Below are 57,671 nucleotides of genomic sequence, written 5' to 3'. Positions count from 1 at the left end.
GAGAGGCGTGGGTCGAGGGAGCCGGCTGGGTCTTGGAAGACTATGGAGACGTCTCGGCGGTGGGGCCGGAGTTGGCGGCGGGTGAGGTGGGTGATGTCGGCGTCGGCCAGCCGGACGGTGCCTTCGGTTGGTTCGAGCAAGCGGACTATGCAGCGGCCGACGGTGGACTTGCCGGAGCCGCTCTCTCCGACCAGGGCGACTACGGAGCCTTTCGGGATTCGCAGGGAGACGCCGTCGACGGCGCGGACGGGGCCGAAGTGCATGACCAGGTTTTCGAGCTCCAACGCGTACTCGGTCATCGACCCTCCGGATTCCAGCAGGCGACACCGGCGGTCAGCACGGGTTCGGCAGTCCTGCAGGTGTCGATAGCGCGCGGACATCGGTCGGCGAAGGTACAAGCGTCGGGCTGCGAGGCCAGCACCGGTACGAGACCTGGGATCTCGTTGAGGCGGTCGGTACCAGCGTGCCGCCCGGCCGACGGCGACGCACCCAGGAGGCCTGCCGTGTAAGGGTGTTGAGGCCGAGCGAACAGCTCATGTACTTCGGCAGTCTCGACCACCCGTCCGGCGTACATGACCGCCACCCGATCAGCCAGATCCGCGACCACCCCGAGGTCGTGCGTGATCAGCACGACGCTGGTGCCGAGCCGTTCCCGCAGCGCGCGTAGTACATCGAGAATGCCCGCCTGAATCGTCACGTCGAGCGCAGTAGTCGGCTCATCCGCGATCAGCACCTTGGGATCGCAAGCGACGGCCATGGCGATCATCACCCGCTGCCGCATCCCACCGGACAGCTGATGGGGATAGTCGTCGACCCGCCGCTCCGCCGAGGAGATGCCGACCAGCTTGAGTAACTCGACGGCCCGCTTGCGTGCTGCAGCCTTGGACAGACCGATGTGGATCCGCAGCACCTCACTGATCTGATACCCGACCGTGAACACCGGATTCAGCGACGTCATCGGCTCCTGGAAGATGTAGGCCACCTCCCGCCCACGAATCGACCGAAGCGTCCGCTTGTCGGCACCGATCAGCTCGACACCGTCCAGCCGCACCGAGCCATCCACAGTCGCAGAGCGGGGGAGCAGCCCGGCCAGGCTCATCGCCGTCACGCTCTTGCCACACCCCGACTCACCGACGATGGCCAGCACTTCGCCATCGGTGACCTGCAGGTTGACGTGATCGACGGCCGACAGCGGCCCGTCCTCGGTCCGGAAGGTGACGGAGAGATCCTTGACCTCGAGCACTGACCCGCTCATCGGCGACTCGCCTTCGGGTCGAGGGCATCGCGCAGGCTGTCGCCGACGATGTTGAACGCGAGCGTGAGCAGCATGATCGCGACACCAGGCATCACCGCAGCCCAAGGCGCTCGGGTCGCGAACTGCTGCGCGTCGGACAGCATCGTGCCCAGACTCGGCGCCGGCGGCTGGATGCCGAGGCCCAGGAACGAAAGGACCGCCTCGCCCAGGATCGCCGCCGGGATCGCCACGGTCGCCTGGACGATGATCACCGAGGCCGCGTTCGGCAGGATGTGCCGCCCGAGCACCCACAGATCCCCAGCGCCGTCGACGATCGCCGCAGAGACGAAATCCAGCGACTTCAGCCGCAGCGTTTCCGACCGGACGATCCGGATCACGCCGGGGATCTGCGCGATCCCGATCGCGATCGCCGCGTTTCCGAGACTCGCGCCCCGGACCGCGGCCAACCCGACCGCGAGGATCAGGAACGGAAACGCGAGCACGAGATCCGTGAATCGCGAGATCAGCGCGTCGATCGCCCGGAAGTAGCCAGCCATCAGGCCCAGCGGTACGCCGATCAGCAGCGAGGTCGCGACCGCCAGCAACCCGACATGCAGCGAGGCACGCAGGCCGAACATGATCCGGGACAACACGTCACGGCCGAGATCATCGGTGCCGAGCACGTAACCCGCAGTACCGGGCGGTGCGAAGGCTCGGTCGAGGTGGGTCAGCGTCGGCTCGTGGGGTGCCAGCCAGGGTGCGAAGGCGGCGGCCAGGGCTGCGATCGCGAGGACGACGAGACCGGCGATCGCCAGTGGGTTGCGGAGCATCCGGCGGACCACCTTGCGGCGGCGGGAGGTGGCGGGTGCTGTGGTGATGGTGGTGTCGACGACGGCCATCAGGCTTCACCTCGCACCCGGATGCGCGGGTCGATGACGGAGTACAGGAGATCGACCAGGAGGTTGATGACGATGTACGCCGTCGCGGTGACCAGGACCACCGCTTGGATCACCGGGTAGTCGCGCTGGAAGACCGCGTCGACGGTGAGTTTGCCGAAGCCGGGGAGGGCGAAGATGCGCTCGGTGACGACGGCGCCGGAGATGAGCGCGCCGAGTTGGAGGCCGACGATCGTGACGACGACGATCAGGCTGTTGCGGAGGGCGTGGCGGCCGATGACGGCTCGCGGGGGCAGGCCTTTGGCCTCGGCGGTACGGATGTAGTCGGCGGAGAGCGCGTCCAGCATCGAGGAACGGGTCTGGCGCATGATCACCGCCGCCAGTCCGGTGCCGAGGATGAGCGACGGCAGGACGAGGTGGTGGAGGTTGTCGATCGGGTTGTCGAAGAACGGTACGAAGCCGGAGGCAGGGAACAGGCCGAGAGCGACCGAGAGGTACAGGATCGCCATCAGGCCGAGCCAGAAGTTGGGGACCGACAGGCCCAGCAGGGCAAGGGCGTTGGCGGCCCATTCGGCAGGACGGCCGCGGCGTACGGCGGCGACCACGCCGGCCCCGACTCCGAGCAGGGCGGCGACGAAGATCGCGAGGGCGGAGAGCTCGATCGTCACGGGGAGAGCGCTGGAGAGCATCGAGGTCACGCTCTGTCCCGTTCTGATCGAGCGGCCGAGATCGCCGCGCGCGGCATGGCTGACGAACTGCCAGAACTGAACGAGCACGGAGTCGTCCAGCCCGTACTGTTCCCGGATCGCCCGCAACGACTCCGGATCACGATCCTCTCCGGCCAGCGCGAGCGCCGGATCTCCCGGCAGCGCGCGCACGCCCAGGAACACCACGATCGTTGCCAGCAGCAACGTCACCAGTGATTGCCAGAGGCGGCCGAGCAGGTATCGCCTCATGCCGGCCCCGGCGTGATCAGCCCCGCCATCACTTGGCGTAGCCGGCGAAGGCGGTCCTGATGACGCCGTCGGGGTAGGTCTGGACGCCGAGAACCTTCTTGGTGACGCCGGTCAGGTTGCGCTGGCGGTAGAGATAGATCAGCGGGTCGTCCTGCTGCAGCTTGGTGACGACCTGCCCGTAGAGCTGCACGCGTTGCGCCTGGTCCTTCGACTGCCGCGCGTCCGTGAGCAGCTTGTCGACCTCCGGACTCTTGTATCCGGCAACGTTCTGGCTGCCCTCGGACCCGACGAAGTTGAAGATGTTCGCGTCCGGATCAACCCGGCCGGACCAGCCCAGCTGCAGCAGCTCGAAGTCACCCCGATCCTGCTGGTCGAGCAGCGACGCATACTCGACCGGCTTGATCACCAGCTCGAATCCGCCCTCCTTCACCATCGCCTGCAACGCCTGTGCCAGCCGCAGACTGTCCGGGTTGTTCGAGGTGATCATCGAGACCTTGTACGGCGTCGCGACCCCCGCCTGCTTGAGCAGATCCTGAGCCTTCGCCGGGTCGTGCGCCGGACACTTCTGCGCGGCCTCCGAGCTGAACTCGCTCTTCGGCGAGATCGGCGAGCAGGCCACGGTGTTCAGCCCGTTGAAGATCGACTTGACCAGCGCCTCCCGATCGATCGACGCCTCCAGCGCCTGCCGGATCCGCGGGTCCTTGGCGATCGGGGTGTCGAGCTGCTTGATCGGGTTGCCGATGCCGTCGGCGTTCCCGATGTTGATGGTCAGGCCCTGGTAGCCGAGCGACTGGGACTGCAGCACGCTCAGGCTGCTGTCCTTCTGCAGGGTCGGTGCGTCCTGGCTGGACAACGAGTCGGCGACCTGGGCGTCGCCGGAGCGGAGGTTCGCGGAGCGGATGCTCGAGTCGGTGATGATCCGGTACTCGATCGCGTCCAGGTGCACCTTGGCAGCGTCGTAGTACAGGGGATCCTTGACGACCTTGATCGAGTTCTGCGCGACCCGGCTGGCGAACTTGAACGGGCCGACGCAGACCGGCGCGGTGGAGAAGTCGGCGCCGAGCTTGTTCACGGCCGCGGGGCTGAGGACCATACCGGCCCGGTCGGCGAGCGCCGCGGTCAGTGGGGCGAACGGCTTGGAGAGCTTGATGACGACTGTCTTGGCGTCCGGCGTCTCGATCGAGCTGATCGGGCCGAGCTCGCTCTTGCGTCCGGAAGCGGGCAGCGTCAGGCCACGGTTGATCGACAGCTTCACGGCAGCGGAGTCGAGCGTGGTGCCGTCGGCGAACTTCACGCCTTCGCGCAACGGGATGCTCAGGCTGAGGCCGTCGGGGGAGACCGTCGGCAACGCGGTGGCGAGCTGCGGCACGATCTTGGCGTCCGGGCCGAGGTCGTACAGCTTCTCGCACATGGTGTGGAAGACGTACCGCGAGTAGAGGCTGCGCGAGAGCGTCGGGTCGAGCTTGTCCGGGTCGGCCGAGAGCGCGACAGTGAGCGTGCCGCCGTTCTTCACCGCGGCCGGATCGGCCGGATCACCGAAGACGTCCTGGCCCGAGCTGCCGGTCTGCCCACTCGGTTGCTCGGCGGCCGGCTCCACCGGAGAACAGGCGGCGCCGACGATCGCCAGCGCAATCACGCCCACCACAGCCCCCGACAGCCTTCGGGCGGGGTGGGGAGAGCGGGCGGGCCAACTGGAGCGGTTCAGTGACGGCGGAGTTCGACGGGGCATTTCGTCCTCCCGGTAGGAGCGGTTCCGTCGACTGTTTCATGTATACAAGGCACCCGCGCAAGTGATTCGGCGAGTTCTTGGAAACCTTTTACCGCGAGTCACGACCGTTACGTAGACGGATGACTCCCCGTGCCCGTCGGCACGAGGAGTCATCGGTCGTGATCAGCGCATGCTCATTCGCTGATCTTGAACTTCGCCGAGGTCACCTGCTCGGCCAGCTGCTGAGTGCTGAACACCGGCTGGGTGAGCGCCGATTTCCCGGGAAGATCGGTCTTCTTGGCCTGGGCGAGAACCACGACGGTGCCATCGTCGTACCGGTAGGCAGCGCTCTGGTCGTAGTCGCTGCCCTTCTTGGCGGTCACCACGCCGACCTTCTTGCCGTCGACGTCCACGACGGCGCAGGTACCGGTCGAGCCCCAGAACGTCAGCGCCAGCTGGCACGGGCTCGTCGCCGGCTTGCCGTTGGGCGTGGTCGACATGACCAGCAACCGTCCGACCTTGTTGTCCTTTTGCACGGGGATGGTGGCCATGTACTCCCAGTAGTCCGGCTCCCCGTCGGCGGACGCATATTGGGCCTGCGGCCATCTCGCCGAGCGCCCGTCCGGGTACTTCAGGTTCGGCGTGCTGAAGCCCGCTGGTACAGCCGAGCTCAGGTCCGCCATCAGTCCGCCGACCCGAACGGCGCGTGGACCCGCGCTCGCCGTGCGGTCGGTCTGCCCCTCAGGCCACGGGTCGCCGGTCTTGCGTGTGGTCGGCGCTGACGGCACTACGGTGGAGCCTGACTTCGGCGTCGGCACCACGGAGGTCGCCGTCGTCGGCCCTGCCAGCGAGGGGGTGCCGCCGCCTGCCACCCCCTGGCCGGCCGGCCCGTTGTCAGCCAGGTTCGCTACCAGCGTGGGACCGGCCGCGGCGCCGACCGTCAGCGTCACGGCGGCCGCCCCAACCCACACCACCCTGCGCCGCGTGCGCACCTTGCGGCCCTGGTTGAGAGCACGCGCGGGATCCATCGGCTCCGGTGGAGTGCTGCGCACGATCACATCGTGCATTGCCTCTTTGAGATCCTCTTCGTTCATCGAACTTTCTCCCCTTCAAGCAGACCCCGCAGCGTCGCCAGTCCGCGGGCGGCCTGACTCTTGACATTTCCGGTCGAGCAATCGAGCAGGGCGGCCGTCTGTTCGACGGACTGGTCCTCCCAGTACCGCAGGACCAGCACGGCACGCTGCTTCGGCGGCACCTTCACGAGCGCCTCCATCAGCACCAGCCGCTCCTCGGTGAGCTCGGCCGACGGCGCGGCCCGATCGCCGGCCGGTGACCCGACGGACTCGTGCCGGAACCAGGCCCGGCGCCGCTCGGACAAGAACGTCCGTACCAGCGTCTGCCTGGTGTAGTTGTCCATCGACTCGCGCTGTTCGATCCGGCGCCAGGCCAGATAGATCTTCGTGAACGTCTGCTGCACGAGGTCCTCGGCCCGATGCCAGTCGCCGCACAGCAGGAATGCCGTGCCGCGCATGGCGCCGGATCGCGCCGTGAAGTACGCCTCGAATGCGGCGTCCCGATCACTCATCTGTTTCCCCCGATCCTTGATACCGGGTTAGACACGCCTGCGAGCGCGAAGTTGGTTGCATCCCCAGTCGGACCAACCAATCAGGCGGAGGGGGCAGCCGTTACCAGGTGTCCGGAGGCGCGAGGGCGATGGTCGGGTCGCGGTCGGGTGGGCCGGCGGGATGCCACTCGTCGTCGATGAGCCGGTACGGATGCCAGCGGCCGGTGTGGTCGAGTCGGGTCTGGCAGCGGACTGAGCCGGAGGTGGTGAGGTGGTTGTGGTCGGCGGTGATGGCGAGGTCGTCGTCGGCAGCGGCCAGCAATTCAGTGCGGGCGCGGGCTAGGTCACCCGGGTCAGGCGTCCACACGTGTTCCAGGACATCGAGCGCGGCGGCGCCTCCGTACGACCAGGCCTGTACGCCGAGGCTGAGCGCGGCCGGCCGATCCCACGCGGCGGACAGCCGCTCACGGAGTACCGGGTAGTCGGTGGCCAGGCGAACGCTGTCTTGCCACTCGTCGAGGAGCCAGGGATCCGGCGCGCCGGACAGCAGCGCGTTGAGTTGGGCGCGGGCTCTCCTGGCGGCGTCGAGGACCAGCAAAGGCAACGTGGCCGGCTCGAGGTCGGCGAGCGGCTGGATGCCGCTGACCGCCAGGTCCTCGATGGCGAGCTTGGGCGGGAGGGGCGGCAGGTCGGGGAGCTCGCCGACCTGCTTTGCTGCGGCGACTGCCGGGACGCCGTCCTCTTCGGCCGGTTGCTCTGCAGGTGGAGTGGACGAGCGGCGCTGCAGGTCGTCCAGCAGAGTCTCGCGGGAGCGGCCGCGGAGGAGGAGCAGGACGAAAGGGTCGCCGTCGAGCAGCCAGCCGGTTTGGTAGCAGAGGCCGGCGGCGTGCTGGCAGGGGAGCTCCCAGCTGTCGCACGTGCAGGACGGATCGAGATCACCGATGCCGGGAAGCAGGGCCACTCCGGCGTCGGACGCGGCGTCGACCAGGTCGTGGGGCATCTCGCCGTCGAGCAACGCCGCGATGTGGCCGGCGCGCGCCGCGACCTGGTCGAGGAACCTCTCCCATTCGCCGTCGTCGAGGCGATCGATGTGCACGACGGCTTCGTAGGTGTCGTCGGGCGCGTAGACCGTCGCGGCGAGCCGTCCGGGGCTGATGGTGATGGTGCCGACCTGCCCGGTGTTCGCGGTACGACGGCCTTTGCGGAGCTGGTCGAGGTCGAGGGACGTGTCCTCGAGCGCCTGCACCCAGGTGCGTCCCCACCACGACTTCCCGCGCGTGCTACGTCCCGCCTGTCGCGGAAAGGCCGGGAATCCGCGTGCCTCCTCGCCGCTCATCGGGCGGCTCGCAGCTCGACCAGGTCGGCGAGTTCGGAGTCGGTGAGCTCAGTCAGGGCGGCCTCCCCAGCCGTCAGTACTGCGTCTGCGAGCGCGCGTTTGCTCTTCAGCATCGCCGCGATCCGGTCCTCGATGGTGCCCTCGGCAATCAACCGGTGCACCTGCACCGGGCGGGTCTGGCCTATCCGGTACGCCCGGTCGGTCGCTTGGTCCTCGACGGCTGGGTTCCACCAGCGGTCGTAGTGGACGACATGATCGGCCCGGGTGAGGTTGAGACCCGTGCCGGCCGCCTTGAGGGACAGGAGGAACACCGGTACTTCGCCTGCCTGGAACCGCTCGACCATCTCCTCGCGTTTGCGGACCGGGGTGCCGCCGTGCAGCAACTGGGTGGCGATGCCGCGGTCGGCCAGGTGGCGTTCGAGCAGGCGTGCCATGGCGACGTACTGGGTGAAGACGAGTACGGCGCCGTCCTCGGCGATGATCGTCTCGAGCAGTTCGTCGAGGAGCTCGAGCTTGCCGGAGCGGCCGGTGAGGCGGGCGCCGTCGCCTTCCTTCAGGTACTGCACCGGGTGGTTGCAGATCTGTTTGAGGCCGGTGAGGAGCTTGACGATCAGCCCGCGGCGGGCCATCTCGTCGCTTGCGGCGACCTCGTCGAGCAGTTCGCGCACGGTTGCTTCGTAGAGCACGACCTGCTCGCGGGTCAGCGAGACCGGTTGGTCGGTCTCGGTCTTCGGCGGGAGCTCGGGGGCGATGCCGGGGTCGGACTTGCGGCGCCTGAGCAGGAACGGTTTGACGAGTTTCGCGAGTCGCTCGGCGACGGCTTCGTCCTTGTCGGCTTCGATCGGTTGCGCCCATTGGGTGCGGAAGACGCTGAGCCGGCCGAGCAGTCCGGGGGTGGTCCAGTCGAGGATCGCCCAGAGTTCGGAGAGGTTGTTCTCGACCGGGGTGCCGGTGAGGGCGACTCGGGCGCGCGCTGGGACGGTGCGGAGGGCTTTCGCAGTACCGGAGGTTGGGTTCTTGACGTGCTGGGCCTCGTCGGCGACCAGGAGTGCCCAGGGGTGTTGGGAGAGTCGGGCGGCATCGCGGCGGAGGGTCCCGTACGTCGTGAGCACGAACCCGTCGTCGGCGCCGTCGAGTGAGCGGCCGGAGCCGTGGAAGCGCAGGACTGGCGTGCCTGGCGCGAAGCGCTGGACCTCGCGCTCCCAGTTGCCGAGCAGCGAGGCCGGGCAGACGACGAGAGTCGGGCCGGCGGTATCGGGGGTGAGCTGGCGGTGGAGGTGCAGGGAGATGAGCATGATCGTCTTGCCGAGGCCCATGTCGTCGGCGAGGCAGCCGCCGAGGCCGAGGTCGGTCATCCGGGCCAGCCAGCGGAGTCCGCGGAGTTGGTAGTCGCGCAGGGTTGCTTGCAGGGCTGCTGGTGGGTCGATCGGGTCCTGGGAGCGCTCGGGGTCGGCGATCTTGGCGCGGAGCTCTTCGAGCCAGCGGGTCGGGGTGATGGCGATCTGTTTGCCGTCGACCTCGGTGGTGCCGGTGAGGGCGGCGCCGAGGGCGTCGATCGCGGTGACGGGCTTGAGGATGCGTTCGCGGGCTTTGCGGGCGAGCTCTGGGTCGACGAGCATCCACTGGTCGCGGAGGCGAACGACCGGGCGGGTCGCCTCGGCCAGCTGGTCGAGTTCTTCCTCGGTCAACGGGTCGTTGCCGAGAGCAACTTGCCAGCTGAAGTCGAGGGTCTTGCCGCCGCCGAAGAAGCTGGGCATGTCGGACGGTGGGCCGTCGGTGGAGGTGATCGCGGCGCGGGCGGTCAGCTCACGCCCGAGACTGCGCGGCCAGTGCAACTCGATGCCAGCCGCGGCCAATCGCTGCGCGCCGGAAGCGAGCAGCCCGGCGACCTCTTCGTCCGCCACCTCCAGCCGATCCGGTACTGCGGAGTCGAGCAAGCGACTCAACGGCGACCAGACCCGAGCGGCCCGCCGGATCGCCAGCGTCGCATCGATGCGAGCGCGAGGGCCGAAGCCGCTCACATCCTCCGCCCAGACCTCAGCCGCGTCCCGTACCAACGTCGGATCCTTCAAGCTGTGCAGTTGCACCACAGCCCGGAACCCCAGCGACTCCGGCAACTCGATCCTGAGCGAGATCCGCACCCCGGTATCCAGCCCCGCCGACACCTCATCAGCCCATCCCCGCAACCGCCCAGCCTGCTGCGGCTGCCGAGCCGCAAAGAGAGCTGACCCATGCGCTTTCACCGCGCCGGGCGATCGAGGCATGCCATCGGCAACAGCGTCGATGAACTGCCGAACCAAGTCCTCTCCGACCGGCACCCGCAGCTGCGCTGCAACTGTCGATTGGGAGGCCGGACCCGTTGGCGCAGAAGGAGCGGAAGCGGCGGCACGCCCCGGCTGGCTGGTGGGTTGGCGGGGCGTCCGGTCGGTGGCTGGGGATTCCGGGGTGTGGGGGAGTGGGAGGCAGCGAGCTTCGAAGGGGATGGCTTCGGAGAGTTTGAGGATTCGGTCTACGTCGGTGGGGTCCAGGGGGCCGGCTCGCCAGGCGTCGTGGCCGGCGGGGGAGACGCCGGGAAGTAGGCGGCCTCGGGCTACGAGTTGGAGGGCGATGAGGGAGACGGCTCCCCAGAAGGCTGATGCGGGGTGGGCGCCTGGGGTGGTGCGGATGCGGCCCAGGACCGGGACGGCACGGTCGATCGGCAGGTGGATGGTTCGGGTTGTGCGGGTGGTGAAGGTGTCGCCGTCCTTCACCACCAACTCGAGCGTGGCCTGCTCGCCGACGCCGAGCGGCAGCTCGCCTCCTGAGGGGTCCCAGAAGGCGACGCTGCTGTCGCGTGGTGGATCGGCCGGGACGAACACCGCTGCCAAACCTGCCAGCGCCCCCGCGTGCACATACCCGGCCAAGCCGCTCTCCCTTATCTGCAGTAACTGTTTGGATCAGACCGCGACGACCGGAACATCTCCGGCTTGCTCGAATTGTGTCCGGTGCAGTTCCTCGTACCGCCCACCAGCGGCAAGCAGCTCGGTGTGCGTGCCTTGCTCGACGATCTCCCCCGCCTCGATCACCAGGATCTGATCGGCCGCCCGGATCGTGGAGAGCCGGTGCGCGATCACCACCGCCGTCCGCCCGTCGAGCGCCTCCGCCAGAGCAGCCTGCACGGCGGCCTCCGACGTCGAGTCCAGCGCCGCAGTCGCCTCATCCAGAATCACGACCCGCGGCTGCGCCAGCAGCAACCGAGCAATCGTCAACCGCTGCCGCTCACCGCCGGAGAACCGGTAGCCCCGCTCACCGACGACCGTCTCCAGTTGGTCCGGCAACGCGTGGATCAAGTCGTAGAGCCGGGCCCGGCGCAACGCCTCCCACAGGTCGTCCTCGGACGCCTCGGGATTGGCGAGCAGCAGGTTCTCCCGGAGAGTGTCGTGGAACAGGTGCCCGTCCTGCGTCACCATCCCGAGCGTGTCTCGCAGGGACTCCGCCGTCAGGTCACGCACGTCCACTCCACCGAGCTTCACCGACCCCGAGTCCACGTCGTACAACCGGGGGATCAGCTGGGCGATCGTCGACTTGCCGGCGCCGGACGATCCGACCAGCGCCACCATCTGTCCCGGCTCGGCCCGGAACGACACTTCATGCAGTACTTCCTCGCCACCCCGTGTATCCAGCTTCGCCACCTCTTCCAGCGAAGCCAGCGACACCTTGTCCGCTGACGGATAAGCGAACCGCACCTTGGAGAACTCCACCGACACCGGCCCGGCGGGCACCACACCGGCATCCGGCTTGTCCTTGATCAACGGCTCGAGATCCAGCACCTCGAAGACCCGCTCGAAGCTGACCAGAGCGGTCATCACCTCGAGCCGCGCACTCGCCAGCGCGGTCAAGGGGGAGTAGAGCCGGGTCAGCAGCAAGGCCATCGCCACCACGTCACCGGCGTCGAGCTGATTGCGCAGCGCATAGAACCCGCCCAGCCCGTAGACGACCGCCAGCGCAAGCGCCGAGACCAGCGTCAACGAGGTCACGAACACCCACTGCACCATCGCGGTCCGTACGCCGATGTCCCGCACCCGCCGCGCCCGTACGGCGAACTCGTGCGACTCCCGGGCCGGCCGCCCGAACAGCTTGACCAGCGTCGCCCCCGGCGCCGAGAACCGCTCGGTCATCTGCGTGCTCATCGTCGCGTTGTAGTCGGCCGCCTCGCGTTGCAGCCCCGCCAGCCGCGCCCCGATCCGGCGCGCCGGAATGACGAAGACCGGCAGGATGACCAGCGCCAGCAAAGTGATCTGCCACGAGACCCCGAGCATCACGACCAGCGTCAGCACCAAGGTCACCAGATTGCTGACCACGCCGGACAGCGTGTCGCTGAACGCGCGCTGCGCCCCGATCACGTCGTTGTTGAGCCGCGACACCAGGGCACCTGTCCGGGTCCGGGTGAAGAAGGCGATCGGCATCTTCTGGATGTGGTCGAAGACAGCCGTCCGCAGGTCGAGGATCAGTCCCTCGCCGATGCCGGCCGACAACCACCTGGTCAGCAGCCCGACGCCCGCCTCGGCGACCGCGATCAGCGCGATCAGGATCGCCAGCCGTAGTACCAGACCGAACTCCTTGCCGCCGACGATCGCGTTGACGACCTTGCCGGCGAGCACCGGAGTGGCCACCGCGAGGATCGCCGCGCCGATGCTCAGCACCAGGAACAGGATCAGTTGCCGCCGGTGCGGGCGGGCGAAGGCGAGGATCCGCTTCAGCGTCACCTTGGAGAACGGACGTTTCTCGTCCTGGGCGTGCATGGCGTGGTACATCGAGTTCCACGCGGTCATTTCCATACTCACGGTGTGGCTCCGGTGTCGAGGACTTGAGAAGGACGATGATCCTCCCGACCACCGACAGTTTCGAACCGTAGAACCTCAACATTGCTAGAGGTCAAGCTCCCCGCCCCTGTAGATCCAGTATGCCGTACGAAAATACCTGGCCGAGTCTAACCATCCGGCACAAGGCGTCGACACCGGATTAATGCAGTTGTGAGTGAGTGCTCACTCAGTTAGTGTCGATCGGGTGAGTCCACGAGCAACCCCGTTGCCCCCCGACGAGCGCCGCGCGGCCATCGTCGCGGCGACCATGCCCTTGCTGGAGAAGTACGGCGTCGATGTCAGCACCCGGCAGATCGCCGAGGCGGCCGGCGTCGCGGAAGGCACGATCTTCCGCGCCTTCGGCAGCAAGGACGCGCTCATCGACGCCACCTTCAAGACCGCGTTCGACGTCGAGCCGTTCCTGGCGGAGCTGGCCGGGGTCGACCGGCTGCTGCCGCTGCGGGAGCGGATGATCGCCGCCGTCGAGATCTCGCAGAGCCGGCTGAGCAAGGTCTTCAAGCTCTTCATGGCGATGCGGATGCACCAACGGCCGGACTGGAAGGGCGCGCCCGAGGAGCGGGACAAGGCGCGCGCCGACGGTCTGCGCGCCGACGCCGCCTTCGCCGACCTGCTGAAACCCGACGCCGACCAGTTGCGGCTGACGCCCGACGAGGTCGTCCACCGGCTGCGGCTGATGACGTTCGCCGCCACCCACCCACTGATTTCGGACGGTCGGACCATGACCGCCGAGGAGATCGTCGACTTCGCGCTCGACGGTGTCCGCATCCACGAACCCGGGGACCGCTGATGCTACTTCGCCTGTTGCGTACGCACTTACGGCCGTACGCCGGCAACCTGTCCATGGTGGTCGTCCTGCAGTTGATCGGGACGGTCGCCTCTCTCTACCTGCCCAGCCTGAACGGCAAGATCATCGACAACGGGGTCGCCAAGGGCGATACCGGCTACATCGTCCGCAACGGCGGCTGGATGCTGGGCATCAGCCTGGCGCAGATCATCTGTACGGTCGCGGCCGTCTACTTCGGCGCGAAGACGGCCGCCCTGTTCGGCCGTGACGTCCGCGCGGCGGTGTTCCACCGGGTCGGCGAGTTCTCGGCCCGTGAGGTCAACCAGTTCGGTGCGCCGACGCTGATCTCGCGGAGTACGAACGACGTCACCCAGGTACAGATGCTGGTCGTTACGACCTGCACGATGCTGGTCGCGGCGCCGATCACGATGATCGGCGGCATCTTCATGGCGGTCCGCGAGGACGCCGGCCTGTCCTGGCTGGTGGCCGTCGCCGTCCCCTTGCTGGCGGCGTCGATCGGGCTGATCGCCAGCCGGATGGTGCCGCAGTTCCGCAAGATGCAGGTCAACATCGACTCGGTCAACCGGGTGCTGCGCGAGCAGATCTCCGGCATCCGGGTGGTCCGGGCCTTCGTCCGCGAGCCGCACGAGACGCAGCGCTTCGGCGAGGCCAACACCAACGTCACCAACACCGCCATCTCGGCCGGCCGGCTGATGGCGCTGGTCTTCCCGGTCGTGATGCTGATCCTGAACATGTCCACCGTCGCGGTGCTCTGGTTCGGCGCGTCCCGGGTGGAGAGCGGCGCGATGCTGGTCGGTCAGCTGACCGCGTTCATCAGCTACCTGATCCAGATCCTGTTCTCGGTGATGATGGCGACCTTCGTGCTGATCATGGTGCCGCGCGCCGCCGTCTGCGCGGACCGGATCACCGAAGTACTGGACACTGAGTCCTCGGTCCGCCCACCGGTCACGCCGATCAAGAACTTCATCGGCCACGGCGAGCTGGTCTTCGACGACGCGACCTTCCAGTACCCGGGCGCGGCCGAGCCCGTACTACGAGACGTCACCTTCACCGCGTCGCCGGGCCAGACGACGGCCATCATCGGCAGCACCGGTGCGGGCAAGACGACTCTGCTCTCGCTGGTACCGCGCCTGTTCGACGCCACTGACGGGCGGGTGCTGGTCGACGGCATCGACGTCCGCGACATCGAGCCCGAGGCGCTGTGGGAGCGGATCGGACTGGTCCCGCAACGTCCGTACCTGTTCTCCGGCACCGTCGCGAGCAACCTGCGCTACGGCAACCCCGACGCCACCGACGAGGAGCTCTGGGAGGCGCTGGAGATCGCCCAGGGCAAGGACTTCGTCGAGTCGATGGCCCTCGGCCTCGAGGCGCCGATCTCGCAGGGCGGGACGAACGTGTCCGGTGGTCAGCGGCAGCGGCTGGCGATCGCCCGGGCGCTCGTCCGCAAGCCCGAGATCTACCTGTTCGACGACTCGTTCTCGGCGCTCGACCTGTCCACCGACGCCCGGCTCCGGGCCGCGCTGCGACCGGTCACCGCCGAGGCGTGCGTGGTGATCGTCGCGCAGCGGGTGTCCACGATCATCGACGCCGATCAGATCGTCGTGCTCGAGGACGGCGCGATCGTCGGCAAGGGCAGCCATCAGGAACTACTCCAGACTTGTCCGACGTACGTCGAGATCGTGGAGTCCCAGCGGTCCGCGGAGGAAGCAGCATGACCGATCAGACCGTGGTAGAGACCCCCGGCGAGGACCAGCCGGCCGAGACGGTCAAGGCGACCGAGCGCCCGACGACCGGGCGCGCCTTCGGACCTCCCGGCGGCATCCCGGGGGACAAGTCGATGAACTTCGTCCCGTCCGCCAAGCGGCTGCTCCGGCGGCTGCGGCCGCACCGGCTGCAGGTGGGCGGGGTGATCCTGCTGGCGATCGCCAGCGTCGGGCTGTCGGTGATCGGGCCGAAGATCCTCGGTCGCGCCACCGACATCATCTTCGCCGGCGCGATCGGCAAGCTGCTGCCCAAGGAGCAGACCAAGCAACAGCTGATCGACCAGCTCCGCGCCTCCGGCGACAACCGGAAGGCCGACCTGCTCGGCGGGATCGACCTGATCCCCGGCGTCGGGATCGACTTCGATGCCCTGCGCAACGTGTTGATGCTGGTGCTGGCCCTGTACGTCGGCTCGTTCCTGCTGTCGTGGATGCAGGGCTTCATCCTGAACGGCGTGGTCCAGCGGACCGTGTTCGAGCTGCGCTCCGAGGTGGAGGACAAGCTCAACCGGCTGCCGCTGAGCTACTTCGACGGCGCGCCCCGCGGTGAGCTGCTGAGCCGGGTCACCAACGACATCGACAACATCTCGACCAGCCTGCAGCAGACGCTGAGCCAGTTGCTCACCTCACTGCTGACGGTGATCGGCGTGATCACGCTGATGTTCGTGATCTCGCCGGTACTGGCCCTGATCGCGCTCGTCACGGTGCCGATCTCGATGATCCTGACCGCTGTCATCGCGAAGCGTTCACAGGGCCGGTTCGTCGCCCAGTGGCGGCACACCGGCGCGCTGAACGGCCAGATCGAGGAAGCCTTCACCGGCCACGAGCTGGTCAAGGTGTTCGGCCGGCAGAAGGAGATCGAGGCGAGCTTCGCGCAGAAGAACGAGGAGCTGTACCAGGCCTCGTTCGGGGCGCAGTTCATCTCCGGCCTGATCATGCCGACGATGATGTTCATCGGGAACCTGAACTACGTGGTGATCGCGGTGCTCGGCGGGCTGCGGGTCGCCAACGGCTCGATGTCGCTGGGCGACGTCCAGGCGTTCATCCAGTACTCCCGTCAGTTCACCCAGCCGCTCACCCAGGTGGCGTCGATGGCGAACCTGCTGCAGTCCGGCGTCGCGTCGGCCGAGCGGGTGTTCGAAGTACTGGACGCCGTGGAGCAGGTGCCGGAGGACAAGGTTCCGGCCAAGCTGAACGACTCGCATGGCCGGGTCGAGTTCGAGCACGTGTCGTTCTCGTACTCCGCGGACAAGCCGCTGATCACCGACCTGAGCCTGGTCGCCGAACCGGGCCAGACCGTCGCGATCGTCGGCCCGACCGGCGCCGGCAAGACCACACTGGTCAACCTGATCATGCGGTTCTACGAGCTGAACGGCGGCCGGATCACGCTCGACGGCGTCGACATCACCGAGCTGACCCGGCACGACCTGCGCCGGCGGATCGGGATGGTGCTGCAGGACACCTGGCTGTTCGGCGGCACGATCCGGGACAACATCCTGTACGGCAACCTGAACGCGACCGAGGAGGACATGCTCGCCGCCGCCAAGGCGACGTACGTCGACCGCTTCGTGCACAGCCTGCCGGACGGCTACGACACGGTCATCGACGAGGAAGGCAGCAACGTCAGCGCCGGAGAGAAGCAGCTCCTCACCATCGCCCGCGCCTTCCTGTCCGACCCGCAACTGCTCATCCTCGACGAGGCCACCAGCTCGGTCGACACCCGCACGGAGGTCCTGGTCCAACGCGCCATGGCCGCCCTGCGCTCCGACCGCACCAGCTTCGTGATCGCCCACCGCCTCTCCACCATCCGCGACGCGGACCTGATCCTGGTGATGGAGAACGGCTCCATCGTCGAACAAGGCACCCACGCCCAGCTCCTGGCCGTCGACGGCGCCTACGCCCGCCTCTACAACGCCCAGTTCAGCGGCGCGGTCGCCAAACTCGACGACGAACTGGCCGCCATCCCGGCCCCGGTCCCCGCCGGCCCCCCGGCCCGCTGGGACGAAGACGAAACCGAGGAGAACTTCACACCCTGACCGAGCCTGGCCTTTCTGGGCGGGGATGCCGGCTCGGCGTCCCCGCCCAGGGCGGCCGGCCCTGTGGATAACTCCCGACGCGGTGTCGCCATCCATGAGGTACTTGAGGCATGGCGATGGAACCCGGGGAATCCACCTCCGACCGCGGCGACCTGGCAGCCCGCCGCGTCGCCGCGAAGCTGGGCATAGTCGATGACGGCGACATCCAAACCCTGCGTGACGCCTACAACGTTGCGTACGATCTTCCGGCGGCCCTGATCGTCAGGGTCGCCGACGACATGCTGGCCGATCTACGGTCAGACATCGGCTCCCGGCGTACCGACCGGGTTGTCGCTCTCGGGCGAGACGGGCACAGTCTCGCGATCGCCATGGCACGCCTCGACGGACGCTTCTTCCGGCGACACTGCTCGAACATCGTCGTGTCGCGCGCGTTGGTGGAGAACGCGCTGCAGGATCTCGAGCATCACCTCGGGCGGGAGTTTCCGCAGGTCCAGGGCTTTCGGCGGGTCGCCTCCCGGGTCGATCCGGCGGACACGGTCGGTGGCTTGCGAGTGCTGAGCGACTACCTGCAGCGGCATCGGATTCCGGTGGGCCGGCCGGACAGCCGGGTCACCGTGTTCGACACCAGTTTCAAGGGCACCGTGCAAGAGTTGCTCTCGGCAACGTATCCGGAGACGACCTTCAACGGCAGGTACGCGTTTCTGGGGGAGTCGCCGCATGATCCGCATCCGGGCAGCAAGAAGGGCTACGAGGTGCATCTGAGCGCGGCGCAGACGCGGCAGGGTAAACCGTTCTACGTGTTGCCGGCGGACGAGTCGAAGACTTTCGCGCATCAGCTTGCGATCAACAGCATCGAGGAGCAGTTCGACGGCCCGATGACCAGTCCGGTGCGGATCGGCGCAGGAGGGCCCGCGCAGACGGGGCAACGCAACGCTCCCGAGCTACTCACGGGCTTGAGTCGAGGACGCATCTCTGCGCGGCTTCAGGGATTGCGGGTACGGGAGGGCGTGAAGGTGGTGAACCTCCTGGCGGTCGCCGGCCGTGCGCAGGATGCTGCCTCGGCTCGGGACGCGGGCCGGGAGTACCGCCCTCGCCTGGAGCACGACGCGCTCCGGTACCGTGCCGAGATCAGGGCATGGATCAGCGGCGGCGAGACCGATCCGCGGCTGAAGGAGTTTCTCGACTCGTTCGTCCGTCGCGGCGACAAGCAGCATGCCGAGCTGCTGCAGCGGACGCTGGACAGTGTGCGGGCGCCGGCCGCCGATGGCGCCGCGATCTGGGCCGCCTACGACCGCTGTGGCAGCGACGATGACAAGCGGGTCTTCGTACAGAATGTTCTCAGCTCAGCACAACCACGCGGAGGTATGGATGGGCGGCAGCCGGAGCGACCGGGGTCCGGGCGGCGAGTGGATGGCGCTCGCGGGGCTGGGCGAGAGCTTTGAGGAGTTCGGTGAGGTCGCCGACGCGCTGATCGAGGGCGGGCCTCCGCCCGCGGTAGGGCCGGCAGCCATCTCGCGCGCGCCGATGATCATCGATACCGATGCCGGCGGCGATCCGGATGACGCGGTGGCGTTGGTGGCCGCGGCCCGGAGGGTGCCGGAGTTGAAGCTGGTGATCACTAGTGACGAGTTCGGTGGAGAGCGGGCTCGGTTTGTCAGGCATCTGCTCGATGTGGTGGGGCGGGCGGATGTGAAGGTGGTCGCCGGATCGGATCTGGGGAACAGCCGGTTGTACTTCGTGGATGGGTTGTTTCCGCCGGATGTGCCGAAGCAGGACGGCTCGGTGGTCGCAGCGGTGGCTGAGGTCTGTGACGCCACGGCGGGGCCGATTCGATGGGTTGGAATGGGGCCGTTGTCGAACCTGGCGACGCTGCAGGCGGAGCGGCCGGAGCTGGTTGCTCGCCTGGTGGTGACGCAGATGGGTGGGGCGATCGTCTACCGGGATCCATCGCGGGCCGAGCACAACTTCCGGGTCGACGTGGGCGCGGTGGTTCGGATGCTGCCGGTCCTCGAGCCTTGGCAGCCGACATTTGTCGTGTCCGACGTGACGTTCAATCCGGCGATCGAGATCACCCCGGAGACCACGATCTACCAGCGCTGGACGGATCTGGACGCACCACTGTGGGCGCGGATCCTGCGAGCGCATTCCGATCGCTGGATGGAGCGGTACCCGGGATCGATGCAGCACGACGGCCTGACGCTCGCAGCCGCGATGCTCTGGCCAGGTATCCGCTTCGCCCGCGAGCGAGTCACCCTCGACGAGATCGGCCGGATGAGCCGAAGCGAGCCGGGTACCGAGATCACCATGTCAACCAGCGTCGACTACCCGGCATTCATGAACTGGCTCGACGCCGCATTACACGCCCCGGGCTAGGCGGCGTACTGCCAGTTCGGCCAGGAGGGCGGCGGCGTCGGGGAGGACGGAGTCGTCGAAGTCGGCCAAGGGGGAGTGGTTGTCGGCTGCCGTTTCGGGGTCGGGGGCGGCGCAGGCGCTGAGGTTGACGTAGGCGCCGGGGACCTCGTTGAGGACGTAGGACATGTCTTCGGCGCCGCACTCGGCGTGGGCGCGTTCGCGGAAGCGGTCGTGGCCGAACAGGTCGACGATCGCCTGGCGGGCGAAGACGTACTCCGCTTCGTCGTTGACGGTGACCGGGTAGCCGACGCGGTAGTTCGCCTCGACGGTCAAGCCGTGGGCCGCGGCGATGTGCTCGACCAGCCGGACGCTCGACTCCTGGACCTTCGCCTGCGCCTCGACCGAGAAGCTGCGGATGGTCGCGTCGAAGAACGCATCGTCGGGAATGATGTTCTCCTTGGTGCCGCCGGCGATCTTGCCGACCGTCAGCACGATCGGGTCGAACACGTCGAACTGCCGGGTCACCATCGTCTGCAGCGCGCCGACGATCTCGCACAGCACCGGGATCGGGTCCTTGCCGCGATAAGGCTCCGAGCCGTGCGCACCGGCGCCGACCACGCGCACACTCAGCTGATCAGCGGCCGCCATCAACGGCCCCGCCTTGCTGTTCCACACGCCAAGCGGGTCGCCCGCCGACTGGACATGCAGGCAGTACGCCGAATCGACGCGCCGCCCGGCCGCCTCCAGCAGGCCCTCGCGGATCATGATCGGTGCCCCGCCCGTGGTCTCCTCACCCGGCTGGAACATGAAGATGACATCGCCGGCCAACTCGGAGCGCAGCTCGTGCAGGATCTTCACCGCGCCCACCAGACCAGCCACGTGCAGGTCGTGGCCGCAGGCGTGCATCAACCCGGCATGCGTCGACTTGAACGGCACGTCCACCCGCTCCGTCACGGGCAGCGCGTCCATGTCGCCACGCAGCAGCACGACAGGACCGGGGCCGGCGCCACCTCGTAGTACGGCGGTGACCGAGGACAGCTCCTTGCCCAGTGTGATCTCCAGGTCGAGACCCTCGAGCGCCTGCAGGATCAGGCCCTGGGTCTTGGGGAGATCGAGGTCGTACTCCGGCACCTGGTGCAGAGCACGACGCAAGTCGATGATGCTCTCGCCGTACTTCCCGGCGAGCTCGACCGTGCGACTCATGCCTTCGGCCCGAGGTTGAGCGCGGACATCACGCGCTGGGCGCTGCCGCCGAGCTCGAGCAGTTCGACCAGGTCGAGCCACTTCTCCGGGTCGTGCACCTGCGTCGGCATCGTCGCGTCGAAGGTGCCCACCGGTGCGTCCTTGGCGACCGCTACGACCTTCGGCGCGACGTCGAGGTAGTCGCTCGCGTCGAGGATCTTGCGCTTGACGCCCGGCGCCATCGGCGTACTCGGGTCGGCCGCGGCCAGCCGGATCGCGGCGAGGTCCCCGTACGCCGTGACCAGCGACGCGGCCGTCTTCTCGCCGACCCCCTTGACGCCGGGCAGCCCGTCGGACGCGTCCCCACGGAGGGTCGCGTAGTCGGCGTACCGGTTGGCGGGGATCTCGTACTTCGCGAGCAGCGCCTTCTCGTCGTACACGTCCGCCCGGCCGACCCCCTTCGCCGCGGTGTAGATGATCCGGATCCCGCGCGAGTCGTCGATCAACTGGAACAGGTCGCGGTCGCCGGTGACGACGTCGACCGGCATCGTCGCCTGGTGCGAGAGCGTCCCGATCACGTCGTCGGCCTCATGGTCGGGCGCGCCGACGATGGCGATGCCGAGCGCGTCGAGGCAGGCGCGGATGTACGGCACCTGCACCTCGAGCCGGTCCGGCACGTCCTCGACCTGCACCCCGCCCGTGGCGACGAACTCGACCCGCTGCGCCTTGTACGACGGAATCAGCGCGACCCGCCACGACGGCCGCCAGTTGTCGTCCCAGCACGCGACCAGATGGGTCGGCCGATGGTTGTCCACCAGCCGCGCGATGAAGTCGAGCAGCCCGCGGATCGCGTTGGTCGGCGTACCGTCCGCGGCCTTCATCGTGTCCGGCACCCCGAAGAACGCACGGAAGTACAGGGACGCCGTATCCAGCAACATCAACCTCTCAGCCATGCCGCCGATGCTTTCACATCCCGGGCCCGCTCCGGGCCGGCGCTGGGCGCCTGCTGCTGGGGAACGGTTTCTCAGAGTAAGGTCTGCGCATGGAGGACCTGGATCGCAAGATTGTCGCGTTGCTCGCTTCTGATGGGCGGATGAGCTTCACCGACCTGGGGAAGGCGACCGGGTTGTCGACGTCGGCGGTGCATCAGCGGGTCAAGCGGCTGGAGCAGCGCGGCATCATCTTGGGGTATGCGGCAACCATCGACCACACCGCGCTCGATCTGCCGTTGACCGCGCTGATCTCGATCCGGCCGATCGACCCATCCCAGCCGGACGACTCGCCGGAGCGGCTGCGGGAGGTTCCGGAGATCGAGTCCTGCTACTCGGTGGCCGGCGACTCCAGCTACATCCTGATCGTCCGGGTCGCGACGCCGTACGCGCTGGAGCAGTTGCTGGCCGTCATCCGGGCCCGCGCGAACGTCTCCACCACGACGACGATCGTGCTCAGCACGCCGTACGAGCGCCGCCCACCCGCGCTCTAGTCCTTCTGTGCGAACAGCGACAGGTACTGCCGGCCCGGCTTGTCCCCAGGCTCGACCAGTTCGGCGGTGATCGCGAACCCGGCGTCCCGGACCACCTCGACAAGCCGGTCCACAGGCTGGATGAACGACTCGTACGAGACCGGAATGCCGCCGTAGCCCTCGGTCGGCTTGCGGTGTTCCTCCACGCCCGCGTGGCTCCCGATGAGCAACCGGCCGCCCGGCGACAGGATCCGGTGGAATCCGGCGAAGACGCCAGGCAGCTCTGCAGGCGGCAGATGATGGATCGAATACCACGCGATCAACCCCCGCAACGAGCCGTCATCCAGCTCGAGCGACGTCATCGACCCCACGTCGAACTGCAGCGACGGGTACGCCGTACGCGCGATCTCCACCATCCGCGGCGACAGATCGATCCCGCTGATGTCCACCCCGAGCGACGCCAGATAGCTCGTGATGTGGCCCGGCCCGCACCCGATCTCCGCCACCGGCCCATCGACCAGCTCCGCGAACGCCCCGAGCATCGCCCGCATCATCGGCAGCCCTTCGAGCTTGCCCGCGATGAACTCCGCGTAGTTCTCGGCGACAGCGTCGTACGACGCCCTGGTGGCGGCAAGAAGATCGGTCACGCCGTGAGGCTAACCACCCAAGGGGCTAGTCCGCCTCTCGCTGGTGCTCGGTGCCGGTGTCGAAGAAGGTGTCGAGGTAGGGCTCGGGGGCGAGTGGGCTGCTGCGGATCAGGGAGTAGACCTCGGTGCCTTGCAAGATCTGGGTGACGTCGTCGCCCAGGTAGAAGCACTGGGCCAGGCCGAGGTAGGCCCAGTCGGTGTCCTCGATGTAGTCGAGGGCCTCGTTCTCGGCCAGTGCGATCGCCGCGTCGAAGTCGTCCGCGCGCCAGAGCGTGATCCGCTCCTCGTACGGCCCCTCGTCCGGCCCCGTCCCCGCCGGTATGCCGTTCAGCTGGAAGATGCAGCGAACGCTGTACCACCCCATCGAACCCACCCCCAATTCCCCTGTCCGACGACACTAGCGCCTCCGCCCCATTCCCTGCCGGGAATTGCCGCGCAGATCGCCGCGCCGAAGGATTGCGGGCATGACCGAGACGATGAAGAGCTACCACGTGACCGCGGGCCAGGGGATCGGCGAACTCGAGACCAGGCAGCGGCCCATACCTGAGCCCGGCCCCGGCGAGGTGCTGGTCCGGATGCGGGCCGGCGCGCTCAGCCTGCGTGAACTGAAGGTCCTCGAAAACGACTACCCGCTGCCGATCACGCCCGGCGTCGTCGCCGGCTGCGAAGGTGTCGGCGAGGTCGTCGCGCTCGGCGATGGGGTCCGCCGCGTCAAGGTCGGCGCACGCGTCGCGGCCTCCGTCTTCCCGCAGTGGATCGACGGCCCGTTCCAGTTCGAGTACGCCGCCCAGCTCGGCTCATCCCTCGACGGCGTCTTCACCGAGTACGCCGTACTGCCCGAATCCGGCGTCGTCCCGATCCCCGAGCACCTCTCGTACGACGAAGCCGCCGCCCTCCCGCTGATCGGCCTGACCGCCTGGAACGCGTTGACGGGCGGCCAGGGCCTTCGAGCAGGGGAGACCGTACTGACCCTCGGCACCGGCGCCGTCAGCCTCCTCGCCATCCAGCTCGCGAAGCTGGCGGGCGCAGACGTTTTCGCCACCTCGTCCAGCCCGGCGAAGACCGACCGCCTGAAGGCCCTCGGCGCGAACGCCGTCGTCGACTACAGCAAGAACCCGAACTGGTCCGAAGAGGTCCGGGCCCTCACCGGCCAGCGCGGCGTCGACCACGTGATCGACGTCGCGGGCGTCCTCGACCAGTCCGTCAGGGCAGTCGCCCAAGGCGGCGAGGTCACCCTGGTCGGCGCCAGCCAAGGCAAGGCCGCCAACGCGGAACCGTTGTCAGCAGCAACGATCTTCCGCTCGGGCGCCACCCTCCGCCCGATGGCGGTAGGCAGCCGCCGCCAGCACCTCGAGCTCAACCGCGCCGTCGAGTCCACCGCGATGCGCCCACTCATCGACCGAGTCTTCACCTTCGACGACCTCCCCGAAGCCCTCCAGTACTACCGCACCGGCACCCCCTTCGGCCGAGTCATCATCAGCCACAACTGACCCGCCCCCGGGCGATCATTGAGCGGAGGCGCGACACACTCCACACCGTGCCGGACAGGTACGGGGCATGACGAATCCTTCCCGCGGTCCCGATCGAGAGGCCCGGTTCACCGCGCTGTACGAGGCGGCCTACGCGGACCTGATCCGGTTCGCCCGGCGGCGGGCGCATCCCACGCACGCCGACGACATCGTCGCGGAGGCGTTCCTGGTCGCCTGGCGCCGGCTGGACGACGTACCGGACGGAACGCTGGATGCCCGCGCGTGGCTGTTCGGGATCGTCCGGCACACGATGCTGAACGCCCGCCGCGGCGCCGAACGTCAGCAAGCACTCGCCGTACGACTGGCCGAGACGACCGTGGCACCACCAGGCGGCGATGCCGATCTCGTAGCCGCCCAGCTCGACCTCAAGACCGCCTGGAACCAGCTCTCGGCCGTCCACCAGGAGGCGCTCGCGCTGTCCGTCCTGGAGGACCTGGCCGCGCCTCAAGCGGCAGTGGTCCTCGGCATCTCGCCGGTGGCCTTCCGGCTACGCCTCAGCCGCGCCCGGCGTGCTTTGCGCCTTCAGCTCGGCCACCTCCCGCGAACAGCTCCCGCCGCCGCGGGGATCCCCGAAGGGCAGACCTCATGAGCCGCATCGACGAACTGGCCGTCCTGAAGACCCTCGACCCGGCCGCCGGAGACGTAGACCTGTACTGCCCGCGTGCGCTGACCGACCTCGAGCGCATCCTCGCCACTGATCCCACGCTGAAAACAAGTAAAGGAAGGAAGAAGGGGTGGCGGAGTCGCAGGCGGCTGGGCGCGGCCATCGGCGTCGTTGCTGCGACGACGGCGATCGCTTTCGTCGTGCCGTCGCTGGTTGGCGGCGATCAGGCGATCGCCAACTGGACTGCCGACCCAACCACCCTCTCGGCGGAGGACACCGCGAGGGCTGCGGCGACCTGCCGCACCAAGATGGTCGAGAGCGGTGCCCGGTACGGCGGAATGGATGCGGACGAGCAGGCCGCCCTGTCGGCGGCGACCGTCGCGATCTCGGAGCGGCGCGGGCCTTGGTCCCTGGTGGTACTGACCGGTCGTAGCGGGGTGAACGCCCTCTGCATCGATGACCGGATCGAGCCTGGTTCGCGGTGGTTCATGGGTTCCTCCGGTTCGGTCACGGAATACCCCGGCCGTCGTGAACTCCAGGTCAACAGTTTCGGGACCAGCTTCTTGGACGGAAGAGTGTTGTCGCTCATCGACGGCCTCGCCGGACGCGACGTCGTCGGGGTCTCCTACAACAGCCGGACCCACGGAAAGGTGAAGGGGACAGTGGCTGGGGGCCGTTTCGTGCTGTGGTTGCCCGGCAAGGACATGGAGCATGCCATCGACGTCGGCGTACTGCTGCAGGTGACCTACCGGGACGGCAGTACGGCCACCGTGAAGCTGCCCTGAGGGTGCCCTTCCGCTGGTGCCGTCATCCCCTGTGGAACGGCACCAGCGGAAAGCCGAGGGTCAGTTGATCTGGAGGAGTTTCTGGGCCTCGGCGGCCTCACGGGACGCGGCGGCCTGCTTCTCGGCCTGGGCGAGCGAGTCGCCCGCGTGCTGCTTCCACCAGTCCTGGCCCTCGACGGGGAGCGTGTCGATCGGGTCGTAGTACTCGTAGGTGCGGTTCAACGCCTCCGGGTCCTGCTGCTCGATCCCGGTGCGGTAGTTCTTCTTCCAGTACGAGATGCCGCGGACCTCGTCGTACTCCGACAACTGGTGCACCCAGCGCTTACCGACGTACGGGACGTCGCAGACGATGCGGGGAGTCGCGAAGCCGGGCAGGTAGCCGAGGATCCCGTGCTGCAGGTGCTGGGCATCCTTGACGGAGACCCGCCAGTGCTCGGAGAACGGGATCATGTCGCACATGTAGAAGTAGTACGGCGTGATGGTCGCGCCGTCGAGGAGTGCGAAGCACAGGTCGAGCAACTGCGGCACGGAGTCGTTGACCCCGCGCATGAGCACGCCCTGGTTGCGGACGTCACGCAGACCGGCCTCGAACATCGCCTTGGTCGCCTCGGCCACCAGCGGCGTCACCGACTGGGCAGCGTTCACGTGGGTGTGCATCGCGATCATCACGCCGCGCTTGCGGCCCAGCTGGGCGACCCGCTCGACGCCGGCCCGGACGTCGTCCGACAGCCAGTGCTGCGGCATCCCCATCAGCGCCTTGGTGGCGAGCCGGATGTCGCGGATGTTCTCGATCTCCAGCAGGCTGGTCAGGAACGACTCCAGCCGCGGCCAGGGCATGTTCGCCACGTCGCCGCCCGACACCACGACGTCGCGGACGCCGGGGGAGCGGCGCAGGTAGTCGAGCATGTCGTCCAGCCGCTGCTGCGGCTTGATGGTGAACTTCAGCTTCTCGATCACCGGGGTCGAGTTCCCGACCAGGTCCATCCGCGTGCAGTGGCCGCAGTACTGCGGGCACGTCGGCAGGATCTCCGCCAGAACCTTGGTCGGGTACCGGTGGGTCAACCCCTCCGTGGCCCACATCTCGTGCTCATGCAGTGAGTCCCTCGTCGCGTGCGGGTGGGACGGCCAGTCAGCGCGGCGGTCGCTGAACATCGGCAGCATGTAGCGGCGAACCGGATCGGCGTAGAACGCCTCGGTGTAGTCGTGCCCGGCGGCAGCGCCGGCCGGAACGATCGTGTTGAGCATCTGCGGCGGCAGCAGCATCGACATCGTCGCGCGCTCGGCCTGGTCGCGGCTCAGGTCCTCGTAGGCGCGCTCCTCGAGCAGGTCGCCCATCACGTCACGCAACTGCTTCACGTTCTTCACGCAGTGCGAGCGCTGCCACTGCACCGAGCGCCACTCCTCGGCGGTGGTGTCCTTGAAGCCCGGCATCCGGGTCCAGTCAGGCTCGATCAGGTCGGCCCGACGGTACGCGTACGGCTGCCCGTTCTGTTCGGCAACAGCAAGCTCCGGGCTGATCAAATCGGTCACGAGTCCTCCTGGGGGCTCAACGACGGTGTCGGTCTCATGTGAGGATAGCGATAGAACTTATGGTAGATCCATTAGAACACCGCAAGATTTCCCTTGAAGGAGCGCTCGTGCCGGATACTACTGCCTCCCCGGTCGGTCTGCACCGGGTCCTGGAGCCGCTCGGCGTGCTGCCGCAGGCTGCGCAGCGACTCGATTCGCGGGCGGAGATCTGGCCGGACGAGGTGCGGATCTCGGTCGAGCGGCTGAACCTGGACGCCGCGTCGTACCGGCAGCTGGCCGGGGCGCACGACGGCGACGGTGAGGCGGTCAAGCAGTCCGTACTGCGGATCGTCGCCGAGCGCGGCAAGATGCAGAACCCGGTCACCGGCTCGGGCGGCATGCTCGTCGGCACCGTCGACGAGGTCGGCCCGGAGTCGCCGCTCGGTGTCGCCAAGGGTGACCGGGTCGCCACCCTCGTGTCGCTGACGCTGACCCCGTTGCAGATCACCGACGGGCTGGCGGACTGGGACGGTCGCAGCGAGCAGGTGCCGGCCAAGGGGCACGCGATTCTCTTCGCCCGGTCGATCGTCGCGAAGCTCCCGGACGATCTGGTTCCGGAGCTCTCGCTGGCGGTCATGGACGTCTGTGGAGCACCCGCGCTGACCGCTCGCGTGGTGCGCTCATATGTCGACAAAGGCATAAAGCCTGTCGTGTCAGTAATTGGCGGCGCAGGTAAGTCGGGCTCGCTCTCGCTGGCCGCTGCCCGCGATGCCGGCGCCGCCCGGACGATCGGCATCGTCCCGTTCCAGGCCGAGGCCGGCAAGCTCGAGAAGGCCGGCCTGGCCGACGCCGTCGCCCTTGCTGATGCCCGTGACCCGGTAGCTCTCTTGAAGGCTGTCGAACAAGCCGGCGGACCCGCTGACGTGACGGTCGTCTGTGTCGACGTGCCGGGGTGCGAGCACGGTGCCGTGCTGTCGACGAAGGCCGGTGGGACCGTCATCTTCTTCTCGATGGCGACCTCCTTCTCCGCCGCCGCGCTCGGCGCTGAGGGACTGGCGGCCGACGTGACGATGCTGGTCGGCAACGGGTACGTTCCCGGCCACGCGGAGTACGCGCTGACGCTGTTGCGGGACGAGCCGGGTGTCCGTGAATTGTTCGAGGGCAGGCTGGCGGAGGATTAACCCCGTGCGCACACTTCTGACGAACGGTTCCGTCTACTCACCCGCCGATCCCCACGCCACCGCGATCGCCTTCGACGACGGTGTCGTCACCTGGCTCGGCGACGACATCAGCGCCGCCTCCTACGCGAACGGCGCCGATGAGGTCATCGACCTGCAGGGCAAACTCGTCGCGCCCGCGTTCGTCGACGCGCACATCCACACCGCGCAGACCGGCGCCCTGCTCACCGGCCTCGACCTCACCGGTACGGCGAACCTCGCCGCAGCCCTCGACCGCCTCGCCACCTTCGCCGCCGACCTCGGACCGGACGCCGTCATCGACGGCTCCGGCTGGGACGAGACGAAGTGGCCCGAGCACCGCCCGCCGACCTCCGAAGAACTGGACCGCGCCGCCGGCGGCCGGCGCGTCTACCTCTCGAGAGTCGACGGCCACTCCGGCGTCATCTCGTCCTCCCTCGCCGCAGCGGTTCCGAACCTGAAGAACCAGGCCGGCTACGACGCCACCGGCCGAGTGGAACGCGACGCCCATCACGACGTCCGCGACGCCTTGAGCGAGCTGGTCGGTCCCGAGCAACGCCTCGCCGATTCGCGCGCAGCAGTCAAGGCAATGGCCGAGCGCGGCGTCGGCGCCTTCCACGAGATGGCCGCCCCGCACATCGGCCCTCTGTGGGAGCTGCCGCTCGTCCGCCAGGCCGCCGGCGAATTGGGGCTCTCGGCAACCTTGTACTGGGGCGAGCCCGGCGTCTTCGACAACGTCACCACGTACGGCCTGGCCGGTTTGGCGGGCGACCTCAACGCCGACGGTGCCCTCGGCTCGCGCACGGCCGCGTTGCGTGCGCCGTACGAGGACCTGGCCGATCATCGCGGCCACGCCTATCTCACCGCCGAGCAGATCGCCGAGCACGTGATCGCCTGCACCGAGAAGAACATCCAGGCAGGCTTCCACTGCATCGGCGACCTGGCGCTCGACAACATCGCGCGCGGCTTCGAGTTGGCTGCCGAGAAGGTCGGCGTCCAGGCACTCGTGGCCGCACGGCACCGGCTCGAACACGTCGAGATGGTCGACGACGCGGCCATCGCCACCCTCGCCCGCTGCGGAGTCGTCGCCAGCGTCCAGCCGATGTTCGATCGCCTCTGGGGCGGACCGAGCGACATGTACGCCGAACGCGTGGGCGACCGTTGGTCGGGCATGAACCCATTCGGTTCGCTGGCCCGCTCGGGCGTAGTACTGGCGTTCGGATCCGACTCGCCCGTGACCGAGGTCGGCCCCTGGGAAGCGGTGCGGGCAGCCGCCTTCCACCACGAGCCCGGCCAGCGAATCACCGTCCGAGCCGCCTTCGCCGCTCACACCCGAGGCGGCTGGCGAGCGGCGGGCATCGACGACGCCGGCGTACTCGCACCGGGAACCGCAGCGACCTATGCGGTCTGGGAGAGCGACGCCGACCTGGTTGTGCAGACCCCGGACGACCGGGTTGCCGCGTGGTCGACCGACCCGCGCGCCGGCGTACCGGTTCTGCCGGACTTGAGTGATGAGGCACCCGTACCGACCTGCCGGCGGACCGTAGTAGGCGGTCGTGTCGTGTATGAATCCGAAGGATGGTCATCGTGACCCGTGCAGTGAAGAAGCTCGACCTCGACCCGGTCACCGTGCGCAAAGCACGGAGCCTGGCCCGCAAGGCCGGGCGGCCGATCGTCAACATCGCCAAGCAGCACACGACGGTCTCCGTCGAGCGAGCCGTACTACGCCTGGCCGGCCTGGCCGGAGCCGACACCGAGGGCATCCCGTGGGTGAACCGGCTCGCCGACACTGTCCGGGCCGACGTCGGCCTGGAGCATGGACTCGCGTTGCCGGTCTGGGACGCGTTGCTCCGCGGCGAGGCGGAGGACCTGTCCGTCCTGGCGCAGAAGGCTGCATCCGGGTCGGTGACCTTCCGGTTGCCCGAGGGACGCGACGCCGTACGAGCGCGTGCCGCATCGCGGAAGGCAGCGGCCGCGGGGCTCAAGCTGGTCGACGGGCGGCGGCGTGAGCGCGACCGGTTGATCAAGAAGCACGGCGACCCGGAGCAGCGGCCCTGGATCTACCTGATCGTCGCCACCGGCGACATCTACGAGGACATCCCGCAGGCACAGGCGGCCGCCCGGGCCGGCGCGGACATCATCGCGGTCATCCGCTCGACCGGACAGTCCCTGCTCGACTACGTCCCTGAAGGTGCGACCCGCGAGGGCTTCGCCGGTACGTATGCGACGCAGGAGAACTTCCGCCTGATGCGGGCGGCGCTGGACGAGTCGTCGAGAGAGCTCGGACGCTACATCCGGCTGACCAACTACGCGTCCGGCCTGTGCATGCCGGAGATCGCGACGCTGGCCGGTCTGCAGCGGCTGGACATGATGCTGAACGACTCGATGTACGGCATCCTCTTCCGCGACATCAACCCGATCCGGACCTTCGTGGACCAGCGGTTCAGCCGCCAGATCCACGCCCGCGCAGGGATCATCATCAACACCGGCGAGGACAACTACCTGACCACCGCCGACGCGGTCGACGCCGCGCACACCGTGACGGTGTCGCAGCTGCTGAACGAGTACTTCGCCAAGGAGGCAGGTCTCGAGGACTGGCAGCTCGGGCTCGGCCACGCCTTCGAGATCACGCCCGAGATCCCCGACTCCTTCCGCCTCGAGCTCGCACACGCGATGCTCGCCCGGCAACTGTTCCCGGACGCGCCGCTGAAGTGGATGCCGCCGACCCGGCATATGACCGGCGACGTCTTCCGCGGCTACCTGCTGGACGGCTTCTTCAACCTGGTCGGCGCGATGACCGGCCAGGGCATCCTGCTGGTCGGCATGATGACCGAGGCGGTCGTCACTCCGTGGATCTCCGACCGTGACCTCGCCCTGCAGAACGTCCGCTACGTCTTGGGTGCCGCAGGCAACCTTCACGAGGACTTCCACCCGTCCCCGAACGGCTTCATCGCTCAACGCGCGCGCCAGGTCCTGGGGGAGTCGGTCGAACTGCTGGAACGGATCGTCGACGACGGCCTGCTGAACGCGATCGGCGACGGCACCTTCGGCCTGATGAAGCGCCCGCAGGACGCCGGCCGTGGCCTCGACGGCGTCGCCCGCCGGTCGAGCGAGTACTACAACCCAGCGATCGAGCTCCTCGAGGAGGCACAGTGAGCATCATCCGGCCGTACGGAGACACCACCGGCGACGGGATGGTGCAGATGTCGTTCACGCTGCCGATCCCGCACGACAAGCGCGCCGAGGGCGCGGCGATCCAGCTCGCCAACAAGATGGGGATGGATCCCGCGCTGGTCGTGCACGCCAAGCCGATGGGACCGGACTTCACCTTCTTCGTCGTGTACGGACCGGTGAACCACCTCGTCGACACCGACAAGGTCGAGGTGATCGAGCGCGACTACCCGCTGCTGACGCCGAAGGACGCGAACCTGGCGATCCGCAAGGGCCTGCGCCGCCGGCTGACCGTCGTGGGCGCCTGCATCGGCACCGACGCGCACACCGTCGGCATCGACGCGATCATGAACATCAAGGGATTCGCGGGGGAGAAGGGCCTGGAGTACTACCGGGAGCTGAAGGTGGTCAACCTCGGCGCCCAGGTCGCCGTACCGGAGCTGGTCCGTCGCGCCAAGGCGGAGAAGGCCGACGCGATCCTGGTCTCGCAGGTCGTCACCCAGCGGGAGGCGCACGTGCTCAACACCAAGGAGATGTCGGCCGCCTTCCGCGAGGCGTACGCCGAGGACGCCCGGCCCGTATTGGTTGCCGGTGGCCCCCGTTTCACCGAGGCGATGGCGCCGGAGCTCGGCGTCGACCGGGTCTTCGGCCGCGGTACCACTCCTGGCGAGGTCGCCAGCTATCTCGTCGATGCGCTCGTCACCCGTCGCAAGCACGCAACCGTTCGGAGAAGTGCATGACCAAGGCAACTATCGGCCTGACCGCCACCCACCGCCGCTACGTGCCGTACAGCCACGCGCACTACGCCGGCAACCTGGTGGACGGCGCCTATGTCCTCGGCCTGTTCGGCGATGTCGCGACCGAGGTGTGCATCCAGGCCGACGGAGATGAAGGACTTTTCGCTTCCTACTCGGACGTGCAGTTCCTGCAGCCGTTGCGGGCCGGCGACGTTGTGGAGGTGAAGGCAACGATCTCCCGGGTCGGCAACCGCAGCCGCGAGCTGGAGTTCGTCGCCACCGTGGTGTGCCGTGGCCGCACGGATCTGTCGGAGTCGGCGGCCGAAGTACTGGCCGAGCCGCTTGTGATCACACGCGCAACCGGGACCGTCGTCGTACCGGTCGCGTGACGATTAGTTGCCCTGGGTAACGATCACGTGGAGTGCTGAGACGGCTCTGTAACGTGACATCGGTGGCGGCTGCTCGTTTGTCCTGTCAGGGCAGCCAAATGTGTTACAACGACTTCAAGTCAGCGCCGGAAAGGTTGACACATCGGCGGCGAACGAGCATCGTTTTGGGAGTCGTCACCACCCGTTTTTTCAACGGTTCAAAGAAGTTCGGCCACCGGATGATCCCGCGACGCTGACCAGGCCAGTGCCAGGCTTGAGTCGACGGGGGCTGAGATCGCTGGTGGTTAGCCCCCCGCGGGGCAGAGGTGGAAGAGGCTCGGCGCCCAGTAGACAACAACCGGGTGGCTCGCATCCAGCGGGTCGACGGTTGGTCCGAAGGAGCGCCGAGCCTCTTTCCTTTTTCTCCCCGTTCCGGCCCGCGACGGTCTCGGATCGGCCTGCGTACCTGTCCCGGCTACTGACCGGATATATCTGCGCCCACCGGACGTTGTACGGTCGTCCGACCGGTGGCAGCCGGATGGTGAGGCGAAGGGGCGTGGTTGTGGAGCGGCTGAGGGCATTGGTGCGCATCTTGCCGAGGGTGGCCGTCGCGGTCGGCGCGGGCGCGCTGCTCGGGCTGGCCTATCAGCCGCACGACCATCCGTGGCTGGCGATCGCCGCCGTCCCGCTACTGCTCGCGATGCTCAACGGCGTCTCGATGAAGGGCGGCTTCCTGGTCGGCGCCGGCTTCGGCATCACGTACTACGCCGTACTGGTGCCGTGGCTGACCGTGATCGGTGGCGACGCCGCGATCGCGCTGGCCATCCTCGAAGGACTCTTCTACGGAGTCTTCGGGGCGCTCGCGAGCCAGACGCTGAAGCACAAGCTCTGGATCCTCTGGGTGCCGAGCCTGTGGGTCGCCACCGAGTATGCAACCGGCTCCGTCCCGTTCGGCGGCTTCCCGTGGGGCCGGCTGGCCTGGGCCTTCGCCGACTCCCCACTGGGCAGGCTCGCCTCCCTGGTCGGGATCGCCGGCCTGAGCTTCGTCATCGCCTTGCTGGGCGTTCTCGTGTACGCCGTACTCCGTCGCCGCAGCGCCCTGAGCCTGCGCGCCGTCAGCCTCGTCGCCGGGATCGCGATCGTCGGCCTCAGCGGGCTCGTCACGCTCTCGACCGAGGGCAACGGCAAGACCGTCACCGCCGCGATGATCCAGGGCAACGTGCCGGGCAAGGGACTGGAGTTCCTCGGCCGGGCCAGGACCGTCACCAAGAACCACATGAACGCGACCCTCGACCTGGAGAAGCAGGTGGAGGCCGGCTCGCAGGTCAAGCCCGACCTGGTGATCTGGCCGGAGAACTCGACCGACATCGATCCGTACAAGGACTTCGAGACCAAGCAGGACATCGAGGCGGCCGTGCAAGCGGTCAAGGTGCCGATCCTGGTCGGCGCGGTGACCGAGGGCCCCGGCCCGAACGAGCGCCAGACCACCGGCATCGTCTGGGACCCGGCGACCGGACCGGGTCAGCGGTACGCGAAGCGCCACCCGGTGCCGTTCGGTGAGTACATCCCGTTCCGCGACCAGCTGCTGCCCTACATCAAGCGGCTCGAGATGATCGGCCGGCAGACCATCCCCGGCGTCGGTCCCGGGCTGATGCCGATCAAGGGCGTCATGTACGGCGACCTGATCTGCTTCGAGCTCGCCTACGACAACGTGGTGTCGGACGTGGCCAAGGGCGGCGCGCAGATCCTGATCGTGCAGACCAACAACGCGACCTACGGCGACACCGGGCAGCCGGAGCAGCAGTTCGCGATCACCCGGATGCGCGCGATCGAGACCGGCCGGACCGTGCTGATCGCCTCGACCAGCGGCATCTCGGGCGTGATCAACCCCGACGGCAAGGTCGAGCACAAGTCGGGTCAGTTCGTCCCGGACGTGTACGTGGCGAAGGTTCCGGTCCGCGACCAGAAGACGCTGGCCACCACGCTGGGCGGCTGGCCGCAGTGGATCTTGACCGGCCTGGGCATCCTTGGAGCAGTACTGGCGTTGCTGGCCCGGCGCAAGCCACGCACCGAGGACCCCGGCAACCCGCCCACCACGACCCCAGACCGTGAGACTGTTCCCGTCTAAGTGCCGAGAGGTTCAGTAAGAAGGTGTTGAGGATGCCCTGGTTCGTCGCAATCGCATTGCTGGTCGTTCCGGTGGCGGAGATCTACGTGATCATCCAGGTCGGCCAGGCCATCGGTGGCTGGCCCACGGTGGCGCTGCTGCTGTTCGAGAGCGCGCTCGGTGCCTGGCTGATCAAGCGGGAGGGCCGGCGCGCGTGGAAGGCGCTGCAGCAGGCCACCGAGACGGCGCGGATGCCCACCCGGGAGCTCGCCGACGCGGCGCTCGTTCTGGTCGGCGGCACGCTGCTGCTGACGCCGGGCTTCATCACCGACATCTTCGGTTTCTTCTTCGTGCTGCCGTTCACCCGGCCGCTGGCGCGCAAGGCGCTGGCCGCGTTCCTGAGTCGCCGGATTGCCGCCCAGTTGGGCGGCAATCCGATCACCGGCTTCATGCCCGGTACGTTCCGGCCGCCCACTGCTGAGGACGCCGACCGGGCGCACCGTCAGCGGGAGGCCCGCGACGACGTCGTACAGGGTGAGGTCATTCAGGGCGAGGTCGTCGACCCCGAACGGCCACAGGACACCAAGTAGGTCAGTCGGCCGGGTCGACGGCGACACCGGTCGGCGATTCGACCACCGAGTCGGGCGTCGGAGTGTCGTCGGTTCCAGGGGCTGTCGCGCGGCGGATGCCGATCGCGCCGATGACCGTGGCGACCACCTCGATCAGCGTCATCCAGATCCAGACCCGCTGGCCGATGTGCTCGAACAGCAGCACACCGAGCACCGGGCCGACGGTCGCGCCGAGGCCGAACATGGTCTGCATCGCCCCGATGTACCGGCCGCGCAGATGCGGCGGCGCGATCATGCCCGGATAGGCGAACATCGTCGGCACACCGACGATCTCCGACAGCGTCCAGAACAGCGTGCCCAGGATCAGGAACACCGGCAGCATGTCGATCGCGTACATCGCATAGCCCAGCGCCACCAGCGTGAATCCCGTCAGCTGCACCACCCGGATCGGCCAGCCCTGGACGAACTTGGTCGCGATCATCTGGCAGGTCGCGCAGATGATCGCGTTCATCGTGATCAGCGCGCCGTACCACCAGATGCTCTGCCCGGCCGCCTTGATCGCGAGCGGCAGGGCCGCCGTGTACTGGACGTAGACGACTGCCTGGAGGAAGAACGCGACCATGAACAGCGAGTACCGGTAGTCGCGAAGGACGTCGACGTACCGGCCGCGGATCGGCGGGTCGGCTTCCTCCGCCTTCGCCTTGGCCGCTGCTGCGGCAGCGCTGCGATCCGGTTTCGGCAGCGCGACGAGCGCGATCACGCCGAAGGTGAGAACGGCCAGCGCTTCGGCCCAGAAGAGCAGGTTGTACGAGATTTCGGCCAGCGCGACGCCGATCAGCGGCGCGACCGTCGTACCGAGGTTCACGCACAGCATGTACATCGCGGTGACCATCACCAGCTTGTCCGGCGGGGTCAGCTGCGTGATCATCGACTGCGCCGCCGGGCGGTAGAACTGACCGACCGCACTGACCAGCAGGACGGCCAGCAGGATCAGCGGGTAGTACTTGATGTAGATCAGCGAGGCGATCAGCACCGCGGATCCCATCATCGAGATCACTGTCGCCGAGCGCGGGCTGAGCCGGTCGCTGAGCCAGCCGCCGATCGCGGTGCCGAGCACCGCGCCCGCGCCGTAGACACCGAGCGCCCAGCCGGCCTGGCTGCCCGAGAACCCGCGATGGGTCAGGAACAGGACCAGGAAGATCTGCAAGAACGAGGCGAGCTTGCTGACGAACACACCGGCCAGCAGCGCCTTGGCCTCGCGTGGAGTCTGCCGCCAGGTCTCGAACACCCCCGGTCGGGCCTTCGTCCCCGTCTCGTCCGCTACCTCACCGCTCATCGGCGATTCACCTTTCTGTTCCCCCACACCCAGCGACTGGCGCTGCTCTGGTTACTGAGGGCGCGGCGGGGCCCCGCTGATACAGATCCGGCGGACTGCCCGTTCAGGCAGGGCCGAACGGCCCGCGCCCGCGTGTATCAGAACTGGCCGGTCTCGCGCCTCTTCAAGTCTGAAGGCGTTGCGGAGCGGGGGTGCCTGGAGCCCGCGCGTCCACCTAGGAGGGGAACCCGGATATGCCAGAAGAGGTAACTCAAACGATTGAAGAGCTGGGCGAGGACTTTGTCCAGAGGCAAGCGCACTATCTTCGCCGGTTCCGCGGCGAGGGCCCGGTGCACGAGGTGATCTTCCCGCACGGTGCGAAGGTCTGGCTGGTGACGCGGTACGCCGACTGCAAGATGCTGGCGCTGGATCCGCGGGTCGGCAAGGACGGCCGCCGGCTGAACGAGATGTATGCCAAGCACTCCACGCTGAGCTCGCCGATGCACTCGACCAGGGACGAGGACGAGGAGGCCGAGCCCGGCTTCGACGACGAACTCGCCGCGCACGTCCTGAACAGCGACCCGCCGAACCACACCCGGCTGCGCAAGCTCGCCATCAAGGCGGTGACGCCGGCCCGCCAGGAGGCGTTGCGCCCGAAGGTCGAGGTCGCCGTCGAGCGGCTGCTGGACAAGCTCGAGGAAGCGCCGGTGGTCGACCTGCTGGCCGAGTTCGCCTGGCCGCTGCCGCTGGGCACGATCTGCGACCTGTTCGCGATGCCGGAAGAGGACCGGGAGAACTTCCGCAAGTGGTCGGGCACGCTGACCGGTGCCGGTCAGGACCCCGAAGAGGTCGCGTCCGCGTCCAAGAACATGACCGAGTACGCGAACTCGCTGATCGACGCCCGCCGGGAGAGTCCCGGTGACGACATGATCAGCGAGATGCTCAAGATGGACATCGACGGCGACCAGCTCACCCAGAGCGAGATGGTCGGGATGATCTTCATCGTCGTGACCGCGGGCCACGTCACCACGGTCCACTCGATCGGCAACGGCGTCTTCAACCTGCTCACCCACCCCGAGGAGCTGGAGAAGCTGCGCAACGATCCGTCGCTGATCCCGGCGGCGGTCGACGAGCTGATGCGGTACGACCCGGCCGCCTCGGTCGGCACCTTCCGGTTCACCAAGGCCGAGATCGAGGTCGGCGGCGTGGTGATCCCGAAGGACCAGATCCTGGCTCTGTCCTGGGGATCGGCGAACCGCGACGAGACCAAGTTCGAGGACCCGGACCGGCTCGACGTCACCCGCTGCCCGCAGGGCACCTTCTCCTTCGGGCACGGCGTGCACTACTGCATCGGCATCCCGATGGCCAAGATGCAGATCGAGATCGCGCTGGAGCGGCTGCTGGCCCGCTACCCGCACCTGCGGCTCGCAGTACCGGCCGACGACGTGCGGTGGACGAGCAGCGCCCTGCTGCACGGTCTGGCCGGACTACCTGTCTCGGTACTCCCACCCGACTGACCTGCACAGGGGCCGGCGCTACGCTGCAGCGCCGGCCCCACCACCACTAGGGCGTGAGTTCGGCGATCCGGCTGAACGAGGCCTGCGCTCCGGTGACCTCGACGCGGACCTTGGCGGTACTGACCGGCGCCGCGAACGGGACCCAGCGGGCGACTGCCGTGTTCCCGGTGACAGTTGCCTGGGTCAACCATTGCGTGCCGTCCCAAGTCTGGACGGCGAAGTCGGTTGGTACGCCATCGGGATGCGACGTCAGTCCCACACCGCGCAACTCCACCGCCGTCGGTGAACTGATTGTGAGGCTGTCCGGGTAGGCGTTCGCGGTGTCGTCGTTCCAGAACGTCGCCGGGTCACCGTCGAGCGCGTTGGACGCGAGGTAGGTCCGCGTCCTGCCGTCGACCTCGTTGGGGGCATGCTCACTCGACGCGACCGCGGTCGTGCCGGATGGCCAGCTCCCGAACACCAGTACGTCGACAGTGGTCGTGGCCCGGGTGCCGTCGGGCGCCGTGACAGTCACAGTCACCGGGTACTTTCCGCCGGGAACACCAGCCGGTACGGCGAAGTGCAGCGTCGTGAGGGTGGCTGTCTGGGCAGGTGTCAAAGGAATCGTCGGTGCCTGGACGGTCCAGCCCGCCGGCGCGTCAGTGGTGACTCGTGCCGTACCGCCGCCGGTCGAGCGTCCTTCGACGAGCAAGCTGACATCGCCGCTGTGCTCGGCGACGATGGGCGCCGGGTTCCCGGTCGAGATGACCGCGACGGCGGTGATCGGCGCGCCCGGTGCAGTCACCGTGAAGGTGTAGTCGCCGGAGCCCGCAGTGAGGCGCAGCGACTTCTCGGTGGCAGGGCCGGTGGTCAGTCCGGCCACCGGATCGGCCGGATGTCCAGCGGACCAGAGGGTTTGGTTGCCCTCGCGGACTGTCGAGGCAGAGCCGCCGAGCAGCGGCAGCTCGATTGTCGCCGTGCTGCCTACCGGGACGACGGCGTGGTACGTGAGGTTGCTGCCCGAGCGCTGCCAGGAGCTCTCCACCAGTCCGCGCACAGTCTGCTGAGCCGACGTCACGTCGGTGAGGTCACCGACCACGCTCGGCGCGAGGGTGAACGTCCGCCACCCGGGGGTGCCGGGCTGGATGCCCGCCAGCTGTTCGTAGTACCACTGGCCGATCGATCCGGCCAGGCCGATGTGGTCCTTGGACGAGGTGCCGTTGGCGGCTGAGGAGTTCACCCAGCTCTCCCAGATCGTGCCGGGACCGTTCTTCACCATGTAGCCGAAGCTCGGGAAGTCGACGCGTTCGGAGACAGCCAGGGCGACATCGTTGCGGTCGTACTTGCCGAGCGCCTGGTAGACGTACTTCGTGCCGACGAAGCCGGTCGTCACGTGGTTACCGTGGCCGGCCAGATCCGCGACCAGGCGGTCCAGGACCGCCTGCTCGTGCCCGGTCGGGACGATCCCGAGTGCCAGTGGCATCGCGTAGGCCAGTTGGGTGTTCGGGGCGTACTTGTTCGTCGCGGCATCGAAGTACTCGGCGGTGAAACCGGTCCGGATCGCCTCGGCCAGCTGCCGGTACTTCGCCGCGTCGGCCGGGTTGCCCAGAACGTCGGCGATGTCCCCGAGGATGCGGCTGTCGATCAGGTAGAACAGCGTCTGGAAGTACACGTGTTGGGTGCTCACGGTCGACAGCCAGTCGTCGCCCCACGAGCCGGGAGCGTTCGTGACGATGTGCCGGTCGTTGCTGATCGTGCCGAGATAGTCGACCCAGCCTTTGAGATGCGTGTAGTTGTCCCGGAACACACTGGCGTCGCCGTACTGCGTGTAGCTGTCCCAGACGACCTGTGGATACGCCGTGCCCCACGCCGGGTCGGTGAACCACCGGCCGGGCCCTTCACCCTGATCGGGTGCCACCGAAGGCACGCTGCCATCGGGGTTGATGCTCGTCCTGATGTCGCCGAACCACTTGGCGTAGAACGACTGCAGGTCGAGATTCGCCATCGCCTCGGCGGCGGTGTCGCCGGCATCGCCGAGCCAGCCGTGCTTCTCGCGCGTCGGGCAGTCCAGTGGCATGCCCTGGAGGTTGTTGAGCTGGGTCCGGACCAGGGCGTTCTGGATCTGGTTGAGCAGCGGGTTCGACGTGCTGAACGAGCCCGTCGTGGCGACGTCGCTGTGGATCACCTGGGCGAGAACATCGGCCTTGGTACCCGCCGGGAGCCCGGACACTTCGGCGTACCGGAACCCGGCGTAGTTGAAGCGTGGCATCCAGGTCTGGGTGCCGGAGCCGTCGAAGGTGTAGTCGTCGATCTGGCGGCCGGTCTCGGCGGGGGAGAAGCTGATGTTGGCCGTGCTCACCCGGCCGCTCGCGTCGAGCAGTTCGCCCTTGGTGATGGTGACCTTCGTGCCGGCCGGGGCCTCCGCGCGCAGCGTCACCTGACCCGAGTAGTTCTGACCGAAGTCGTAGACCTGAACGCCGGTGGCCGGACTGGTGATCTTCTTCGGTCCGACGGTGCTGACGATCCGGGTCGGTGGAGTGGAGTCCGCCTCGAGCGCGGTCAGGGCCCAGGACAGCTCGGGCTGCGGCGCGAAGACGCCGAGCTCCGCCAGCCGGAAGGTACAACTCGTGTCGCGACACGCCAGCTTGGTCGCGGTGACCCGCAGATAGCGCCCGCTGCCCGGCGCGCTGATCGAGACCGGAGCCGTCCCGGGATTCGGCTGGTCGCTCTCGGTGCGGTCGGCAACAGTCGTGGCCGTCGCGAAGGTGGGGTCGTCGCTGACCTGGACCTGGTACCGGACCGGGAAGCCCGCGCCGGGGAAGTCACCGGCCGGATCGTTGGTCGGCCTCGCCGGATACAGCGTGACACCGGCGATCGGCCGGTTGCTGCCGAGATCCACTTGCACCCACTTGGTCGTGTCCGGAGTGGCCGCGATCGCGGAGTGGAAGCCCTGGCTGGCGGTGACGGAGGTGGTGATGCCGTCGACGAGATTCGTCCGGGACCAGCCGCAGCACGCGGTCTCATCCGATGCGGTCACCGGCTGGCGCAAGGCAAGACTGACTGGGCCGGAGACCGGCGAGTACACCGGCACGAGAGCCCACGAGCTGTCGTCGTACGCCGCGCTGTCCCAGCCCTTCGGGAGTTTGCGGGCGTCCCAGCTCTCGCCGTTGTAGAAGTCGTCCCGGGTGACCGGCCCGGCGGCACTGCGCCATGCGGCATCGCCGGCGACCGTCGTCCGGGTGCCGTCGGTGAAGGTCACCGAGAGCTGCGCCACGAACGTCGGCCGGCCGCTGTACTGGCCGGTGCCCAGCATGACGGCCAGCGCGTTGCGGCCCTGGTGAAGGTGGTTGGTCACGTCGAGGGCGCGATAGGTGACCCGCTTCGCGTAGTCGGTGACCGAGGAGTCGAGCAGTTGCTTCGGCTCGACCAGGGAACCGTTGAGGTGCGGCTCGACGAGTCCCTGCGCGCCGACGTACAGGCGTGCGCGGGCGATCGGCTTGGGGAGAGCGAAGGACCGGCGGACCAGCGAGCCGGCGGGCGCCTGCAACCAGGACGCCGTCCAGTCCGGTGCTGTCATCGGACCGACATCGAAGGTGCTGACGGGCGACCAGGACGAAGCCTGTCCCTCGCGGTTCCAGGTGCGCACGACCCACTCGTAGGTGTGGTCAGCCTCGAGCGCAGGGCCTGCGTAGACGACGCCGGTCGATTCGTCCGAGGCGACCCGCCCTGAGTCCCAGACCAGGGGACGGGCGCTGCCGCGGTCACTCGGTACGCCGGACAGCCTGACCTGATAGCCGGATTGAACCTGGCCCCGACCGGAGTCGTTGACGACCCACGAGAGCGTCGGGTGCTCGGCGTCGACGAGCGCGTCAGCCGATTGCCCTGCGACTCTCAGGCCCGAAGGTGGCAGCGCCGTCGAGCCGTCGACGGCCTGGGCCGGCAGTGCTGCCGCCCCTGCCAGCAGCAGAACCCACGCGCAGACCGCCGCGATCGCCTTGCCGTTCATGATCGTCCTCCGTCACCTGATCCACCGGATCCTGAATCGTTTCAGCGAAACGTAGGCGCAGGCGGGAGGCGCGGACAAGACACCGCTCCTGACTGACCGGATGCGGCCAGGCATGACGAACGGGCCGTCACCACCGATGTGGTGACGGCCCGTTCGGCGTTCCTGAACTGACGCTGTGTCAGGCTGTGCGCTTGGTCGAGGCGCGGGGGGCGCGGTGCAGGTGCGCCGGGCCGATCTCGCCGGACCGGAGCAACGCGACGCGCTCGGCGAGCAGCTCCTCCAGTTCGGAGATGCTGCGACGCTCGCGCAGCATGTCCCAGTGCGTCCGGGCCGGCTTCTCCTGCTTCGGCTCCGGCTTCTCACCGGTCGAACGGGCGGCCTCGCTGCCGCAGTGCGGGCACTCCCAGATCGCCGGCACCTCGGCGTCGTGCGCCATGGTTACCTCGACCACGTGCCCGCGGGGGCAGTCGTAAGTGATCATCTGACGCGGCGCGAACTCGACGCCGCGGTCATCCTCGAAGCTGACCCCACCCAGCCCCGAACCACGCAGAACGCGATTAGACATGTCAAACCTCCGAGATTCGTCATCCGAGACAACGGTCGGCCGACCCGGATCATTCCCATTTTGGCATGCCCGAGCTCCAGGTACGCACCTGACAGCACCGTCATCACGCCCTGTCATCAGGTGTTCACGAATCACTGTGTGTCGCAGACCACAGTGATCGCGCCGCCTGATCTTCACAGCCAGTTGCCAGGAAGGCCCGATCCATTCCTCAGTTACGGGCCCTAGCGTCTGCGTCCGTGACCAAAGCCAGTCTCCTCCCACGGCACAAACTCCGTGGTCTCAGCATGCTGAACGTCGCCCTGGTGGCCATCGTTCTGGCCATTGCAACAGCCGCCTACCTGCTTTTCTTCCGCGGCGAGCCGGAAGCGGCCGGTACCACCCGCCCGACGGTGACCGTCGCGCGCGGCGACGTGACCGCGGGGGTCAGTTCGAGCGGGACCCTGCAGAGTTCCCAGACGGCGTCCCCGCAGTTCGCCACCTCGGGGACGGTGACAGCCGTCCTGGTGAAGGTGGGCCAGGTGGTGGCCAAGGGCGCGGCGATCGCGCGGATCGATCCGGCGTCCGCGGAGCGCGAAGTACGGATCGCCGAGCAGAACCAGATCGCGGCGGCGAACTCGGTCACCGCCGCCCAGGAGACGCTGGACGACGCCGAGGACGCCAAGCAAGCAGCTGACGAGGCAGCGGCCGAGCCGACGCCCACGCCGACCCCGGGGGAGCAGACCCAGACCCAGACCCAGGCGCAGGCGCAGTCGCAGAGCCAAGGGCAGAGTCCCGAGGTCGCGGTGTCCAACGCGGAGGCGAGCCTGGCTCGGGCGAAGGCGGACAAGGAGCAGGCCGACCAGAACCTCGAGGCGGCCCAGTCCGATGTCACCAACACCACCTTGAAGGCGCCGATCGCGGGCACCATCACAGCGATCAACGGCTCGGTCGGCTCAGTGGCCGGCGGGTCGAGCGGCTCGGGTTCGACCGGCGCGACCGGAACCGGCGCGACCGGGCAGGGCTCGACCGGCGGCAGTTCGAGCACCACGACGAGCAGCGCGGCCGGTACCGGCTTCGTCGACATCTCCGACCTCAAGACGCTGCAGGTGGTCGCGTCCTTCCCCGAGGCGGACGCGGTCAAGATCAAGACCAAGCAGGCCGCCACGGTCACCCTCAACGCCGAGCCCGGCAGCACACTCACGGCGACGCTGACCTCGGTCTCGCCGACTCCCACGACGACGAACGGCGTGGTCTCGTACTCCGCGACCTTCACGCTGGCGAAGGTGCCGGCATCGGCGCGGATCGGGCAGACCGCGAACGTGACGGTGCAGACGGCGAAGGCGACCAACGTCCTCTACGTGCCGACCACCTCGATCGTGACCAGCGGGACGACGCACACGGTGACGATGGCCAACGGATCCGGCAGCCGTGAGGTGCAGATCGGCGTACAGGGCGGAAGCTTCACGCAGATCACGTCGGGGCTCGACGAAGGCGATCAGATCGAGCTGATCCAGGGCGCGATCGGTACGGGTGGCACTGGACAGGGCGCTGGTCAGGGACGGACCGGGGCCGGCGGCACGGGACAGTTCCCGGGCGGCGGTACCGGGCAGTTTCCGGGCGGCGGCACGGGGCAGTTCCCGGGTGCAGGTACGGGGGCGAACCGTGGCCGCTGATGGCCTGATCGAGATCCGGGGCGTCACCAAGACCTACGGCCTGGGTGAGACCGCTGTGCACGCGTTGCGCGGGGTGTCGCTGCGGGTGGATGCGGGCGAGTACGTCGCGGTGATGGGGTCGTCCGGGTCGGGCAAGTCGACGTTGATGAACATCCTCGGCTGTCTCGACGTACCGAGCCGGGGCGAGTACTGGCTGGACGGGACCGATGTGGCCCGGCTGTCGGAGGACCAGCAGGCGCTCGTGCGGGGGCGGAAGATCGGGTTCATCTTCCAGTCGTTCAACTTGATCCCGCGGACCTCGGCGCTGGCGAATGTCGAGTTGCCGCTGACCTATGCGCACTTGAAGAAGGCCGACCGGCGGCGGCGTGCGCGCCGGGCGCTGGAGCTGGTCGGGTTGTCGGATCGCGAAGACCATCGGCCGAATCAGCTGTCCGGTGGTCAGCAGCAGCGGGTGGCGATCGCGCGGGCGCTGGCCACCGGGCCGCGGATCCTGCTCGCGGACGAGCCGACGGGCAACCTGGACGCGCACTCGACGGACGAAGTACTGGGGATGTTCGACGAGCTGAACGCGGAGGGCCGGACCGTCGTCGTGATCACTCACGAGGACGAGGTGGCGCGGCGGGCGCGGAGGCTGATCCGGGTCGCGGACGGGCGGATCGTCGCTGACGAGGTGACCGGCTGATGTCTCCTCGGGACCTGCTCGGGGCCGCTCTGCGCGGCCTCGGCGCCAACAAGCTGCGCTCGCTGCTGACCGTGCTCGGGGTCGCCATCGGCGTCGGGGCCGTCATCGTCCTGGTTGCTGTCGGCAACGGCTCGGGGAAGGCGGTGCAGGACCGGCTCGAAGCTTTGGGTACCAACCTGCTGACCGTCTCGACGACCGGGGGAGGCGGCGGCTTCGCTCGCGGCCAGGCCGGGCCGTCGGCGCAGCAGTACAGCCTGACGATGGCCGATGCCGACGCGCTGGGGGACGACCGGCTCGCTCCTGACGTGGCGGCAGTGGCTCCCGTGATGACGGCTACGGGTGGCACGGCGACCAACGGCGACGTCAGCTACTCCGTCAGCCAGTTGATCGGTACGACCCCGGAGTACCTGCCTGCGACGAACACGCCGGTCGGGGTCGGCCGGGCGTTCACCGAGCAGGACGTCGACAGTTCGCAGCGGGTTGTGCTGCTGGGGCAGACGGCGGCGACCGAGTTGTTCGGGCGGGCGAACTCGGCGGTCGGGCAGACGATCAAGCTGGGCGCGGTCGAGTTCGACGTACTGGGAGTGCTGGCGGCCAAGGACGCCGCCGGGTTCACCGATCCGAACGCGACGGTGATCGTGCCGATCAGCACGCTGCGGGAGACGCAGGCCGGGTACGGCGCGCTGTCGCAGATCGTCGTCCAGGCGACCAGCAAAGAGCGGGTCGACACCGCGCAGGCCGAGGTGACGCAGTTGCTGACGGCGCGGCATCAGGTACCTGCGACGGCGACATCGCCGTTCCGGATCCAGAACTCCGCGCAGATCCTGCAGACCAGCCAGGACACGGCCGCGACGTTCACCGCGCTGTTGGCCACGGTGGCGGCGATCAGCCTGATCGTCGGCGGGATCGGCGTCACCAACATCATGCTCGTCACTGTCACCGAGCGGACCCGTGAGATCGGGATCCGCAAGGCGCTCGGTGCGCGGCGGCGGACGATCCTCGGGCAGTTCCTGATCGAGGCGACGCTGCTGAGCCTGATCGGCGGGGCGGTCGGCGTGGTCGCGGCGCTGATCGTCAGCCGGTTCCAGCTGGCCGGAGTACAGCCGGTGCTGGTGCCTTCCTCGATCGCTCTCGCCTTCGGCGTCTCCGCTGCCGTCGGCCTGTTCTTCGGCAGCATGCCCGCGCACCGGGCCGCCGGTCTCCGTCCCATCGATGCACTCCGCCACGAGTAAGAAGGACCAGCCATGAGCACGCAACACCCCGATGACGAGTTCGCGCAGATCGGTACCGACGAAGAGGTCGGCGAAGCGCTGAAGCCGAAGAAGACGCTGAACTTGCCCGCGGCAACCGCCGTACTGGCCGGCGTGGTCGTCCTGGCGATCGGCCTTGCCGGTGGGGCCGGGCTGCACGCCGCCTTCGCGAAGGACTCCACGCCGGCCACCGCTGCTGGGCCTGGTGCTGGGCGTGGTGCCGGTGGGTACGGCGGCTTCCGTGGTGGTGGCCAAGGGCAACTACCTGGCGGCGCTCCGGGGAGTGCGGCGATCGGTACGGTCGTGTCGGCCTCCAGTTCGCAGCTGGTGGTGAAGACGCAGAACGGCGACGTCACGATCAAGCTGACCGGAGACACCGCGATCACGACCACGACCCAGGGGACCGCTGCCGACCTCAAGGCCGGGCAGCAGGTCATCGTCAGCGGCGAAACCACCGACGGCACCCTCACCGCCCGCACAGTCAGAGAAGGCGAGACCGGCTTCGGCCGCAACCCCAACGCCACCCCCTCAACCCGCTGACCCGCCCCCGGTGCGAGGCTCTTGGGAGGCCCCGCACCGGGGCGCGACGCGTGCGCAGCACCCGCGGGGCGCCGCCACCAGGCGGGCGCCCGGCGCGCCCTACTCGCTGGCTGATCGGAGGGCGGTGCGGGCTTGGTTGCGGAGCCAGGTGTGGGCTCGGTCTGTTTCGTAGCGTTGATGCCAGGAGAGGTAGACGGCTGCCGGTGGAGTTTCTAGCGGCAGGGGGAGTAGAGCTAGGTCGAGATCTTGGGCTGCTGTGGTTGCGGTTAGCTCGGGAACGGTGACGAGTAGGTCGGTTGTGCGGATGATCGCGAAGGCGGCGGCTTCGGTTGCTGCTGAGGCCACGACTTGCCGGGTGAGCCCTCGTTGCGCCAGGACCTCGTCGATGGCGTTGGTGAGGTGGCCGCGGCGGGAGACGGTGACGTGTTCGGCTGCGGCGTACTGCGCGGCGGTGATCGTCTTGCGCTTGGTGAGCGGGTGATTTCGGCGTACGGCGACGACCTGCCGGATCTCGCCGACCACCAGTTCGTTGCGGATGTCGGCCGCGGGGGTGTGGTTGGCGTTGGCCTCCAGGTCGACCTCGCCGCGGCGGAGTCCGGGAGTGTCGCCGCTCGACTCCGCGATGAAGCGCAGCCGTACGCCGGGCGCCTGCTCGCGGACGGCGGTGAGGAGCTTCGGGCCGGCGACGGCGACCAGTGAGTCGTGCCAGCGCAGGGTGAAGGTGCGGTCGAGGGTGGCGAGGTCGAGCTCGCGACTCGGTGCCAGCACGCCCTGGACCTGCTGAAGCAGTTCATGGACCTGCTCGCGGACGGCGATCGCGTACGGCGTCGGCGTCATCGTGCGACCGGTGCGGACCAGGATCTGGTCCCCGGTCGTCCGCCGGATCCGGCCCAGGCTCCGGCTCATCGCGGGCGACGTGACGTGCAGACGATCGGCGGCCGCCTGCACGCTGCCTTCTTCGAGCAGGGCGTCGAGCGCGGCGAGCAGGTTCAAATCCAGTTGCATGCGAGTAATCCTAGACGTGCGTAGCATGCATTTGCGGTTAATCCACGGCGTACCTACCGTCGAGCCATGACCACTGATGAGCTTCTGGAGAACACCATCGAGGCCGTGCGATCAGCCGGCTCCGAGTTGCTCGACCGCTTCGGTCCGGTCGTCCGGTACGAGACCTTCGACCAGCTGATGACCGCGCTCGCCGCCAACGACGACGCGGCCCTCGCGATCCTGCGGCCCCGCCTGACGGAGCTTCGACCCGACGCTCGCTGGGTGGAGGAGGAGCTCGACGGCGGAGCGTTGCCGCCCGGCGAGTGGTGGGTCGTGGATCCGGCGGAGGGCAACATCAACCACCTGCGCGGCATCCCCGAGTGGGCTGTGACCGCGACCCTTGTCCGCGACAACCAGCCGGTGCTGACCGTCGTCCACGTCCCGCTGACCGCGGACACCTATACCGCCGTCGCCGGTGCGGGCGCGTTCTGGAACGGCCAGCCGCTCCATGTGTCGCAGACCTCGAGTCTCGCCCTGAGCGTGGTCGCGACGAGCCAGGCGCGGCCGGATGAAGCCGAGGCGGTCACCCGGCGCGTCGGCGGTTCGATCACCGCGATGCTCCACGATGCACTTGTTGTGCGTACGTCCGTACCGGCGACTTTGCATCTGGTGAACGTGGCTGCTGGTCGCATCGACGCCTTCTGGCAGTACGCCGGTGCGCGGGCTGACCTGTTGCCCGGCGCGTTGCTCGTCACCGAGGCCGGCGGGCGGATCTCCGATGCCGAAGGCAACGACTGGACGCCGGCCAGCGAGAGCTTCCTGGCCGCCGCGCCCGGCGTGCAGGCCGAAGCTGTCTCGACTCTGTCGAAGGCGCTGGTGGCATGACCAAGATCGCAGTCCTGGGCAAGGGCCGCGTCGGCGGCAACCTGGCCGCCGGCCTCACCAAAGGCGGCCACGAAGTAACCACCGCCGACCGCACCCCCGGCGCCGCCGCCCAGGCCGCTTCGGCTGCCGAGGTCATCATCAACGCCACACCCGGCGCCGGCTCCCTCGAACTCCTCACCGGCCTACGCGAGCCGTTGCGCGGCAAGCTCCTGATCGACGTCTCCAACGCGACCATCGACGGGCCCGACGGCCTACCCGCCGACCTCCTCTATCCCGGCTCCAGCCTCGCCGAGCAACTCCAGCAAGCCCTCCCCGACACGCACGTCGTCAAAACCCTCAACACCATGCTCTACCCAGTGATGACCGCACCGACCATGCTCACTGCGACCCCCACGGTCTTCCTGTCAGGCGACGACCCCCAAGCCAAACAATCCGTCCGCGCCCTCCTCGCAGACCTCGGCTGGCACCCCGACTGGATCACCGACCTAGGCACCATCCAAACCGCCAGAGCCCCCGAAGCCGCCATCCTCTTCGTCCCCCACGTAATCCGGGCTACCGGCTTCAAACCCTTCGCCATCTCAATCACCCACTAGCCGAAAACCCGTCGCCTGGTGGGGGTTGGGTGGTCGCGCTCTCATCGGCAGCGGCGGGTCGGATGATTGACGGGCTGGCTTGGAAAGCGCTATCTTCCGACGAAATGAGGCGCAAAAAGTACAAATCGCCTCTTCGTCGACAGGAGAAGACGGCATGGGTAAGGCGTTGACGTGGGTTGCTCTGGGGTTGGGGGCGGTGCTCGCCGTGGGTGGGTGCGGCACCAGCGGGGCAGCTGAAGTGAAGCAGGATCCGAACGCGGCGCTGGAGCTGTGGACGCGGACGACGCCGGGTGGGGACGGTGAGAAGGGGATGAAGAAGCTCGCGGCCGCGTTCGAGGCGAAGACCGGGCGGAAGGTGACGGTGACCGCGATCTTCGACGACTTCGAGACGAAGCTGTCGCAGCGGGCCGCGCAGAAGGATCTGCCGGACATCGTCATGAACGACTCGTCCCAGCTCGGCACGATGGTCAGCCAGGGGATCGTCCGCGAGGTCGATCTGAGCAAGGTGCCGGGCACCGACCAACTGCTCGCCTCCGCACTGGCGTCGGCGACGGCGGGTGACGGCAAGGTCTACGGCGTTCCGTACTCCGCGCAGGCGAGCGCCCTGCTGATCCGCAAGGACTGGCGGGCCAAGACCGGCCTCCCCGTGCCGAAGACCTTGGAGCAGTTCACCGCCCTGGCGAAGGCGTTCACCACCCAGGACCCGGATGGCAACGGCAAGGCCGACACTTACGGGCTGGCCGTGCCAGGGTCCACCAAGCGTGGGTACGCCTCCTGGTACTTCTCCAACTTCCTCTGGGGCGCCGGCGGCGACTTCATCACCAAGCAGCCCGACGGCCACTACAAGCCGTCGATGTCGACGCCGCAGTCGACCGCAGCGGTGAAGTGGTTCCGCGACCTCGCGTGCACCGACCGGGTCATCCAGCCGGGTGCCGCGACGATGGACACGCCCCCGACCAACGAGACATTCGAGGCGGGCAAGACCGGCATGTACGTCGTCGGCCCGTACCTGATGCCGCGCTTCGACAAGTCGCTCGGCAAGGACAAGTACGAGGTCGTACCCGTTCCCAAGGGTGCGAAGGACTCGACCGTGCTCGCCGAGGGCGGCAGCGTCTACCTGATGGCCGGCTCGGCCAACCAAGCCGCGCAGGAAGCCTTCGCCTCCTACGTGATCTCCGCCGAGGGGCAGAAGGTCGGAATGCAGGGCGAGAAGGCGTTCAACGTGCAGCTGCCGGTCAACAAGACCGTCGACGTCACCACGGTTCGCAGTGACCCGCGCTGGAAGGTGTACGCCGACGTCTACCGCGACCACGCCCGGTACGCGCCGTCGATCCCGAACTGGACGCCGATCCGGCAGGACTCGGCCGACACCATCAACGCCCTGATCGCCGACTGCGGCCTGAACCTCGAGACCGAGATGTCGACGCTCGACGGCAAGCTGGCCGCCGCGCTCAGCAAGCAAGGCATCGCCGCATCGTGAGCGTCAAGGAAGCCGCTCCACCGCGAGCCGCGCCCAGACGACAACAGCCCAAGACACGTCCCAAGAGAAAGAACAGCCAGTGGTGGATCCCGTGGCTCTTCCTCGCTCCGGCGCTGATCCTCTTCCTGTACTTCAAGTTCATCCCGATGGCCCAGGCCGTCTCGATGTCCGTGCAGGAGGTCCGGCCGTACCTGGGCAACACCTGGGTCGGCTCGGCCAATTACCACGAGATCCTCTCGTCGGACAGCTTCCATTCGGCGCTGGGCAACACGGTGGTGCTGGCGATCGGCCAGACGTTCGGTTCGATGGTGCTCGGTTTCGGTCTGGCTCTGCTGGTGGAGGGCCAGACCCGCAAGCTCACCTTCATCCGGTCGGCGGCGTTCCTGCCGGTCGTCGTACCGATCGCCGTGGTCGCCGAGCTCTGGCGGATCATGTACCACCCCACGAGTGACGGCCTGCTCAACCAGTTGCTCGGCCTGATCGGGCTCGGTCCGTCCGGGTTCATCAACGACCCGGACACCTCGCTCGCGTCGATCGCCGTCACGGGGATCTGGCGCGGCGCGCCGTACGACATGATGATCTTCCTGGCCGGGCTGGCGGGGATCGACCGCGGTCTGTACGAGGCGGCGACGGTCGATGGCGCGTCGACGAGGCAGCGGATCCTGCATGTCACGCTGCCCGGTCTGCGGCCGGTGTTCGCGATTCTGTTCGTACTCGCTGCAGTCCGCGGGTTCCGCAGCTTCACCGAGGTCTTCCTGCTGACCAACGGCGGCCCGAACGGCTCGACCGAGGTCGTGATGACCCTGATCTACAAGCTGGGGCTGGAGCAGAACCGGCTCGGCGTGGGCTCGGCCGGCGCCGTCCTGCTGTTCGTCGCGACGCTCGTGCTGACCGTGTGCGTGCAGCTGCTCCGGAGAAGGAGGACCGCATGAGCGCCGCCACCGAGACCGCCCTCGGCCTCACCGAAAGAACCGGTCCGGTCGCCAAGGCGATCAAGTTCGTCGTGTACGCCGGACTGTTCGTCATCTTCGCCGGCCCGCTGCTCGCGTTGCTGGTCAGCTCGTTCAACCACGTGTCCGATCCGACCCAGCTGAGCATCCTGCCGAAGAGCCCGACGCTGGACAACTTCCGGGTCGCGTTCGACCACGGCGTACTGCGCTATCTCGCGAACTCGTTCTTCGTCGTCGGCTTCGGACTGCTGCTCCAGGTCGCGGTCTCCGTTCTTGCGGGCTACGCCCTGGCCCGCAAGAAGTTCCGCTTCATGACGCTGGTGATGGTCGCGATCCTGGCCACGATGATGCTGCCCGAGGAGATCCTCGCGCTGCCGCTGACCCTCGTGCTGGCCGACCTGCCGCTCGTCCATCTCAACCTGATGGGCACGCTGGCCGGGATGATCGTGCCGCTCGGCGCGTGGGCGTTCTCGATCCTGGTGATGACCGAGTTCATGAAGGACGTGCCGCCCGAGCTGGAGGAGGCGGCCCGGATCGACGGGGCCGGCGAGTTCCGGATCTTCGGCCAGATCATCCTGCCGCTGTGCAAGCCGGCGCTCGGCGTGATCGGGGTGTTCGGCTTCACGATGATCTGGGACCAGTACCTGCTGCCGTTGCTGGTGGCAACCAACTCGGACGCCTACACCCTGCCGCTGGCGCTCAGGACGCTCCGGATCGACCCGGTCGTCACGCCCGGCGTGGTGATGGCGGCGTCCTTGCTGGCCCTGCTTCCATCGGTGATGGTGTTCCTCTTCTTCCAGCGTTCCTTCGCCCGCGGCCTGACCGCGGGCGCCCTGAAAGGCTGATGCACGATGTCCAAGGCGTGGTTCCGGCACGACCGGTTCGGGATGTTCATCCACTGGGGCCTGTACGCGTTGCCGGCCCGGCACGAGTGGGTCAAGAACCGCGAGCGGATGACGGATACGCAGTACGACCGGTACTTCGAGCGCTTCGACCCCGATCTGTACGACCCGCGCGAGTGGGCCCGGTCGGCTCGAGGCGCGGGGATGCGGTACGTCGTACTGACGACGAAGCACCATGACGGGTTCTGCCTGTGGGACAGCGCGCTCACGGAGTACAAGGTCACCAACACCCCGTACGGCCGGGATCTCCTGCAGCCGTTCGTCGAGGCGTGCCGGGCCGAGGGGCTCAAGGTCGGGTTCTACCACTCGCTGATCGACTGGCATCACCCGTCGTTCCCGATCGACGGGGTGCACCCGCAGCGCGACGACGAGGAGGCGAAGAAGCAGCCGCGGGACATCGCGGCGTACCGGACGTATCTGCACGGTCAGGTCCGCGAGCTACTGACTGACTTCGGGCAGATCGACTACCTCTTCTTCGACTTCTCGTACGCCGGCCGCTCCGACCTGTGGTGGGGCGGCAAGGGCGCGGAGGACTGGGGCTCCGAGGAGCTGCTCGCGATGGTCCGCGAGTTGCAGCCGGACATCCTGGTCAACGACCGGACCGGACTGCCCGGCGACTTCGTGACGCCGGAGCAGTACCAGCCGGCCGGACCGATGGAGGGTCCGGACGGGCCGATCGCGTGGGAGGCGTGCCAGACGCTCAACGGGAGCTGGGGCTACGACCGGGACAACTTCGACTACAAGAGTCCCGACCTGCTCGTCCGGATGCTGATCGACGGCGTCTCGAAGGACGGCAACCTGCTGCTCAACGTCGGTCCGACCGGCCGTGGGCTGATCGATCCGATCGCCGAGAGCACCCTGCAGGCGATCGGCGACTGGATGCGGCTGCACGAGCGGTCGATCCGGGGCGCGGGCGCTTCGCAGTACGTCGCTCCGCCCGACGCCCGCTACACCCAGAACGGCGACCGGCTCTACCTGCACCTGTTCAGCTGGCCCTTCAAGCACGTCCACCTGCCTGACCTGGCCGGCCAGGTCAGCTACGCGCAACTGCTCTCGGACGCGTCGGAGATCCACCTGATCGAGCCTGACCCGAGCCGGGTCGCGGAGAACACCCAGCCCGGCGCCCAGCCGCCCGGGACGCTGACTCTCCAACTCCCGGTACGCCGCCCCGAGGTCGCCGTACCGGTCATCGAACTGTTCCTCTCACCAACCGCCTCTGGAGAGAACCCATGAACCGCCGCACCTTTCTCGCCGCCGGCACCGCAGCCGGATTGGCAGGTATCTCCATGACCGGCACGTTGCCCGCCGTCGCCCACCGCCGCGATCGCCGGTACGTCCGTACGCTCGACGAATTGCGCCGCGCGCTCGCCACCGCCGTACCGGGCACCGTCATCACCGTTGCCGATGGCCACTACCCCGTACCGGCCGGGGAACCGATCGCGATCACCGGCAAACGCGGTGCGCCCGGCGTGCCGATCACGATCCGGGCCGAGTCGCCGGGCGGGGTGGTGCTGACCGGCGAGCAGAGTTTCGTGCTGACCGGGTCGTCGGACATCACGCTGAGCGGGTTCGGGTTCCGGCAGAGCACGACGCTGGACATCCCGCCGGACTGCCGGCGCATCCGGCTCACCCGCAACGACTTCCAGCTGGCCGACATCGAGGGCCTGCACTGGGTGATGGTCCGGGCCGACCACTCGACGATCGACCACAACGCGTTCCACGGCAAGACGACGCTGGGCATCTTCCTCGGCGTCGAGGGCGCCGGGACCGACGAGATGGCGACCGGGGTGCACATCTATCGCAACCACTTCAGCGACCACAGCTTCCCCGGCGACAACGGTGGTGAGCCGATCCGGCTCGGGGTCAGCCCGCGGGCGTTGTCGAAGGCGGGCGCGGTGGTCGAGTTCAACCTGTTCGAGCGTGCCAACGGCGACCCGGAAGCGATCTCGGTGAAGTCGACCGGCAACATCATCCGGCACAACACGATCCGCGACAGCCTCGGCGGGATCGTACTGCGGCACGGCAACGCGAACTGGGTCGAGGGCAACTACCTGCTGTCGGGCAGGAACGGGATCCGGATCTACGGCAACGACCACTACATCGTGAACAACTACCTCGAGCGGATCGCCGGCTCGGGCATCGTGCTCGGCAGCGGGAGCGTGCGCGACCACCTGCCGGGAGAGACGCCGGCGTCGCGGCGTGGCAACGACGCTCCGGACGGTGTGCTGATCGCGCTGAACACCGTGCTGGACAGCACGACCGCCATCAGTGGCGAGAGCCATCGGACCATCCCGCCGCTCGGTTGCATCATCACGGACAATCTGTTGGTGGCTGACAACGGGCAACACGTGAACATGCCGTTCCAGGACGGCATCAGCTGGGCGGGCAACCTTCATTGGGGCGCGGCGACGGACGGGAACGCTCCGGCGGGCAGCTTCTTCCGGGCGGATCCGAAGCTGGCGGCGGGAGTGGACGGGATCCGCCGGCTCACCGCGGGCAGCCCGGCGATCAACGCCGCGAGCCGGTCGTACCGGGATGTCGACTTCGACCTGGACGGCGACCGGCGTACCGGCCGGGTCGATGTCGGGGCCGACGAGTACTCGCGGCGGCGGCCGGTACTCCGCCCGCTCACCGCCGCCGAGGTCGGGCCGAACGCGTGATGAAGACCCAGGAGCTTGGCGTCAGCACCCGGCGGGAGGACGAGTTGATCCGGACGCATCTGGACCGGCTGCGGCTGGACCTCGTCGTCGCCGCCAGGATCACCAAGGTGCACCGCGAGTGGTCGCGTCCGCTGCAGCCGGATCCGTTCTCGCGGCTGTACCTGATCCTCGAAGGCGAGGGCCGGCTGGTCGTGGGGGAGCAGGAGCTCTACCCGAAGCCGGGGGAGCTCTGCTATCTGCCGGCCGACGTACCGGTGTCGTACGAGACGATCAGCGACAATGTCTTCCGCAAGCACTGGCTGCACTTCTCCGCGCTGGTCGGCGACCGGGACATCGGCGAGCTGCTGTCGTTGCCGTACATCGTGCCGAGCAAGGCGCCGGAAGAGGCTGCGACGCTCTTCGAGCAGGTGGGTGCGGCTGACCGCGATCCGCCGAGTCTGGCGACGCCGTTGCGGCTGCGGTCCGCGTTGACCGCGCTGTTCGCGCACTACCTGGACAGTGCGCCGGCTGGGTCTGTGCGGCTGGCGCAGCAGCAGACCGAGGAGACCAGCGTCGTCCAGTACATCCAGCAGAACCTCGGTACTGCGTTGTCGGTCGAGGAACTGGCCGCGCACTTCGGGCAGGATCTGGCGACCTTCGTGCGGCGCTTTCGCACGGAGTTCGGGTTGTCGCCGAAGCAGTACATCAAGCGTGTCCGGATCGAGTGGGCGCAGCGTGAGCTCGCCTCGACGACCCGGCCGATGGAGGAGATCGCGGCCGAGGTCGGGATGGATCAGTCGTACTTCTCCAAAGTGTTCCGTCAAGTCAGCTCGGTGACGCCGAGCGAATACCGCAAGCTGTACCGCCCCAACGGTTGAGGAGACTTGCCATGGATCGTCGTGCCTTCTTAGTCGGCGGGATCGCTGTCGCAGCGATCGCCGCTGTAGAGCTCCAAAGGCCCAGATCGGTCGCCGCTCAGACGACCGCTCTGGTCACCTCCCTGTCCCAGCTCCAGTCCGCCATCAACTCCGCCACCGCCGGTACGACGATCACGCTGGCCAACGGCTCGTACGCGGTGAACTCGGCGATCACGATCAGCGGGCGGAACGGGACCAGCGCCGCGCCGATCGTCATCCAGGCCGAGACGCGGGGTGGGGTGACGCTGACCGGGTCGCAGACCTTCGTGTTCTCGAACTCGTCCTACGTCACGATCAGCGGCTTCAACTTCCGGCAGAGCGTCACGCTGGACCTGGCGGCCAACTCATCTCGGCTGCGGCTGACGCGTAACGACTTCCAGCTCGCCTCGTCGGTCAGCCACTCGGTCGTTGTCCGGGGCAACGATGTGAAGGTCGACCGGAACGTGTTCCACGACAAGTCGACGGCCGGCTGCTACCTGGTGGTCGACGGCCCGTCGGGTGACGACGTGATCGCGCAGCGGACGTACATCCTGCGCAACCACTTCCGGGACCACTCGTTCACCGGCGACAACGGCGGTGAACCGATCCGGCTCGGGTTCAGCGGCCGGGCGCTGGCCGACGCCGACGCGACGGTCGAGTACAACCTGTTCGAGCGGGTGAACGGCGACCCCGAGGCGATCTCGGTGAAGTCGTCGGGCAGCACGATCCGGTACAACACGGTGCGCTCGTCGGCCGGCGGCATCGTGCTGCGGCACGGCAACAACAACCGGGTGGAGAGCAACTATCTGCTGTCCGGTGAGAACGGCATCCGGATCTACGGCAACGACCACCTCATCATCAACAACTACGTAGGCGATGTCGCCAGCGCCGGCATCATCTTGGGCAGCGGCTCGGAACGCGACCACACCCCTGGTGAGTCCGACACCTCCCGCAAGGGCAACGACGCTCCGGACCGGGTGACGATCACTCTCAACACGCTGCGCAACAACAACGGCGCGATCGCCGGCGAATCCCAACGCACGATCCCCCCGCTCGCCTGCAAAATCACCGACAACCTCCTGGTCGGCGCCAGCGGTTCGCTGACCGACATGCCCTACCAGCAAGGCATCACCTGGTCCGGCAACATCCTCTGGGGCGCCGCATCCAACGGCAACATCCCCACCTCCGGCTTCACCCGAGCCGACCCCAAGCTGACCGCCGGCACCGACGGCATCTACCGCCTGGGCTCCGGCAGCGCCGCCATCAACGCAGCAAGCGTCAACCACGCAAGCGAGGTAACCGACGACCTCGACGGCCAAACCCGTACAGCTCCGTACGACGTAGGCGCCGACGAGTACTCAACCGCGTCACCAGTACGCCGCCCACTAACCCCATCCGACGTAGGCCCCAGCGCACCCTAACGCCCCACCGCCCCCGCCCCCTCCCACCGACCCACCACCC

Annotated in this window: 49 protein-coding genes (1 of these 49 running past the window's edge); 30 read left to right on the top strand and 19 right to left on the bottom strand. The window is 68.1% G+C overall.

Going from position 1 to position 57,671, the window contains the following annotated elements:
• The 10 genes from ABD116_RS19885 to ABD116_RS19840 form a co-directional block, all read right to left on the bottom strand.
• Window positions 1-299: the start of an ABC transporter ATP-binding protein gene (locus ABD116_RS19885; protein WP_343972008.1), read on the bottom strand. Its footprint begins 823 nt before the window's first position; 299 of the gene's 1,122 nt are visible here — the first part of the coding sequence; it begins with the start codon at window positions 297-299; its stop codon lies off the left edge, out of view.
• Window positions 296-1,255, bottom strand: coding sequence for an ABC transporter ATP-binding protein (locus ABD116_RS19880; protein ID WP_343972005.1), 960 nt, complete (start codon window positions 1,253-1,255; stop codon window positions 296-298). Before ABD116_RS19880 ends, ABD116_RS19885 begins: the two co-directional genes overlap by 4 nt.
• Window positions 1,252-2,133, bottom strand: coding sequence for an ABC transporter permease (locus ABD116_RS19875; RefSeq protein WP_343972002.1), 882 nt, complete (start codon window positions 2,131-2,133; stop codon window positions 1,252-1,254). Before ABD116_RS19875 ends, ABD116_RS19880 begins: the two co-directional genes overlap by 4 nt.
• Complete coding sequence (locus ABD116_RS19870; RefSeq protein ID WP_343971999.1) at window positions 2,133-3,086, bottom strand: ABC transporter permease; 954 nt, start codon at window positions 3,084-3,086, stop codon at window positions 2,133-2,135. Before ABD116_RS19870 ends, ABD116_RS19875 begins: the two co-directional genes overlap by 1 nt.
• A gap of 28 nt (window positions 3,087-3,114) precedes the next feature.
• Window positions 3,115-4,731 (bottom strand): ABC transporter substrate-binding protein, encoded by a 1,617-nt coding sequence (locus ABD116_RS19865; protein WP_343971996.1) that lies wholly within the window; start codon window positions 4,729-4,731, stop codon window positions 3,115-3,117.
• A 257-nt stretch (window positions 4,732-4,988) separates the two neighbouring features.
• Window positions 4,989-5,888, bottom strand: a complete 900-nt coding sequence (locus tag ABD116_RS19860; RefSeq protein WP_343971993.1) for a hypothetical protein — start codon at window positions 5,886-5,888, stop codon at window positions 4,989-4,991.
• Window positions 5,885-6,379 carry a SigE family RNA polymerase sigma factor gene (locus tag ABD116_RS19855; protein ID WP_343971990.1) on the bottom strand — a complete coding sequence of 165 codons (495 nt, stop codon included), beginning with the start codon at window positions 6,377-6,379 and terminating at the stop codon, window positions 5,885-5,887. The genes ABD116_RS19860 and ABD116_RS19855 overlap by 4 nt, the downstream gene beginning before the upstream one ends.
• A 100-nt stretch (window positions 6,380-6,479) precedes the next feature.
• Window positions 6,480-7,604: an SWIM zinc finger family protein gene (locus tag ABD116_RS19850; RefSeq protein ID WP_343971987.1), complete on the bottom strand. Its 1,125-nt coding sequence runs from the start codon at window positions 7,602-7,604 to the stop codon at window positions 6,480-6,482.
• 86 nt (window positions 7,605-7,690) lie between these two features.
• A complete protein-coding gene (locus tag ABD116_RS19845) occupies window positions 7,691-10,597 on the bottom strand; it encodes a DEAD/DEAH box helicase (RefSeq protein ID WP_343971984.1) in 2,907 nt (968 codons plus the stop codon).
• A gap of 33 nt (window positions 10,598-10,630) precedes the next feature.
• Complete coding sequence (locus tag ABD116_RS19840) at window positions 10,631-12,505, bottom strand: ABC transporter ATP-binding protein (RefSeq protein ID WP_343973073.1); 1,875 nt, start codon at window positions 12,503-12,505, stop codon at window positions 10,631-10,633.
• A 235-nt stretch (window positions 12,506-12,740) separates the two neighbouring features.
• Here ABD116_RS19840 and ABD116_RS19835 point away from each other — a divergent pair, with 235 nt between their 5' ends.
• The 5 genes from ABD116_RS19835 (at window position 12,741) to ABD116_RS19815 (ending at window position 19,530) form a co-directional block, all read left to right on the top strand.
• Complete coding sequence (locus ABD116_RS19835) at window positions 12,741-13,343, top strand: TetR/AcrR family transcriptional regulator (RefSeq protein ID WP_343971981.1); 603 nt, start codon at window positions 12,741-12,743, stop codon at window positions 13,341-13,343.
• A complete protein-coding gene (locus ABD116_RS19830) occupies window positions 13,343-15,076 on the top strand; it encodes an ABC transporter ATP-binding protein (protein WP_343971978.1) in 1,734 nt (577 codons plus the stop codon). Before ABD116_RS19835 ends, ABD116_RS19830 begins: the two co-directional genes overlap by 1 nt.
• Window positions 15,073-17,157 (top strand): ABC transporter ATP-binding protein, encoded by a 2,085-nt coding sequence (locus tag ABD116_RS19825; protein ID WP_343971975.1) that lies wholly within the window; start codon window positions 15,073-15,075, stop codon window positions 17,155-17,157. The genes ABD116_RS19830 and ABD116_RS19825 overlap by 4 nt, the downstream gene beginning before the upstream one ends.
• A 110-nt stretch (window positions 17,158-17,267) precedes the next feature.
• Window positions 17,268-18,599 (top strand): hypothetical protein, encoded by a 1,332-nt coding sequence (locus ABD116_RS19820; RefSeq protein ID WP_343971972.1) that lies wholly within the window; start codon window positions 17,268-17,270, stop codon window positions 18,597-18,599.
• Window positions 18,526-19,530 carry a nucleoside hydrolase gene (locus tag ABD116_RS19815; protein WP_343971969.1) on the top strand — a complete coding sequence of 335 codons (1,005 nt, stop codon included), beginning with the start codon at window positions 18,526-18,528 and terminating at the stop codon, window positions 19,528-19,530. The genes ABD116_RS19820 and ABD116_RS19815 overlap by 74 nt, the downstream gene beginning before the upstream one ends.
• Here the strand turns inward: ABD116_RS19815 and ABD116_RS19810 are convergent.
• Window positions 19,513-20,712 carry a M20 metallopeptidase family protein gene (locus ABD116_RS19810; RefSeq protein WP_343971966.1) on the bottom strand — a complete coding sequence of 400 codons (1,200 nt, stop codon included), beginning with the start codon at window positions 20,710-20,712 and terminating at the stop codon, window positions 19,513-19,515. The two genes, ABD116_RS19815 and ABD116_RS19810, sit on opposite strands and share 18 nt — an antisense overlap.
• Window positions 20,709-21,629, bottom strand: a complete 921-nt coding sequence (locus ABD116_RS19805; protein WP_343973070.1) for a 5'-3' exonuclease — start codon at window positions 21,627-21,629, stop codon at window positions 20,709-20,711. Before ABD116_RS19805 ends, ABD116_RS19810 begins: the two co-directional genes overlap by 4 nt.
• A 104-nt stretch (window positions 21,630-21,733) precedes the next feature.
• On the opposite strand from ABD116_RS19805, the gene ABD116_RS19800 reads away from it, so the two are divergent.
• The gene (locus ABD116_RS19800; protein ID WP_343971963.1) at window positions 21,734-22,174 is read left to right on the top strand and encodes an Lrp/AsnC family transcriptional regulator; all 441 of its coding nucleotides are present in this window, start codon (window positions 21,734-21,736) and stop codon (window positions 22,172-22,174) included.
• On the opposite strand, the gene ABD116_RS19795 is transcribed toward ABD116_RS19800, so the two are convergent.
• Together ABD116_RS19795 and ABD116_RS19790 are read right to left on the bottom strand one after the other, a co-directional pair.
• Window positions 22,171-22,800, bottom strand: coding sequence for a class I SAM-dependent DNA methyltransferase (locus ABD116_RS19795; protein WP_343971960.1), 630 nt, complete (start codon window positions 22,798-22,800; stop codon window positions 22,171-22,173). The two genes, ABD116_RS19800 and ABD116_RS19795, sit on opposite strands and share 4 nt — an antisense overlap.
• A gap of 25 nt (window positions 22,801-22,825) precedes the next feature.
• Complete coding sequence (locus ABD116_RS19790) at window positions 22,826-23,164, bottom strand: hypothetical protein (RefSeq protein ID WP_343971958.1); 339 nt, start codon at window positions 23,162-23,164, stop codon at window positions 22,826-22,828.
• 100 nt (window positions 23,165-23,264) lie between these two features.
• Here ABD116_RS19790 and ABD116_RS19785 point away from each other — a divergent pair, with 100 nt between their 5' ends.
• The 3 genes from ABD116_RS19785 to ABD116_RS19775 all read left to right on the top strand — a co-directional run bounded on the left by ABD116_RS19785 (window position 23,265) and on the right by ABD116_RS19775 (window position 25,718).
• Window positions 23,265-24,290 carry a zinc-dependent alcohol dehydrogenase family protein gene (locus tag ABD116_RS19785; protein ID WP_343971956.1) on the top strand — a complete coding sequence of 342 codons (1,026 nt, stop codon included), beginning with the start codon at window positions 23,265-23,267 and terminating at the stop codon, window positions 24,288-24,290.
• 67 nt (window positions 24,291-24,357) lie between these two features.
• On the top strand, window positions 24,358-24,918 hold the full coding sequence (locus tag ABD116_RS19780; protein WP_343971954.1) for an RNA polymerase sigma factor: 561 nt from the start codon (window positions 24,358-24,360) through the stop codon (window positions 24,916-24,918).
• The gene (locus ABD116_RS19775) at window positions 24,915-25,718 is read left to right on the top strand and encodes a hypothetical protein (protein WP_343971952.1); all 804 of its coding nucleotides are present in this window, start codon (window positions 24,915-24,917) and stop codon (window positions 25,716-25,718) included. The genes ABD116_RS19780 and ABD116_RS19775 overlap by 4 nt, the downstream gene beginning before the upstream one ends.
• A 60-nt stretch (window positions 25,719-25,778) precedes the next feature.
• On the opposite strand, the gene ABD116_RS19770 is transcribed toward ABD116_RS19775, so the two are convergent.
• Complete coding sequence (locus tag ABD116_RS19770; RefSeq protein WP_343971949.1) at window positions 25,779-27,248, bottom strand: KamA family radical SAM protein; 1,470 nt, start codon at window positions 27,246-27,248, stop codon at window positions 25,779-25,781.
• Between the two features lie 107 nt (window positions 27,249-27,355).
• Here ABD116_RS19770 and kdd point away from each other — a divergent pair, with 107 nt between their 5' ends.
• The 7 genes from kdd (at window position 27,356) to ABD116_RS19735 (ending at window position 35,396) form a co-directional block, all read left to right on the top strand.
• The gene (kdd, locus tag ABD116_RS19765) at window positions 27,356-28,408 is read left to right on the top strand and encodes an L-erythro-3,5-diaminohexanoate dehydrogenase (protein ID WP_343971946.1); all 1,053 of its coding nucleotides are present in this window, start codon (window positions 27,356-27,358) and stop codon (window positions 28,406-28,408) included.
• 4 nt (window positions 28,409-28,412) lie between these two features.
• Window positions 28,413-30,014 carry an amidohydrolase gene (locus tag ABD116_RS19760; protein ID WP_343971943.1) on the top strand — a complete coding sequence of 534 codons (1,602 nt, stop codon included), beginning with the start codon at window positions 28,413-28,415 and terminating at the stop codon, window positions 30,012-30,014.
• Window positions 30,011-31,579: a lysine 5,6-aminomutase subunit alpha gene (gene kamD / locus ABD116_RS19755; RefSeq protein ID WP_425552105.1), complete on the top strand. Its 1,569-nt coding sequence runs from the start codon at window positions 30,011-30,013 to the stop codon at window positions 31,577-31,579. The genes ABD116_RS19760 and kamD overlap by 4 nt, the downstream gene beginning before the upstream one ends.
• Window positions 31,576-32,334 (top strand): lysine 5,6-aminomutase subunit beta, encoded by a 759-nt coding sequence (kamE, locus tag ABD116_RS19750; RefSeq protein ID WP_343971937.1) that lies wholly within the window; start codon window positions 31,576-31,578, stop codon window positions 32,332-32,334. Before kamD ends, kamE begins: the two co-directional genes overlap by 4 nt.
• On the top strand, window positions 32,331-32,720 hold the full coding sequence (kal, locus tag ABD116_RS19745; RefSeq protein ID WP_343971934.1) for a 3-aminobutyryl-CoA ammonia lyase: 390 nt from the start codon (window positions 32,331-32,333) through the stop codon (window positions 32,718-32,720). Before kamE ends, kal begins: the two co-directional genes overlap by 4 nt.
• Window positions 32,721-33,261: 541 nt before the next feature.
• Complete coding sequence (lnt, locus tag ABD116_RS19740; RefSeq protein WP_343971931.1) at window positions 33,262-34,827, top strand: apolipoprotein N-acyltransferase; 1,566 nt, start codon at window positions 33,262-33,264, stop codon at window positions 34,825-34,827.
• Between the two features lie 32 nt (window positions 34,828-34,859).
• Window positions 34,860-35,396 carry an FxsA family protein gene (locus ABD116_RS19735; RefSeq protein WP_343971928.1) on the top strand — a complete coding sequence of 179 codons (537 nt, stop codon included), beginning with the start codon at window positions 34,860-34,862 and terminating at the stop codon, window positions 35,394-35,396.
• A gap of 1 nt (window position 35,397) precedes the next feature.
• Here the strand turns inward: ABD116_RS19735 and ABD116_RS19730 are convergent, their stop codons facing one another.
• Window positions 35,398-36,711, bottom strand: coding sequence for an MFS transporter (locus ABD116_RS19730; RefSeq protein ID WP_343971925.1), 1,314 nt, complete (start codon window positions 36,709-36,711; stop codon window positions 35,398-35,400).
• Window positions 36,712-37,040: 329 nt separating this feature from the next.
• Here ABD116_RS19730 and ABD116_RS19725 point away from each other — a divergent pair, with 329 nt between their 5' ends.
• Window positions 37,041-38,207 (top strand): cytochrome P450 family protein, encoded by a 1,167-nt coding sequence (locus ABD116_RS19725; protein ID WP_343971922.1) that lies wholly within the window; start codon window positions 37,041-37,043, stop codon window positions 38,205-38,207.
• Between the two features lie 46 nt (window positions 38,208-38,253).
• Here the strand turns inward: ABD116_RS19725 and ABD116_RS19720 are convergent, their stop codons facing one another.
• Window positions 38,254-42,192 carry a family 78 glycoside hydrolase catalytic domain gene (locus tag ABD116_RS19720; RefSeq protein ID WP_343971920.1) on the bottom strand — a complete coding sequence of 1,313 codons (3,939 nt, stop codon included), beginning with the start codon at window positions 42,190-42,192 and terminating at the stop codon, window positions 38,254-38,256.
• Between the two features lie 178 nt (window positions 42,193-42,370).
• Window positions 42,371-42,757: an RNA polymerase-binding protein RbpA gene (locus tag ABD116_RS19715; protein ID WP_343971917.1), complete on the bottom strand. Its 387-nt coding sequence runs from the start codon at window positions 42,755-42,757 to the stop codon at window positions 42,371-42,373.
• 236 nt (window positions 42,758-42,993) lie between these two features.
• Here ABD116_RS19715 and ABD116_RS19710 point away from each other — a divergent pair, with 236 nt between their 5' ends.
• The 4 genes from ABD116_RS19710 to ABD116_RS19695 are packed head-to-tail and all read left to right on the top strand — an operon-like array spanning window position 42,994 to window position 46,881.
• Window positions 42,994-44,409, top strand: a complete 1,416-nt coding sequence (locus ABD116_RS19710; RefSeq protein WP_343971914.1) for an efflux RND transporter periplasmic adaptor subunit — start codon at window positions 42,994-42,996, stop codon at window positions 44,407-44,409.
• Complete coding sequence (locus ABD116_RS19705) at window positions 44,399-45,091, top strand: ABC transporter ATP-binding protein (protein ID WP_343971911.1); 693 nt, start codon at window positions 44,399-44,401, stop codon at window positions 45,089-45,091. The genes ABD116_RS19710 and ABD116_RS19705 overlap by 11 nt, the downstream gene beginning before the upstream one ends.
• Entirely contained in the window at window positions 45,091-46,323 is a 1,233-nt protein-coding gene (locus ABD116_RS19700) for an ABC transporter permease (RefSeq protein WP_343971908.1), read from the top strand. Before ABD116_RS19705 ends, ABD116_RS19700 begins: the two co-directional genes overlap by 1 nt.
• Window positions 46,324-46,335: 12 nt before the next feature.
• Window positions 46,336-46,881 (top strand): DUF5666 domain-containing protein, encoded by a 546-nt coding sequence (locus tag ABD116_RS19695; protein WP_343971905.1) that lies wholly within the window; start codon window positions 46,336-46,338, stop codon window positions 46,879-46,881.
• Between the two features lie 99 nt (window positions 46,882-46,980).
• Here the strand turns inward: ABD116_RS19695 and ABD116_RS19690 are convergent, their stop codons facing one another.
• Window positions 46,981-47,886, bottom strand: coding sequence for a LysR family transcriptional regulator (locus tag ABD116_RS19690; protein ID WP_343971902.1), 906 nt, complete (start codon window positions 47,884-47,886; stop codon window positions 46,981-46,983).
• 66 nt (window positions 47,887-47,952) lie between these two features.
• On the opposite strand from ABD116_RS19690, the gene ABD116_RS19685 reads away from it, so the two are divergent.
• The 9 genes from ABD116_RS19685 to ABD116_RS19645 all read left to right on the top strand — a co-directional run bounded on the left by ABD116_RS19685 (window position 47,953) and on the right by ABD116_RS19645 (window position 57,631).
• Window positions 47,953-48,750 carry an inositol monophosphatase family protein gene (locus ABD116_RS19685; RefSeq protein WP_343971900.1) on the top strand — a complete coding sequence of 266 codons (798 nt, stop codon included), beginning with the start codon at window positions 47,953-47,955 and terminating at the stop codon, window positions 48,748-48,750.
• Window positions 48,747-49,343, top strand: a complete 597-nt coding sequence (locus tag ABD116_RS19680; RefSeq protein ID WP_343971898.1) for an NADPH-dependent F420 reductase — start codon at window positions 48,747-48,749, stop codon at window positions 49,341-49,343. Before ABD116_RS19685 ends, ABD116_RS19680 begins: the two co-directional genes overlap by 4 nt.
• A 154-nt stretch (window positions 49,344-49,497) precedes the next feature.
• On the top strand, window positions 49,498-50,823 hold the full coding sequence (locus ABD116_RS19675) for an ABC transporter substrate-binding protein (protein ID WP_343971896.1): 1,326 nt from the start codon (window positions 49,498-49,500) through the stop codon (window positions 50,821-50,823).
• Window positions 50,820-51,755 (top strand): carbohydrate ABC transporter permease, encoded by a 936-nt coding sequence (locus ABD116_RS19670; protein ID WP_343971894.1) that lies wholly within the window; start codon window positions 50,820-50,822, stop codon window positions 51,753-51,755. Before ABD116_RS19675 ends, ABD116_RS19670 begins: the two co-directional genes overlap by 4 nt.
• A complete protein-coding gene (locus ABD116_RS19665; RefSeq protein ID WP_343971892.1) occupies window positions 51,752-52,618 on the top strand; it encodes a carbohydrate ABC transporter permease in 867 nt (288 codons plus the stop codon). Before ABD116_RS19670 ends, ABD116_RS19665 begins: the two co-directional genes overlap by 4 nt.
• A 6-nt stretch (window positions 52,619-52,624) precedes the next feature.
• A complete protein-coding gene (locus ABD116_RS19660) occupies window positions 52,625-53,908 on the top strand; it encodes an alpha-L-fucosidase (protein ID WP_343971890.1) in 1,284 nt (427 codons plus the stop codon).
• On the top strand, window positions 53,905-55,335 hold the full coding sequence (locus ABD116_RS19655; RefSeq protein WP_343971888.1) for a polysaccharide lyase 6 family protein: 1,431 nt from the start codon (window positions 53,905-53,907) through the stop codon (window positions 55,333-55,335). The genes ABD116_RS19660 and ABD116_RS19655 overlap by 4 nt, the downstream gene beginning before the upstream one ends.
• Window positions 55,335-56,192, top strand: coding sequence for an AraC family transcriptional regulator (locus ABD116_RS19650; RefSeq protein WP_343971886.1), 858 nt, complete (start codon window positions 55,335-55,337; stop codon window positions 56,190-56,192). The genes ABD116_RS19655 and ABD116_RS19650 overlap by 1 nt, the downstream gene beginning before the upstream one ends.
• A gap of 11 nt (window positions 56,193-56,203) precedes the next feature.
• A complete protein-coding gene (locus ABD116_RS19645) occupies window positions 56,204-57,631 on the top strand; it encodes a polysaccharide lyase 6 family protein (RefSeq protein WP_343971884.1) in 1,428 nt (475 codons plus the stop codon).
• Window positions 57,632-57,671 lie beyond the last annotated feature (40 nt).

This window comes from Kribbella koreensis, assembly GCF_039525325.1.
GTDB classification, from domain to species: Bacteria; Actinomycetota; Actinomycetes; order Propionibacteriales; family Kribbellaceae; genus Kribbella; species Kribbella koreensis.
The sequence above is the reverse complement of the archived record's forward strand: the minus strand, read 5'-3'. Positions and strand labels throughout refer to the sequence as shown.

Excerpts from the sequence above, each read along its gene's own strand:
- ABD116_RS19820 (WP_343971972.1), top strand. The coding sequence starts at position 17,268 with ATGGCGATGGAACCCGGGGAATCCACCTCCGACCGCGGCGACCTGGCA.
- ABD116_RS19800 (WP_343971963.1), top strand. The coding sequence starts at position 21,734 with ATGGAGGACCTGGATCGCAAGATTGTCGCGTTGCTCGCTTCTGATGGG.
- ABD116_RS19810 (WP_343971966.1), bottom strand. The coding sequence starts at position 20,712 with ATGAGTCGCACGGTCGAGCTCGCCGGGAAGTACGGCGAGAGCATCATC.
- ABD116_RS19720 (WP_343971920.1), bottom strand. The coding sequence starts at position 42,192 with ATGAACGGCAAGGCGATCGCGGCGGTCTGCGCGTGGGTTCTGCTGCTG.
- ABD116_RS19730 (WP_343971925.1), bottom strand. The coding sequence starts at position 36,711 with ATGAGCGGTGAGGTAGCGGACGAGACGGGGACGAAGGCCCGACCGGGG.
- kal (WP_343971934.1), top strand. The coding sequence starts at position 32,331 with ATGACCAAGGCAACTATCGGCCTGACCGCCACCCACCGCCGCTACGTG.
- ABD116_RS19685 (WP_343971900.1), top strand. The coding sequence starts at position 47,953 with ATGACCACTGATGAGCTTCTGGAGAACACCATCGAGGCCGTGCGATCA.
- ABD116_RS19840 (WP_343973073.1), bottom strand. The coding sequence starts at position 12,505 with ATGACCGCGTGGAACTCGATGTACCACGCCATGCACGCCCAGGACGAG.
- ABD116_RS19880 (WP_343972005.1), bottom strand. The coding sequence starts at position 1,255 with ATGAGCGGGTCAGTGCTCGAGGTCAAGGATCTCTCCGTCACCTTCCGG.
- ABD116_RS19665 (WP_343971892.1), top strand. The coding sequence starts at position 51,752 with ATGAGCGCCGCCACCGAGACCGCCCTCGGCCTCACCGAAAGAACCGGT.
- ABD116_RS19785 (WP_343971956.1), top strand. The coding sequence starts at position 23,265 with ATGACCGAGACGATGAAGAGCTACCACGTGACCGCGGGCCAGGGGATC.
- ABD116_RS19715 (WP_343971917.1), bottom strand. The coding sequence starts at position 42,757 with ATGTCTAATCGCGTTCTGCGTGGTTCGGGGCTGGGTGGGGTCAGCTTC.
- ABD116_RS19815 (WP_343971969.1), top strand. The coding sequence starts at position 18,526 with ATGGGCGGCAGCCGGAGCGACCGGGGTCCGGGCGGCGAGTGGATGGCG.
- ABD116_RS19735 (WP_343971928.1), top strand. The coding sequence starts at position 34,860 with ATGCCCTGGTTCGTCGCAATCGCATTGCTGGTCGTTCCGGTGGCGGAG.
- ABD116_RS19775 (WP_343971952.1), top strand. The coding sequence starts at position 24,915 with ATGAGCCGCATCGACGAACTGGCCGTCCTGAAGACCCTCGACCCGGCC.
- ABD116_RS19690 (WP_343971902.1), bottom strand. The coding sequence starts at position 47,886 with ATGCAACTGGATTTGAACCTGCTCGCCGCGCTCGACGCCCTGCTCGAA.
- ABD116_RS19655 (WP_343971888.1), top strand. The coding sequence starts at position 53,905 with ATGAACCGCCGCACCTTTCTCGCCGCCGGCACCGCAGCCGGATTGGCA.
- ABD116_RS19825 (WP_343971975.1), top strand. The coding sequence starts at position 15,073 with ATGACCGATCAGACCGTGGTAGAGACCCCCGGCGAGGACCAGCCGGCC.
- ABD116_RS19870 (WP_343971999.1), bottom strand. The coding sequence starts at position 3,086 with ATGAGGCGATACCTGCTCGGCCGCCTCTGGCAATCACTGGTGACGTTG.
- ABD116_RS19790 (WP_343971958.1), bottom strand. The coding sequence starts at position 23,164 with ATGGGGTGGTACAGCGTTCGCTGCATCTTCCAGCTGAACGGCATACCG.
- ABD116_RS19860 (WP_343971993.1), bottom strand. The coding sequence starts at position 5,888 with ATGAACGAAGAGGATCTCAAAGAGGCAATGCACGATGTGATCGTGCGC.
- ABD116_RS19830 (WP_343971978.1), top strand. The coding sequence starts at position 13,343 with ATGCTACTTCGCCTGTTGCGTACGCACTTACGGCCGTACGCCGGCAAC.
- ABD116_RS19680 (WP_343971898.1), top strand. The coding sequence starts at position 48,747 with ATGACCAAGATCGCAGTCCTGGGCAAGGGCCGCGTCGGCGGCAACCTG.
- ABD116_RS19700 (WP_343971908.1), top strand. The coding sequence starts at position 45,091 with ATGTCTCCTCGGGACCTGCTCGGGGCCGCTCTGCGCGGCCTCGGCGCC.
- ABD116_RS19875 (WP_343972002.1), bottom strand. The coding sequence starts at position 2,133 with ATGGCCGTCGTCGACACCACCATCACCACAGCACCCGCCACCTCCCGC.
- ABD116_RS19675 (WP_343971896.1), top strand. The coding sequence starts at position 49,498 with ATGGGTAAGGCGTTGACGTGGGTTGCTCTGGGGTTGGGGGCGGTGCTC.
- ABD116_RS19855 (WP_343971990.1), bottom strand. The coding sequence starts at position 6,379 with ATGAGTGATCGGGACGCCGCATTCGAGGCGTACTTCACGGCGCGATCC.
- ABD116_RS19805 (WP_343973070.1), bottom strand. The coding sequence starts at position 21,629 with ATGTTGCTGGATACGGCGTCCCTGTACTTCCGTGCGTTCTTCGGGGTG.
- ABD116_RS19645 (WP_343971884.1), top strand. The coding sequence starts at position 56,204 with ATGGATCGTCGTGCCTTCTTAGTCGGCGGGATCGCTGTCGCAGCGATC.
- ABD116_RS19695 (WP_343971905.1), top strand. The coding sequence starts at position 46,336 with ATGAGCACGCAACACCCCGATGACGAGTTCGCGCAGATCGGTACCGAC.
- ABD116_RS19650 (WP_343971886.1), top strand. The coding sequence starts at position 55,335 with ATGAAGACCCAGGAGCTTGGCGTCAGCACCCGGCGGGAGGACGAGTTG.
- ABD116_RS19780 (WP_343971954.1), top strand. The coding sequence starts at position 24,358 with ATGACGAATCCTTCCCGCGGTCCCGATCGAGAGGCCCGGTTCACCGCG.
- ABD116_RS19660 (WP_343971890.1), top strand. The coding sequence starts at position 52,625 with ATGTCCAAGGCGTGGTTCCGGCACGACCGGTTCGGGATGTTCATCCAC.